Source organism: Streptomyces hokutonensis, assembly GCF_042751305.1.
GTDB classification, from domain to species: Bacteria; Actinomycetota; Actinomycetes; order Streptomycetales; family Streptomycetaceae; genus Streptomyces; species Streptomyces hokutonensis_A.
Genome location: NZ_JBHYWD010000001.1, coordinates 949,497 through 1,006,923 on the forward strand (window position 1 = coordinate 949,497; position 57,427 = coordinate 1,006,923).

General features: G+C 70.6%; 51 protein-coding genes and 1 pseudogene (1 of these 52 running past the window's edge). 31 read left to right on the top strand and 21 right to left on the bottom strand.

Annotated features, from left to right (window positions below; genetic code table 11):
• Positions 1-113 precede the first annotated feature (113 nt).
• On the bottom strand, positions 114-1,511 hold the full coding sequence (locus ACFXC1_RS04410) for an ABC transporter substrate-binding protein (RefSeq protein WP_381238556.1): 1,398 nt from the start codon (positions 1,509-1,511) through the stop codon (positions 114-116).
• 360 nt (positions 1,512-1,871) lie between these two features.
• Entirely contained in the window at positions 1,872-3,023 is a 1,152-nt protein-coding gene (locus ACFXC1_RS04415; protein ID WP_381238558.1) for a LacI family DNA-binding transcriptional regulator, read from the bottom strand.
• Between the two features lie 340 nt (positions 3,024-3,363).
• Between ACFXC1_RS04415 and ACFXC1_RS04420 the strand changes: the two genes are divergently transcribed.
• Entirely contained in the window at positions 3,364-4,146 is a 783-nt protein-coding gene (locus ACFXC1_RS04420; protein WP_381238560.1) for an alpha/beta fold hydrolase, read from the top strand.
• 12 nt (positions 4,147-4,158) lie between these two features.
• Here the strand turns inward: ACFXC1_RS04420 and ACFXC1_RS04425 are convergent, their stop codons facing one another.
• The 3 genes from ACFXC1_RS04425 to ACFXC1_RS04435 all read right to left on the bottom strand — a co-directional run bounded on the left by ACFXC1_RS04425 (position 4,159) and on the right by ACFXC1_RS04435 (position 8,494).
• The gene (locus ACFXC1_RS04425) at positions 4,159-4,815 is read right to left on the bottom strand and encodes a response regulator (RefSeq protein WP_381238563.1); all 657 of its coding nucleotides are present in this window, start codon (positions 4,813-4,815) and stop codon (positions 4,159-4,161) included.
• Positions 4,812-6,128: a sensor histidine kinase gene (locus tag ACFXC1_RS04430; RefSeq protein WP_381238566.1), complete on the bottom strand. Its 1,317-nt coding sequence runs from the start codon at positions 6,126-6,128 to the stop codon at positions 4,812-4,814. The genes ACFXC1_RS04425 and ACFXC1_RS04430 overlap by 4 nt, the downstream gene beginning before the upstream one ends.
• A 128-nt stretch (positions 6,129-6,256) precedes the next feature.
• Positions 6,257-8,494: an MMPL family transporter gene (locus ACFXC1_RS04435; RefSeq protein ID WP_381238569.1), complete on the bottom strand. Its 2,238-nt coding sequence runs from the start codon at positions 8,492-8,494 to the stop codon at positions 6,257-6,259.
• Positions 8,495-8,799: 305 nt separating this feature from the next.
• Here ACFXC1_RS04435 and ACFXC1_RS04440 point away from each other — a divergent pair.
• A pseudogene (locus tag ACFXC1_RS04440) lies at positions 8,800-9,576 on the top strand (serine/threonine-protein kinase); the annotation flags it as partial.
• Between the two features lie 72 nt (positions 9,577-9,648).
• On the opposite strand, the gene ACFXC1_RS04445 reads toward ACFXC1_RS04440, so the two are convergent.
• Entirely contained in the window at positions 9,649-10,002 is a 354-nt protein-coding gene (locus tag ACFXC1_RS04445; RefSeq protein WP_381239448.1) for a hypothetical protein, read from the bottom strand.
• A gap of 173 nt (positions 10,003-10,175) precedes the next feature.
• Between ACFXC1_RS04445 and ACFXC1_RS04450 the strand changes: the two genes are divergently transcribed.
• Positions 10,176-11,411, top strand: coding sequence for a PP2C family protein-serine/threonine phosphatase (locus ACFXC1_RS04450; protein ID WP_381238572.1), 1,236 nt, complete (start codon positions 10,176-10,178; stop codon positions 11,409-11,411).
• A 596-nt stretch (positions 11,412-12,007) separates the two neighbouring features.
• Here ACFXC1_RS04450 and ACFXC1_RS04455 read toward each other — a convergent pair.
• Positions 12,008-12,871 (bottom strand): fructosamine kinase family protein, encoded by an 864-nt coding sequence (locus ACFXC1_RS04455; RefSeq protein WP_381238575.1) that lies wholly within the window; start codon positions 12,869-12,871, stop codon positions 12,008-12,010.
• Positions 12,868-13,425, bottom strand: a complete 558-nt coding sequence (locus tag ACFXC1_RS04460) for an AAA family ATPase (RefSeq protein ID WP_381238577.1) — start codon at positions 13,423-13,425, stop codon at positions 12,868-12,870. Before ACFXC1_RS04460 ends, ACFXC1_RS04455 begins: the two co-directional genes overlap by 4 nt.
• A 122-nt stretch (positions 13,426-13,547) precedes the next feature.
• Between ACFXC1_RS04460 and ACFXC1_RS04465 the strand changes: the two genes are divergently transcribed.
• Positions 13,548-14,777 (top strand): PP2C family protein-serine/threonine phosphatase, encoded by a 1,230-nt coding sequence (locus ACFXC1_RS04465; protein ID WP_381239449.1) that lies wholly within the window; start codon positions 13,548-13,550, stop codon positions 14,775-14,777.
• Positions 14,778-15,012: 235 nt separating this feature from the next.
• Complete coding sequence (mftR, locus tag ACFXC1_RS04470; RefSeq protein ID WP_381238580.1) at positions 15,013-15,642, top strand: mycofactocin system transcriptional regulator; 630 nt, start codon at positions 15,013-15,015, stop codon at positions 15,640-15,642.
• Positions 15,643-15,648: 6 nt separating this feature from the next.
• Here mftR and mftG read toward each other — a convergent pair whose 3' ends face one another.
• Positions 15,649-17,196, bottom strand: a complete 1,548-nt coding sequence (mftG, locus tag ACFXC1_RS04475; RefSeq protein ID WP_381238583.1) for a mycofactocin dehydrogenase MftG — start codon at positions 17,194-17,196, stop codon at positions 15,649-15,651.
• A 135-nt stretch (positions 17,197-17,331) separates the two neighbouring features.
• On the opposite strand from mftG, the gene mftA reads away from it, so the two are divergent.
• From mftA to ACFXC1_RS04525, 10 genes are all read left to right on the top strand, one after another.
• Complete coding sequence (gene mftA, locus ACFXC1_RS04480) at positions 17,332-17,469, top strand: mycofactocin precursor MftA (protein ID WP_381238586.1); 138 nt, start codon at positions 17,332-17,334, stop codon at positions 17,467-17,469.
• A 9-nt stretch (positions 17,470-17,478) separates the two neighbouring features.
• Positions 17,479-17,754, top strand: a complete 276-nt coding sequence (mftB, locus tag ACFXC1_RS04485) for a mycofactocin biosynthesis chaperone MftB (protein ID WP_381238589.1) — start codon at positions 17,479-17,481, stop codon at positions 17,752-17,754.
• Complete coding sequence (mftC, locus tag ACFXC1_RS04490) at positions 17,751-18,959, top strand: mycofactocin radical SAM maturase (protein ID WP_381238592.1); 1,209 nt, start codon at positions 17,751-17,753, stop codon at positions 18,957-18,959. The genes mftB and mftC overlap by 4 nt, the downstream gene beginning before the upstream one ends.
• 24 nt (positions 18,960-18,983) lie before the next feature.
• A complete protein-coding gene (mftD, locus tag ACFXC1_RS04495; RefSeq protein ID WP_381238595.1) occupies positions 18,984-20,198 on the top strand; it encodes a pre-mycofactocin synthase MftD in 1,215 nt (404 codons plus the stop codon).
• The gene (gene mftE, locus ACFXC1_RS04500) at positions 20,195-20,914 is read left to right on the top strand and encodes a mycofactocin biosynthesis peptidyl-dipeptidase MftE (RefSeq protein ID WP_381238598.1); all 720 of its coding nucleotides are present in this window, start codon (positions 20,195-20,197) and stop codon (positions 20,912-20,914) included. Before mftD ends, mftE begins: the two co-directional genes overlap by 4 nt.
• Positions 20,911-22,296, top strand: a complete 1,386-nt coding sequence (mftF, locus tag ACFXC1_RS04505) for a mycofactocin biosynthesis glycosyltransferase MftF (protein WP_381238601.1) — start codon at positions 20,911-20,913, stop codon at positions 22,294-22,296. Before mftE ends, mftF begins: the two co-directional genes overlap by 4 nt.
• 120 nt (positions 22,297-22,416) lie before the next feature.
• A complete protein-coding gene (locus ACFXC1_RS04510) occupies positions 22,417-23,598 on the top strand; it encodes an acyl-CoA dehydrogenase family protein (protein ID WP_381238603.1) in 1,182 nt (393 codons plus the stop codon).
• 36 nt (positions 23,599-23,634) lie between these two features.
• Entirely contained in the window at positions 23,635-24,153 is a 519-nt protein-coding gene (locus ACFXC1_RS04515; protein ID WP_381238606.1) for a flavin reductase family protein, read from the top strand.
• A gap of 46 nt (positions 24,154-24,199) precedes the next feature.
• Positions 24,200-24,943 carry a hypothetical protein gene (locus tag ACFXC1_RS04520; protein WP_381238609.1) on the top strand — a complete coding sequence of 248 codons (744 nt, stop codon included), beginning with the start codon at positions 24,200-24,202 and terminating at the stop codon, positions 24,941-24,943.
• Between the two features lie 290 nt (positions 24,944-25,233).
• On the top strand, positions 25,234-25,719 hold the full coding sequence (locus ACFXC1_RS04525) for a TetR/AcrR family transcriptional regulator (RefSeq protein ID WP_381238612.1): 486 nt from the start codon (positions 25,234-25,236) through the stop codon (positions 25,717-25,719).
• A 31-nt stretch (positions 25,720-25,750) separates the two neighbouring features.
• Here ACFXC1_RS04525 and ACFXC1_RS04530 read toward each other — a convergent pair whose 3' ends face one another.
• Genes ACFXC1_RS04530 through ACFXC1_RS04540 form a run of 3 tightly spaced genes read right to left on the bottom strand, consistent with a single transcriptional unit; the run spans position 25,751 to position 28,477 of the window.
• Positions 25,751-26,509 carry an SDR family NAD(P)-dependent oxidoreductase gene (locus ACFXC1_RS04530; RefSeq protein WP_381238614.1) on the bottom strand — a complete coding sequence of 253 codons (759 nt, stop codon included), beginning with the start codon at positions 26,507-26,509 and terminating at the stop codon, positions 25,751-25,753.
• Between the two features lie 58 nt (positions 26,510-26,567).
• Positions 26,568-27,332, bottom strand: a complete 765-nt coding sequence (locus ACFXC1_RS04535; RefSeq protein ID WP_381238617.1) for an SDR family NAD(P)-dependent oxidoreductase — start codon at positions 27,330-27,332, stop codon at positions 26,568-26,570.
• A gap of 20 nt (positions 27,333-27,352) precedes the next feature.
• Positions 27,353-28,477, bottom strand: coding sequence for an acyl-CoA dehydrogenase family protein (locus ACFXC1_RS04540; RefSeq protein ID WP_381238620.1), 1,125 nt, complete (start codon positions 28,475-28,477; stop codon positions 27,353-27,355).
• 130 nt (positions 28,478-28,607) lie between these two features.
• Here ACFXC1_RS04540 and ACFXC1_RS04545 point away from each other — a divergent pair, with 130 nt between their 5' ends.
• Complete coding sequence (locus tag ACFXC1_RS04545) at positions 28,608-29,780, top strand: thiolase family protein (protein WP_381238623.1); 1,173 nt, start codon at positions 28,608-28,610, stop codon at positions 29,778-29,780.
• 15 nt (positions 29,781-29,795) lie between these two features.
• Here the strand turns inward: ACFXC1_RS04545 and ACFXC1_RS04550 are convergent, their stop codons facing one another.
• The gene (locus tag ACFXC1_RS04550; protein WP_381238625.1) at positions 29,796-31,274 is read right to left on the bottom strand and encodes an aldehyde dehydrogenase family protein; all 1,479 of its coding nucleotides are present in this window, start codon (positions 31,272-31,274) and stop codon (positions 29,796-29,798) included.
• Positions 31,275-31,462: 188 nt separating this feature from the next.
• On the opposite strand from ACFXC1_RS04550, the gene ACFXC1_RS04555 reads away from it, so the two are divergent.
• Positions 31,463-32,722, top strand: a complete 1,260-nt coding sequence (locus tag ACFXC1_RS04555; protein ID WP_381238628.1) for an amidohydrolase family protein — start codon at positions 31,463-31,465, stop codon at positions 32,720-32,722.
• Positions 32,723-32,802: 80 nt separating this feature from the next.
• Here ACFXC1_RS04555 and ACFXC1_RS04560 read toward each other — a convergent pair whose 3' ends face one another.
• A complete protein-coding gene (locus ACFXC1_RS04560; protein WP_381238631.1) occupies positions 32,803-33,807 on the bottom strand; it encodes an LLM class flavin-dependent oxidoreductase in 1,005 nt (334 codons plus the stop codon).
• Positions 33,808-33,880: 73 nt separating this feature from the next.
• Positions 33,881-34,654, bottom strand: a complete 774-nt coding sequence (locus tag ACFXC1_RS04565; RefSeq protein WP_381238634.1) for an enoyl-CoA hydratase/isomerase family protein — start codon at positions 34,652-34,654, stop codon at positions 33,881-33,883.
• 116 nt (positions 34,655-34,770) lie between these two features.
• Between ACFXC1_RS04565 and ACFXC1_RS04570 the strand changes: the two genes are divergently transcribed.
• From ACFXC1_RS04570 to ACFXC1_RS04580, 3 genes are read left to right on the top strand one after another with little or no spacing between them, the layout of a single operon-like run.
• A complete protein-coding gene (locus tag ACFXC1_RS04570; RefSeq protein WP_381238637.1) occupies positions 34,771-35,079 on the top strand; it encodes a hypothetical protein in 309 nt (102 codons plus the stop codon).
• Positions 35,080-35,098: 19 nt separating this feature from the next.
• The gene (locus tag ACFXC1_RS04575) at positions 35,099-36,613 is read left to right on the top strand and encodes a class I adenylate-forming enzyme family protein (RefSeq protein WP_381238640.1); all 1,515 of its coding nucleotides are present in this window, start codon (positions 35,099-35,101) and stop codon (positions 36,611-36,613) included.
• Positions 36,610-37,650, top strand: coding sequence for a phosphotransferase family protein (locus tag ACFXC1_RS04580; protein ID WP_381238643.1), 1,041 nt, complete (start codon positions 36,610-36,612; stop codon positions 37,648-37,650). Before ACFXC1_RS04575 ends, ACFXC1_RS04580 begins: the two co-directional genes overlap by 4 nt.
• On the opposite strand, the gene ACFXC1_RS04585 is transcribed toward ACFXC1_RS04580, so the two are convergent.
• Positions 37,578-38,225: a TetR/AcrR family transcriptional regulator gene (locus ACFXC1_RS04585; protein WP_381238644.1), complete on the bottom strand. Its 648-nt coding sequence runs from the start codon at positions 38,223-38,225 to the stop codon at positions 37,578-37,580. The genes ACFXC1_RS04580 and ACFXC1_RS04585 overlap by 73 nt on opposite strands.
• Before the next feature lie 94 nt (positions 38,226-38,319).
• Between ACFXC1_RS04585 and ACFXC1_RS04590 the strand changes: the two genes are divergently transcribed.
• Positions 38,320-39,075 carry an SDR family NAD(P)-dependent oxidoreductase gene (locus ACFXC1_RS04590; protein WP_381238647.1) on the top strand — a complete coding sequence of 252 codons (756 nt, stop codon included), beginning with the start codon at positions 38,320-38,322 and terminating at the stop codon, positions 39,073-39,075.
• 4 nt (positions 39,076-39,079) lie between these two features.
• Here the strand turns inward: ACFXC1_RS04590 and ACFXC1_RS04595 are convergent, their stop codons facing one another.
• A complete protein-coding gene (locus tag ACFXC1_RS04595; protein ID WP_381238650.1) occupies positions 39,080-39,859 on the bottom strand; it encodes an SDR family NAD(P)-dependent oxidoreductase in 780 nt (259 codons plus the stop codon).
• On the bottom strand, positions 39,856-41,175 hold the full coding sequence (locus ACFXC1_RS04600) for an acyl-CoA dehydrogenase family protein (protein ID WP_381238652.1): 1,320 nt from the start codon (positions 41,173-41,175) through the stop codon (positions 39,856-39,858). The genes ACFXC1_RS04595 and ACFXC1_RS04600 overlap by 4 nt, the downstream gene beginning before the upstream one ends.
• A 112-nt stretch (positions 41,176-41,287) precedes the next feature.
• On the opposite strand from ACFXC1_RS04600, the gene ACFXC1_RS04605 reads away from it, so the two are divergent.
• The 9 genes from ACFXC1_RS04605 to ACFXC1_RS04645 are packed head-to-tail and all read left to right on the top strand — an operon-like array spanning position 41,288 to position 51,347.
• Positions 41,288-42,520, top strand: coding sequence for a CaiB/BaiF CoA transferase family protein (locus ACFXC1_RS04605; protein WP_381238654.1), 1,233 nt, complete (start codon positions 41,288-41,290; stop codon positions 42,518-42,520).
• Positions 42,521-42,560: 40 nt separating this feature from the next.
• Positions 42,561-43,760 (top strand): cytochrome P450, encoded by a 1,200-nt coding sequence (locus tag ACFXC1_RS04610; protein ID WP_381238656.1) that lies wholly within the window; start codon positions 42,561-42,563, stop codon positions 43,758-43,760.
• Positions 43,761-43,768: 8 nt separating this feature from the next.
• Positions 43,769-44,245, top strand: coding sequence for a VOC family protein (locus ACFXC1_RS04615; RefSeq protein ID WP_381238658.1), 477 nt, complete (start codon positions 43,769-43,771; stop codon positions 44,243-44,245).
• A complete protein-coding gene (locus ACFXC1_RS04620; protein ID WP_381238661.1) occupies positions 44,236-45,366 on the top strand; it encodes an acyl-CoA dehydrogenase family protein in 1,131 nt (376 codons plus the stop codon). The genes ACFXC1_RS04615 and ACFXC1_RS04620 overlap by 10 nt, the downstream gene beginning before the upstream one ends.
• Positions 45,367-45,395: 29 nt before the next feature.
• Positions 45,396-46,928 (top strand): class I adenylate-forming enzyme family protein, encoded by a 1,533-nt coding sequence (locus ACFXC1_RS04625; protein WP_381238663.1) that lies wholly within the window; start codon positions 45,396-45,398, stop codon positions 46,926-46,928.
• Complete coding sequence (locus tag ACFXC1_RS04630; RefSeq protein ID WP_381238665.1) at positions 46,925-48,175, top strand: FAS1-like dehydratase domain-containing protein; 1,251 nt, start codon at positions 46,925-46,927, stop codon at positions 48,173-48,175. The genes ACFXC1_RS04625 and ACFXC1_RS04630 overlap by 4 nt, the downstream gene beginning before the upstream one ends.
• Positions 48,176-48,219: 44 nt before the next feature.
• On the top strand, positions 48,220-48,984 hold the full coding sequence (locus ACFXC1_RS04635) for a crotonase/enoyl-CoA hydratase family protein (protein WP_381238668.1): 765 nt from the start codon (positions 48,220-48,222) through the stop codon (positions 48,982-48,984).
• A 52-nt stretch (positions 48,985-49,036) separates the two neighbouring features.
• Positions 49,037-50,185, top strand: a complete 1,149-nt coding sequence (locus ACFXC1_RS04640) for a CaiB/BaiF CoA transferase family protein (protein ID WP_381238671.1) — start codon at positions 49,037-49,039, stop codon at positions 50,183-50,185.
• 16 nt (positions 50,186-50,201) lie between these two features.
• Positions 50,202-51,347: a thiolase family protein gene (locus tag ACFXC1_RS04645; RefSeq protein WP_381238673.1), complete on the top strand. Its 1,146-nt coding sequence runs from the start codon at positions 50,202-50,204 to the stop codon at positions 51,345-51,347.
• A gap of 13 nt (positions 51,348-51,360) precedes the next feature.
• Here ACFXC1_RS04645 and ACFXC1_RS04650 read toward each other — a convergent pair whose 3' ends face one another.
• The 3 genes from ACFXC1_RS04650 to ACFXC1_RS04660 all read right to left on the bottom strand — a co-directional run bounded on the left by ACFXC1_RS04650 (position 51,361) and on the right by ACFXC1_RS04660 (position 57,127).
• Positions 51,361-54,261, bottom strand: coding sequence for an AfsR/SARP family transcriptional regulator (locus ACFXC1_RS04650; protein ID WP_381238676.1), 2,901 nt, complete (start codon positions 54,259-54,261; stop codon positions 51,361-51,363).
• Positions 54,262-54,548: 287 nt separating this feature from the next.
• Positions 54,549-55,790 (bottom strand): cytochrome P450, encoded by a 1,242-nt coding sequence (locus ACFXC1_RS04655; protein ID WP_381238679.1) that lies wholly within the window; start codon positions 55,788-55,790, stop codon positions 54,549-54,551.
• Between the two features lie 101 nt (positions 55,791-55,891).
• Positions 55,892-57,127: an acyl-CoA dehydrogenase family protein gene (locus tag ACFXC1_RS04660; RefSeq protein ID WP_381238682.1), complete on the bottom strand. Its 1,236-nt coding sequence runs from the start codon at positions 57,125-57,127 to the stop codon at positions 55,892-55,894.
• 192 nt (positions 57,128-57,319) lie between these two features.
• On the opposite strand from ACFXC1_RS04660, the gene ACFXC1_RS04665 reads away from it, so the two are divergent.
• Positions 57,320-57,427 carry the start of a FadR/GntR family transcriptional regulator gene (locus tag ACFXC1_RS04665; protein WP_381238685.1) on the top strand. It continues 1,365 nt past the right edge of the window, so the window shows 108 of its 1,473 coding nt (coding positions 1-108); it begins with the start codon at positions 57,320-57,322; the stop codon falls past the right edge of the window.

The following is a 57,427-nucleotide window of genomic DNA, read 5'->3' on the forward strand; positions in this document are numbered from 1 at the left end:
GCCGGGGGCGGGGGGGGGGGGCGGGGTTGGGGGCTGACTTCGGGGGGCGTTGGGGGGGGGGGGGGGGGGGGGGGGCCGGGGCCCCGCCCGCGCCGGGGGCCCCCGGCGCGCGCTCAGGCCGAGTGGACCGTGAAGCCCTGGGTCTTGGCGTACGTGGTGAGCCGCGACTGCCAACTGCCCAGCGCACGCACGGTGTTCGTCTTGTCGGCGAGGGACTTGCCGACGGTCTCGGTCCAGTCGGTCGCCGCCTGGTCGAGGAACGGCGGCCACTGGAAAGAGGAGTTGACCGTGGAGCTGATGTCGGCGAAGACCTGGTTGACCTTCTGGCCGCCGTAGAAGGTCGGCGCGTCCGACACGAAGTCGGCCTCCGTGAGCAGGGCCTTGGTCGCCGGGAAGAAGAACTGCTCGGTGGCGAACATCTTGGCGCTGGCCGGGTCGGTGTTGAGGAACTGGGCGAACACCGCTGCCTGGATGGGGTTCTTGGTGGAGCGGATGACCGCGGTGGTCGAGCCGCCCCAGTTGCCGGAGCTGGGCTTGCTCGCGTCCCACTGCGGGAGCGGGGCCGCGCGCCACTTGCCGGCGGTGGCCTTGGCGGAGCCGGACAGGAAGACCGGGCCCCAGGCGGCGGTCAGCCAGGTCGCGTACTTGCCCTTGTTGAGGGCCGCGTACCAGGAGTCGGTGAAGTCCGGCTCCACACCGATGACTCCCTCCTTGGCGAGTCCGCCCCAGTACGCGCCGAGCTTCTGGGAGACGGCGTCGTCCACGCCGATGGTGATGTCGCTCTTGCCGGACAGGGAGTACGGCTTGGCGCCCGCCTGCCACAACAGGCCGTGCCAGGCGGCGACTTGGTTGGCGGCGAGGTTGGTGAGATAGATGTCCGGGTCGGCCTTGTGCAGCTTGCGGGCCGCGGCGGCGAACTCGTCCCAGGTGGTGGGGACTTCGATGCCGTGCTTGTCGAAGATGTCCTTGCGGTACAGCATGCCCATCGGGCCGGTGTCCTGCGGGATCGCCCAGATCTGGCCGCCGCTGCCGCTGACCTGGCCCCAAGTCCAGTCCACGAACGTCGACTTGAGGGCGGAGGCGCCGTAGGGGCGCAGGTCGAGGAGGCTGTCGGTGATGGTGAAGGTCGGGATGGCCTGGTACTCGATCTGCACCATGTCCGGGGCGCCGCTGTTCGCCTTGAGCGCGGTGCGCAGCTTGGTGTACTGCGGGGTGCCCTGACCGGCGTTGACGACCTTGACCTTGACGGCCGGGTACTTCTTCTCGAAGAGCGCGACCTCCTTGTCGATGTTCGGGACCCAGGTCCAGAACGTCACCTCGGTCGGTGTCTTCATGGCCTTGTCGATGTCGGCCTGGCTGACCGGCTTGGTGGAAGCGGTCGAGCCTCCGGAGCCGCTGCCGCCGCAGGCGGTGAGGGCGGCACCGAGCGACAGGGCGCCGGTAGTGGCGAGGAAGCCCCGACGGCTGATCGGGAAGGGGCCGGGCATGGACGAAGAGGTGTTTCTGGGCATGGTGAACTCCCGCCGGTGGCGAAGGTGACGGCACGCCTGGCAAGGGCGTGCGGAGACGTGATGGAGGAGGGGCGCGGACGCGCCGGCCGAGGCACGGACGCCGACGGGGGTCGGGCACGCGTCCTCGCGGACCGGGCCGACGACTTCTCCGTATACAGAAGAGGGAGGTCGTGGCCGAGGAAGGAGGTGGTGAACCGGCGACGGAGGCGGTGGGGGAGAGTCGGCTCGCCGTCTGCCGATTTCGGGAACGGCCTTACGTGGCAAGGGCGTTCGGAGGGGCGGGGCGTGACCGGGACCTGCGGCTCGTCCTGGGGTCACGCGCCGGCCGTGCGCTCGTGCTGTCCGGGCTGACCGGCGTCGTCAGTGGTGGGTGGCCGGGCCTCCGTTCGGCGGCGGGGCGTGATGCGCGCCCTCGCGGGAACGGGCGGCGGTACGCCGGCCACGGACCGGGGTCGTCCGGCCGGGCGGTGGCGCGGTCGAGGTACGGATGACGAGGTCGACCGGCGGAGGGCTCGACGGCAGGGGAGCCGCGTCCGGGTTCTCGATGGCGTGCACCAGACGCTTGAGCCCTTCCTGCGCCACGGCGTCGAACGGCTGCCTCACCGTGGTCAGCGGCGGAGTCACATAGGCGGCGACCGGGATGTCGTCGAATCCCACGACACTGACGTCCTCGGGGACCCGCAGCCCTGCCTCCGTCAGCGCGCGGATCAGACCGATCGCCATGTCGTCGTTGGCGGCGAACACCGCCGTTACCCCACCGTCCTCGGCCAGTTCGCGTCCTGCCCGGTACCCGGACGCGGCCGACCAGTCGCCTTCGACGGGCGGCGGTACGGCCCTGCCGTGCGCGGTCAGGGTGGCCCGCCAGCCGTCGAGACGGTCCCGCGCGGCATACCACCGCTGCGGGCCCGCGAGGTGATGGACCGTCATATGACCGAGTTCCAGGAGGTGTTCGGTGGCGGTGTGGGCCATCAGGTCGGCGCCGTCGCCCGCGGTCAGCACGAGCGGCGCGGAGACCGGGGAGGGCGCTCCGAGGACGAGGATCGGAACGTTCAGACGCGGGGCGGCACTTCCGTCGTCACCGGGGATGCCCTCCTCGTCGATCGGTTCGGAGATGACGATGCCGTCCACGCCCTGATCGAGGAGCGAGTCCACGGCACCGGCCATGCCCGCCGGGTCGCCTTCCACCGTGTTGACCACACGCAGCGCGTAGCCGGTGTCCCGGACGACCCGCTCGACACCCATGAGCAGCGAGGCCGGACCGTACAGGGCCGTGCCGAGTGTCACGACGCCGATCGAGCGGGTGCGTCCGGAGGCCAGTGCCCGGGCGGCGTTGTTGCGCCGGTAGCCGAGCTCCTCGGCGGCCTCGAGAACGCGCCGGCGGACCACCGCGGAGACGTACTGCTCGTCGTTGAAGACCCGCGACACCGTCTTCTGCGAGACCCCGGCCAGACGGGCGACATCCACGCTGCGCGGAATCGCGGTGTTCCCGCTCCGTCCTGTCCCGCGCGTCATGGTGTCTCCAGATGGCCGGTCGTCCGTGTCTGTCTACGCAGTCATGTCTGCGCTGTCATGTCTACGCAGTCATACGGCTGTCGTCAAGAGTCCGGAACGTATCCGTAACTTCGCGCCTGATGGAGCGCCTCGCTTACGTGCCCCTGGTGCAGGCCTACGACCGTCAGCGGGCGGAACGCAGCAAGGTGCACCGCGAGTGACGCCCCTCGTCCATCTCGATCTCGTTGCGGATCCCCCTCCGTGACGGCAACTCCCTTGTGTCCAGGGCAAGATCCGGATGATCCCGGTCAACGACCGTGACGCCGACGGGCGGACGGTTGCCGCTTCCCAGGAGACGCCCTTGCCGAAACTCGAAGTCGACGGCGCGGTACTCGTGTACGACGACGAAGGCCCCCGGGACGGAGGGGGTGTGCCGCTGGTGTTCATTCACGGGTGGACGGCCAACCGGCACAGGTGGGACGACCAGTTCGCGCACTTCGCGCGTGAACGGCGGGTCGTGCGGCTCGACTTGCGGGGGCACGGCGAGAGCACCGGGGCCGGGGCGCGGACCGTCGACGAGTTGGCCCGCGACGTCGTCGCCCTGCTCGACCAGCTGGGGGTCGAGCGGTTCGTGCCGGTCGGGCACTCGATGGGCGGGATGATCGCGCAGACCCTGGCCCTCGCCCACCCCGAGCGGGTGGAGCGGATGGTGCTGGTCGACTCGATCAGCCGCATGACGTACAGCTGGGCGCGAGGTCTGCTGCTGGCGGTGTCCACGCTGTTGCCGTTCAAGCTGTTCGTCGCCATCAATATCCAGCGCGCCTTCGCGCCCGGTTACCCCAAGGACAAGATCCGCCAGTACATCGACGCCTCCGCCGCCACACCCCGCGAGGTCGTCATGACCTGTTACGGCGCGATGCGCGCCTTCGACGTCCTGGACCGGGTCCACGAGATCGCCGCGTCCACGCTGATCGTGCATGGCTACCACGACATCCAGTTGCCGCTCTCCCAGATGCTGCGGATGGCGAACGCGTACCCCGACGCGGTCGTCCGGATCGTCGACGCCGGTCATGAACTGCCCGTGGAGAAACCGGCCGAACTCACCGCGCTCCTCGGCAAGTTCGTGACTGCGCCGACGGCCTGAGGGGGCAAGACCTCAGGCCGGCCGTACCAGTCCCGCGTCGTACGCGAAGATCACCGCCTGGACCCGGTCCCGGGCGCCGATCTTGGCGAGGATGCGGCTGACGTGGGACTTGACGGTGGACTCGGCGAGGCAGAGGCGTTCGGCGATCTCGGTGTTGCTCCAACCCGAGGCCATCACGGTGAGGACCTCGCGCTCGCGGTCGGTGAGGGCGTCGAGGCAGCGGTCCTGCTCGGGGGTGCGGCCGGGCATCCGGTCGCCGAAGGCGTCGATGAGTTTGCGGGTCAGGCCGGGGGAGATGACCGCGTCCCCGGCGGCCACCGCCCGGATGCCCGCGACGAGTTCCTCGGGCAGCGCGTCCTTGAGGAGGAAACCGCTGGCCCCGGCGCGCAGCGCGGCGTACGCGTACTCGTCGAGGTCGAAGGTGGTCAGGACGAGGACGCGGGAACGGCCCCCGGACTGCACGATCCGGCGGGTGGCCTCGATGCCGTCCATGCCGGGCATCCGCACGTCCATCAGGACGACGTCGGGGCGGAGTTCGGCCGTCAGCCGGACCGCCTCGACGCCGTGCGTGGCCTCGCCGACGGTGCTCAGATCGGGGTACTGCTCGATGAGCATGCTGAAGCCGAGGCGTTGCAGGGCCTGGTCGTCGACGATGAGGACGGTGGTCATGCGGGGTGCTTCTCCATGAGGTCGGGGGTGGTCGAGGTGGGCAGCAGGAGGGCGCGGACGGTCCAGCCGCCTCGGGAGTTGGGACCCGCGGCGACCTGTCCGCCGTAGAGCGAGGCCCGTTCGCGCATGCCGACCAGGCCCTTTCCCTGCTCGTCGGTGGTGGGGGTCTGGTGCGGGCCGGTGTCCTCGACGGTGACGTGCACGGCCTCGGGGCCGGCCGCGACGGTGACCTCGACGGTCGTGTCCGGTGCCGCGTGCTTGAGCGTGTTGGTGAGGGCTTCCTGCACGATGCGGTAGACGGCGAGCTGAAGTCCCGGCGGGAGACCGGTGAGTTCGCCCTTGAGGCGCAGGGTGGCGGCGGGGCCCGCGGCCCGGATCCGCTCCATCAGGGCGCCGAGGTCGGACAGCCCGGGCTGGGGCGCGAACGGGGTGTCGTCGGGTTCGTCCTCGTGGACGACGGCGAGCAGTCTGCGCAGTTCGGCCAGGGCGCCGCGTCCGCTCTCCGCGATGATCCGCAAGGTGTCCGCGCCCCGCTTGGGTTTGCTCTCGGCGAGCCCTGCGGCGCCGCCCGCGAGACCGACGATCACGGCGAGGGTGTGGCCGAGGATGTCGTGCATCTCCCGTGCCACCCGGGCGCGTTCGCCGGCGGCGGCCAGCCGGGCCCGCTGGTCGCGCTCCACCTCGAGACGGACGGCGTGGTCCTTGAGCGCCTCGATGTAGGCGTTCACGAGTTTGCCGGCCAGCCCGAGCGCGGCCATCGACAGGATGGCGACCACGGCCAGGAACGCCAGCACCGGGGTACTGGCCTGTTGATCCGACGACTTGAGGCTGTTGAAGAAGACGATCGACACGAACGTCTGCAGGAGGTTGTACACGACGCCGACGGCCAGCTGGCTCGGAGCCCCGTAGCGTCCCAGATTGAGCAGCGCCACCAGCTGGGTCGCGCTCGAACCCGAGTCCACCCTCAGGGCGAGGCACACTTCCGAGAGGACGACCAGGGCGGCGAACACCAGTACCGGCCGCTGCCTCCGCCACAGCAGTGGCACGGTGAACCCCGCGGTCACCGCCAGCATCAGCACGAACGCGGGGACGGAGTCGTGGGCCGCGCGCACCAGGCCCGGAATCCCGGCCAGCGCGTAACAGGCCGGCACTCCCCACAGCCTGACCCGCGGATGGGCCGTGTCGGCCTGCCGCACCCGCCCCAGCCAGGTGAGGAGCCCGACGACCGCGCGGTACTCGGAGTCGCCCAGCCGGGCCCCGCCCATCAGGCTCTCGGGCATGAAGGACCGGGCCGTCATCGGTGGTGAGGTCACGGGATACACCCTCCCTGGTGCAGGCGGGCCGCCCGCCGGTCCCGGGGGGAGGGGACCGGCGGGCGGGGACGGTGCGACCGGGGCGGGTCCCGGACCGGCGTCCTGGTGTGGATCGTACGGCCGCTGCCTCAGCGCTTCCCGGCGGTGACGGGCGACACGGGGGCCCGGTCCGGGCCGCCGGAGCCGTCGTCCGGGATCTCGGCCAGCAGGTGGCGCAGGCGTTCGCCCTCGACGTCCACGTTGGGCAGGATCCGGTCGAGCCAGCCGGGCAGTGCCCAGGCGCGGCGGCCGAGCAGGGCCATGACCGCCGGTACGAACGTCATGCGGACGACGAACGCGTCGAAGAGGACGGCGGAGGCGAGGCCCAGGCCGATCGACTTGATCAGGGCGACGTCGTCCAGCAGGAAGCCGGCGAACACCGAGATCATGATGACCGCGGCGGCCGTGACCACCCGGGCCCCGTGCCGGAAGCCCGCGATCACGGCCTCGGTGGGTTCGGCCCCGTGGACGTACTCCTCGCGCATCCGGGTCACCAGGAACACCTCGTAGTCCATGGCGAGTCCGAACACCACGCCGATCATGAAGATCGGCAGCACGCTCACGATCGGCGAGGTCCCGTCGACGCCGAACAGGTCCGCCAGCCAGCCCCACTGGAACACCGCGACCACCACACCGAGCGTGGCTACCACGCTGAGCAGGAAGCCCAGGGCGGCCTTGAGCGGGACCAGGATCGAGCGGAACACCAGGAGCAGCAGGACCAGGGCCAGGCCGACGACCACACCGAGGTAGGGGATCAGGGCGCCGCTGAGTTTCTTGGACACGTCGATGTTCAGCGCGGTCGTGCCGGTCACCATCAGCTCGGAACCGGTGTCGGACTTCAGCGCCGGGCCCCGGTCGCGGATCTGGGAGACCAGGTCGACGGTGGCCTGACTGCTGGGGGCGCTCTTCGGGACGACGGAGATCAGGGCCACGTCGCCGTTCTGGTTGAACACCGCGGGGCGGACGGCGGCGATGTCGGACAGCTTGCCCAGCTGCGTGACCGTGTCCTGCGCGGCGGTCTTGGCGTCGCTGCTTCCCCGGCCGTCGACGACCACCGTGAGCGGGCCGTTGTAGCCGTCCCCGAAGCCCTTGGTGATGGTGTCGTAGGCGATGCGCTCGCTGGTGCCGGGCGCGGACATGCTGTCGTCGGGCAGGGACAGCCGCATCGACAGGGCCGGGATGGCGAGAACGCCGAGCCCGACGACCGAGACGAGCAGCATCTTCACCGGGTTGCGGGTCACGAACCGGGCCCAGCGCACGCCCGTCGTCTCGCCCTGGCCGCGCTCCTGGAGGGCGCGCATCCGGCGGCTGGTGAACCGGCCGCTCATGATCCGCATCCCGGCGAAGCCCAGCATCGCGGGCAGCAGGGTCAGCGCGATCAGTACGGCGACGACGACCGAGAAGGCGGCCCCCAGGCCCATGCTGGTCAGCATGCTGATGCCGATGATGCTCAGGCCGACCAGGGCGATGACGACGGTGAGACCGGCGAACACCACCGCGGAACCGGCGGTGCCCAGCGCGCGGCCCGCCGCCTCCTCCGGTTCGTGGCCGTCGCGGATCTCGCTGCGGTAGCGGGAGACGATGAACAGGGCGTAGTCGATGGACACCGCCAGGCCCAGCATCAGCGCCAGCGTCGTGGCGGCCGAGCTGAGGTCGAAGAAGGCGCTAGCGACCGTGATGGCGGCCACGGCCGCCCCGACCCCGAAGATCGCCGTCAGCAGCGGCAGTCCGGCCGCGAGCAGCGACCCGAACGTGATGACCAGCGCCACGGCCGCGATCAGCAGACCGATCAGCTCGGTCGCACCACCACCCGCCTTCTCCTGTACGGCGTTGCCGCCCAGGCTGACCGCGAGGCCCGCCTTCTCGCCCTTGTCGGCCACGGAGTGCAGCGCGTCGCGGGCCGCGGCGCTGACGTCGGCCTGGGCGACCTTGTAGGTGACCTGGGCGTAGGTGATGGTGCCGGACCTGCTGATCAGACCGCTCTGGTACGGGTCGCTGACGTTCGCGACCTGGGGCGCCTTCTTGAGGTCGGAGATCAGCGACTCGACCTCGGTCTTGTTGGCCCCGGACTTCAGCTGTTGCCCGTCGGGCGCCTCGAACACCACGCGGGCGGTGGCGCCGGCGGCCGACGCCTGCGGGAACTCCTTGCCCAGCAGGTCGATCGCCTTCTGCGACTGCGTGCCGGGCAGGGTGAAGCTGTCGGACGTGCTCGACGACACGCTCGCCGCACCGATACCGACGGCCGCCAGAACGGCGATCCACAACATCAGGACGAGCCGTCGGCGCCGGAACGAGAACCGGCCCAGTCGGTAGAGGAAGGTGGCCACGGAGTACTCCCACCAGGTTCGAGAGAAAGAGGTTCGAGAGGAAACAGGGCCTTCGCGACCCACGACTTCACGCTAGGAGCGCCCTTCCTCCCCTCCGCAGCACCGGGGAAGTGAAAACGGCCCCGGTGACTAGTACCGGGGTACTAGGCCCTCTCCACCCTCCAGTCGAGGTGGGCGGCCCTCCGGTCCGGGCGGGTGCCATGATCCGCCCCACACGATCCGGGACAAGAGCCGGTTATGGTGACCAGGCGAAACGAACAGGGACAGAACCGGCGCAGGACACCGTTTCGGACGAAGGGCGTCGCATCGCCGGGCGCTACCGGCTGGCCGAGCAGATCGGCCGCGGCGGCACGGGCACCGTCTGGCGGGCCGACGACGAGGTCCTCGGCCGGCAGGTCGCGGTCAAACGGCCCCACGCCCGGCCGGAACTCTCCGCAGGCGAACTCGTCACCCTCTACGAGCGCACCCGCCGCGAGGCCCGCAGCGCCGCCCGGATCCAGCACCCGAACGTGATCGTCGTCCATGACGTGGTCGACGACGGCCGCCCCTGCATCGTCATGGAGTACGTCCCCGGTCCCACGCTCGCCGACCTCCTGAACGACGGCCGGCCCCTCCCGCACGAGGAGGCCGCCCGGATCGGCCTCGACATGGTCGCCGCCCTGCGCGCGGCCCACGCCGCCGGTGTACTGCACCGCGACGTCAAGCCCGGCAACGTCCTGCTCGGCACCGGCGACCGGACCGTCCTCACCGACTTCGGCATTGCCATGACGGACGGGGCGTCGACGCTGACGAAGACAGGCGAGATGGTCGGCTCCATCCACTACATGGCCCCGGAGCGGATCCGCGGCCTCACCCCCGGCACCGCCTCCGACCTGTGGGCCCTGGGCGCCACCCTCCACCAGGCCGTCGAGGGCCGCCCGCCGTTCCGCCGGGCCACCGCGATGGAAACCGCCTACGCCATCGCCGTCGACCCCCTCGAACCCATGAAGCAGGCCGGACTCCTGGAGCCGCTGATCGAGGCACTCCTGATCAAGGAGCCCGGCGAGCGCCCGACGGCACAGCAGACCGAGCGCGCCCTGCAGAAGGACAAGCACGGGAAATTCCTCGGTTACGAAACACTTTCGTGGAGGTGGGGGCGCCATTGCCCCGGACGCTCAGCGGAACTCGTGCACCACGCGGATCTCGCCGACGATGTGGGCGTTGAACTCGTCGAGCTCCTCGGCCGGCACCCACAGCTCCAGAATCGTTCGCCCGCCCGCCTGTTGGACCGGATAGCGGGCCAGGAACTCCGTCTCCACCTCGAACCGCGTCACGAATCCGGCGCCGTCGTGCTTGACGTTCCAGTCCCGCGCGATCCTGATCGCGTAGTCCTCGTTGAGGACGGGGTAGAAGATCGGCTGCTCGGGCAGCCGGGGCGGCCAGGCGCGCCAGTCCAACGCGCGGACCAGGTCCAGCTCTATGGGGCCGGTGGGGCGCCAGAGGGTGGTCGTCGGTGGCTGGTTCGTCATCGGAGTCGCTCTTCGCGTCGGTGATCAAGGGGACGCAGTGGACGATATCCGCCGCATCAAGAGCCCGGCCACGGAGTTTCTGCCCCCGCCCCCGACCCGATCGCACCCCACCACGGGTCGCTACCGCCCGAACGCCCGCGCGGGTGTTGGGATGGAGGTGGCAGAAAGGGGCCGTGGTGGACGGCGACGACGAGGTATCCGGGTCGGAGCAGGGCTCGGCGGATCGGTTCGTGCTCGCGGGGCGGGCGGTCTCCGCGATCGGGTCGACGCTCGACGAGCGCAGGACCGCGGCGGAGTGCGCGAGGTTCCTCGTCGACGAGCTGTGCGAGGCCGCGGCCGTCGACCTGTTCGCGCAGGACGAGGCGCGCCCGGCACCGCACGGCATGCTGCACCCCATGGCTGCCGTCGGCCGCAAGGAACTCCTGGACAGCCTGCGCAGCGCGCCGCGCGAGGACGTCATGGTCCGAGCCCTGGACGCCGGCCACCCGATCACCACCTCCTTCACCACCAACGACCACGGCGTCCTGGCCGCCCTCTCCGTGCCGCTGACCGCCTGGGGCAAGGCCTACGGCGCGCTCCTCGCGATCCGCGCCGGACGGACCTTCGGCGACGACGAGGCCGCCGCCGTGCACTACGCGGCCCGGCTCACCGCCGCCCACCTGCACCACGCCGTCGAACACCACCGACTGCGCACCACCGCCCTGAACCTCCAACAGGTCCTGCTCACCGAACCCAGCCGCCCCCATCCCAACATCGAGATGGCCACCCGCTACCTCCCTGCGGGCAGCGGCACCCTCGTCGGCGGCGACTGGTTCGAGGCCGTACGACTGCACTACGGCCGCACCCTCCTCGTCATCGGCGACGTCATGGGCCACGGCCTGGACGCGGCGGTCGACATGAACGCCTACCGCTCGATGCTGCGCTACGTCGCCTCCACCGACCTGCCGCCCCACCGCATCCTGCGCCAGATGGACACCGCCATGTCCGAGGAGCACAACCGCCGCCCCGCGACCTGCCTGCTCGCCCTCCTCGACCCGGACCGCGGCACCGCCGCCTTCGCCAGCGCGGGCCATTTGCCGCCCGCCGTCTTCCACCGCGACGGCGCCGGCGAACTGATCCCCGTCCCCGTCGGCCCGCCCCTCGGGACCGGCTCCGCCGACTACGACATGACCACACTCACCCTCACCCCGGACGACACCCTGGTCATGTACACCGACGGGCTGGTCGAGCGGCGCGGCGAGGACATCGACGTCTCCCTGTCCCGCCTGGCCCGGCTGCGCCTCCACCCCGGCCAGGGCGTCTCCCGCCTCCTCGACGACATCGTGCTCCGCCTCCAGGTCCAGGAGGCGGAGGACGACGTCGCCGCGATCGCCGCCCGGCTGCGCCCCAGAGGTTCGGTTCCCGGATAACTTCGCAAACAGGAAACAGGGGTACGGCGCCGGTGTCCTCAGCCGGTCGGATCACGCCCCGGCCGGTCGTCCCCCAAGGTTCGGCAACACCCCGGCAACGCCCGGGTGTTGCCGGTCACGGCTTGGCCAACCCTTTCCGCTCGTTGGCCGCAAACTCACCGCACGCCCCTGACACCCCTTGCCGAGCAAGGCGGACCGGACGCCCCAGTCACGGGCGGCCCTGGCCGGTGTCACTTGGCCGGGGCCGCCCGCGCCGCTGGGATGGTCTGTTTGGCGAGGCCGCATCCGTACAGCGGCGCGTGGGTCGGCAGCGTCTGATGTGGACTGGAGCGATGGGCGGCCTTGCCTGGTGTCATCGGGCCGGGGTCGCCCGTGCGGCTGGGATGGCCCGCTTGGCGAGGCCGCATCCGTACAGCGGCACGTGGGCCGGCAGCGTCTGACGTGGACTCCAGCGATGGGCTGCCTCGCCTGGTGTCACCGGGTCGGGGCCGCCCGCGTGGCTGAGGTGGTCCGCTCGGCGAAGCCGCAGCCGAACAGCGGCACGTGGGCCGGCGGCTTCCGACCTGGACTGTAGCGACGGGCGGCCTCGCCCGGCGTCACCCGGCCAGGGCCGCCCGCGCCGCCGACAACGCCTGGTCGGCATAGCCGCGCCCGAACAGCACCACATGCACCAGCAGCGGAAACAGCTGGTGCAGCGCGACGCGGTCGGTCCAGCCGGGGGCTGGCGGCGCGGTCTGCTGATATCCCTCCAGCACCTCGGACAGATGAGGACAGCCGAAGAGACGCAGCATCGCCAGGTCGGTCTCGCGGTGTCCGCCGTGCGCGGCCGGGTCGATCAGCCACACGTGTCCGTCGGCGCCCCACAGCACGTTGCCGTTCCACAGATCGCCGTGCAGACGGGCGGGCGGCTCGGCGGGACCGGCGAGTTCCGGCAGCCGTTCGCAGACCCGCTCCACCACCGCGGCCTCGGCGTGTTCCAGGGTGCCCTTGTCGACCGCGCTGCGCAGATAGGGCAACACCCTTTGTCCGGCATACCAGTTGGGCCAGTCGGCGGCGGGAACGTTACGCATCGGGGCGAGCCCGATGTACGCCTCTGTGGGCCCGCCGGGCGGCGCCGCGCCGAACGCTGGTGCCCCGCAGGCGTGCAGGGCGGCCAGCTCCCGGCCGAACCGTACCGCCGCTCGCGCGCTCGGCGGACCGGTGCGGACGCGATCGGTGATCAGCCACCGCTCGTCCAGTCCGCGCACGGCGGGCACACGGACCGTACCGGCGTCGTCCAGCCAACGCAGCCCCGCCGCCTCGGCCCGCACCGCGCCGGGGGCCGCATCGCCCTTGACGATCACCAACTGCCCACTGTCAAGCGCGACTTCGGTCACGGTCCCGGACAACGGACGCTCGCCGGTCACCGCGCACCCGGTGAGCCGGGCCGCCGCCGCACCCGGAGTCTCGCTCTCGATCACGGGGCCGGCGTACGACCGGTCGCCGAGCAACCCCCGCCCCACAGGCCGGACTCGCACAGGACCCGGTCGACCGTCTCCTCCAGCGGGCTCGACGCCGGGACCACCGTCTCTACGCCGTCGGGTAGCACGTCCAACGGCCGGTACCACTCACGGAGTTGGTGCTCGCTCACCTCTTCCGCGATGGGTTTCGTGGCGTGCCGGGCCAGGGTCTCCTCGAACGGCACGTCGAGGTAGTAGCAGTGCGTGCGCCCCGGATGGTCGGCGAGCAGCCCGGCCAGCATCTCGCCGTAGTGGGAGGCGTAGAGCAGGCCTTCCAGCACGGTGTGGAATCCGTGCGCCAGGGCGTGGCGCACGGTCAGGTCGATCAGGCCGATGTTCGCGCCGCCGGGGACGTCGTGCTCGCGCAGCACCTCCCGGCGAAGGACGTCCTGACGCACCAGCGCGATACCGCGCCCGTACCGCTCGCGCAGCGCGGTGGCCACCGTGCTCTTGCCGGAGGCGCTGTTGCCGCGCAGCACGATCAGCCGGGTGGGGGAGGAGGAGGGCGTGGTCACCGGGGCACCCTACTCGTCCCGTGCCGCACAGTGACGGGATTGCCACATTGCGTTCCCTGGGCCCGCTCGATCTGCTCATATCGTGAGAAAATGGTGTGACGGCGGTGATGGGTGGCAGGGCCATGATGCACGCGACGATCGACTACGCGGCGGTGTTCCAGGGGCTGCCGGGCATGGTGGCGCTGCTGACACCCGACCTGGTGTACGCGGACGCCAACGAGGAGTTCCTGCGCATGTCCGGCCGCACCCGCGAGCAGGTCGTCGGACGTTTCCTCTTCGACGTGTTCCCCGACAATCCGAACGACCCCGCCGCCACCGGCATGCGCAACCTCGAGACCTCGCTGCGCCGTGTCGTCGCCACCGGCGAGCGGGACACCATGGCCCTCCAGCGGTACGACGTCGAGTCGGCGGCCTGCCCAGGGCAGTGGGAGGAGCGCTACTGGAGCCCGGTCAACACACCGCTCCTCGACCCGGACGGCAAGGTCGTCCTGCTGGTCCACCGCGTCGAGGAGGTCACCGAGCTGATCCGGGCCCGCGGCCGCTCCGGCGGCGGTCGCGCCCAGGTGCTGGAGGCCGAGCTGTACACCCGCGCCCGCGAACTGCAGGAGGTCAACGAACGCCTGCGCGGCGCCCACGCCCGTGAACGCGAGGTCGCCCTCGTCCTCCAGGAGGCGATGCTGCCCACCAGCCGACAGAGCACGGGCCACCAGATCGCCGTACGCTACCGGCCCGCCGTCGGCTCCCTGAACGTGTGCGGGGACTGGTACGACGTGGTCGACCTGGTCGGCGGCAACCGTATCGGCGTGTCCGTGGGGGACGTCGTCGGCCACGGACTGGCCGCCGCCGGCGTCATGGGCCAGCTGCGGAGCGCCCTGACCGCCACCTCCCGGGTCGCGGACGGCCCCGCCCAGGCCCTCGACGTCCTGGGCCGCTACGCCCATGTCGTCGACGGCGCCGAATCCGCCACCGTCGTCACCACCTTCGTCGACTTCGACGACCACACCATCACCTACAGCAGTGCCGGACACCCACCGCCCGTCCTGGTCCATCCGGACGGCCGCGTGGAGTTCCTGGACCGGGCCACCGATCCGCCCCTCGACGCCCGTCCCGCCCCGACACCGAGGCCACAGGCCGGCATCGCGTTCTCACCCGGCGCCACCCTGGCCCTCTACACGGACGGCCTGATCGAACGCCGCCACGAGGACATCGACAGAGGCCTGGTCCGCCTCGCCGACTCCCTCGTCCGCCACCGGAACACCAACCCCGAAGCCCTCGCGGACGCCGTACTCCTCGAACTCCTCCCGCACGGCGGCGCCACCGACGACACGGCCCTGATCATCGTCCGGCTGTGACCGGGCGGCAGGGCAATCGCGGTCATACGACGACGCAGGTGAGCGCCGCCCACAGCAGAGGCGAAGCTGGTCGGCAGCACCCAGCGGGTCGCGGTGACCAACTCGGCACCGTTGCGCAGCAGCGCCGTCGCGGGCCCGAACGACTCCGCAAGCGCCACCTGCGCAGGGTCGCGGCCAGGGGGACGCGGGTGGTCGAGGACCACGCCGACCCCCGCACCTGTGCATGATGTGCGCTGTGGATGGTGCGAACGGCGACAACGAACAGCGACCGACCCGAACGGGCCGCCCGCCCGCGACCTCGCGGGCCGTCCTCGAACGGGTGGGCTTCGAGCTGTTCGCGCGGCGCGGCTTCGACCGTACGACCGTCGACGACATCGCCGCCGCGGCAGGCATCGGCCGCCGCACCTTCTTCCGCTACTTCGCCTCCAAGAACGATCTGGTGTGGGGCGACTTCGCGGCCGAACTGGTCAAGCTCGACGCTCTGTTGGCGGCCACCGATCCGGCCGCCCCGATGATGGACGCGCTGCGCGGCGCGGTCGTGGAGTTCAACCGCTTCGACCCGGCGGTGGTGCCCTGGCACCGGCAGCGCATGGCGCTCATCCTGCGGGTGCCGACGCTGCAGGCCGACTCGACCGTGCGGTACGCGTCGTGGCGGACACTCGTCACGGAGTTCGCCGCCCGACGCACGGACCGGGCGCCCTCGGACCTGCTGCCCCGGCTGATCGGCCACACCGTCCTCGCCGCGTGCATCGCCGCCTACGAACACTGGCTGACCGACGAACAGGCAAGTCTGGCCGACCTGTTGGACCAGGGACTGCGGCAACTCGCGGCCGGTTTCGAGGGGCAGGCCCCGGCCCTCGTCTGACCCCTCTCACGGCAGATCGCGCCGCATGGCGTCGGCGACGAGCTCGCCGATGAGAACGGCGGAGGCCGCCGGACCGCGCAGGGGCGGAGTCGGCAGGATCGACGTGTCCGCGACGCGCAGGCCCACGACACCGTGCACACGCCCGTAGTGGTCTACGGCTGCCCCGGGATCGTCGGCCGGGCCCATGGGAACCGTGCCGCAGGTGTGCTGCGAGGTACCGAGCCGCGCCTCGATCCAACGGTCGAGCAGCCCGTCTTCCGCCAGCACCTCCGGCCCCGGCTCCACGAGTCCGCGCGACACCTCCTCGAACGCCTCGGCGGCGACCAACTCGGCCGTGGTACGGGTCACTTCACGCAACCGTCGCCGGTCCTCGCCGGTCTCCAGATATCCGTAGTCGATGCGCGGGGGAGTGGCCGGGTCGGCGGACACCGTGCGCAGTCGGCCACCGAGCCGGGGCGACAGCACGGACGCCAGGAACGCGAGGGGCGCGCCTGGGACGGACGCGGTGCCACCGGTCAGTCCCGCCATCGGCACGAGCGACTGGAGAATCTCCAGGTCGCCGCCCGGGTGGTCGCCGTCCGACGCGGACAGATGGAGACAGCCGCCGAGCCAGGAGCCGACGGGCGCGGGCAGCGGCCGCCGGGGCAGCCACTCCAGCACCAGTTGCGGATGATCGCCGAACCGGGCTCCTACGGCGGGGGAGTTCACGGTCACGGGAATCCCCAGACGCGCCAACTCCTCGCCCGGCCCGATGCCCGACAGATGCAGCAACTGCGCGGAGCCGAACGCCCCGGCGCACAGCACGACTTCGCCGCCCTCCACCTTCGTACGACGCCCGTCGCGCTCGACGACGACACCGGTCGCCCGGCCCCGCTCGATGACCACCCGAGTCACCGAACTGCCCCCCGTCACCGTCAGGTTGGGGCGATCGAGTGCCCCCAGCAGATATCCCGCACCGGTGTTGACCCGTATCCCGTCCACGGCGTTGGACGGCACCGGCCCGAACCCGGGTGTGCCCTGGGCGTTCTTGTCGGGATCCTCGGGAAACCCCAACCCCCGTGCGGCGGACCGGAATGCCGCGGCGGCGGGGTGCCGCAGGTCGATACGCCGGATCCGTACCGGACCCTCGGCGCCGTGCGACTCGTCCTCGCCGTGGTCGAGATCGGTCTCCAGGGAACGCAGCAGCGGAAGCACCCGCTCGTACGACCAGGCGGCGCCTCCCACCGCCGACCACCGCTCGAAGTCCTCGCGCCGGGCTCGCACGAAGTATCCGCCGTTGACGGTGGTCGATCCGCCGAGAACGCGCCCCCGCACGACCGTGTAGGGCCGTCCCGGTGTGAGGTGGACGGTGTACGGCTGGATGGCGGGATGCCCGGGCTGCGCACCCGGCACGAGTCGCGCGTCCAGCAACTCCCTTGCGAATCGCGGACGTTGGCGCGGCACGGACCCCGCCTCCAGCACCAGCACACTGCGGTCGGAGTCCTCACTCAGCCGTGCGGCCAGTGGGGCTCCGCTGCCGCCCGCGCCCACGACGATGACGTCCGGGCGGCTCAACCGGACCTCGGCGTCGATATAGACCGGCCGGTCGAATAAATCATGGCGGCTTCCTCTTCACTTTCGGCACCGAGTGCCATTACTGTCTACCGCGCAGCCGCCCGTATGCCCAGCCGGATGCCCAGGGAGATTCGCATGAACGAGCTCCATGCCGTACCGACCGTCCCGGCCAACGAGAACAAGGCCGAGGAACCCGTCACGGAACAGCAGTTGATCGAGGCCGACGACCTCATCGAGGAGATCTCCATCGACGGCATGTGCGGTGTCTACTAAGCCGCCCGCATGACCGCGCCGACTCTCGACCGCGCCCTCAACCTGCATCCTCAAGTCTCGGTGCGCCCAGAACCGTTCGGCGCGCTGCTCTACCACTTCGGGACCCGCAGGCTGACGTTCCTGAAGGACCGCAGGCTCCTGGCCGTCGTCCAGTCCCTCGCGGGCGCTCCCACGGCCCGCGCCGCCTGCCTCGCGGCCGGTGTGCCGGAGGCCGAACTGCCGCGCTACGACAGGGCGTTGGCAGCCCTCGCCGAGTCCTCGATGCTCGTCGGAAGGACCCCATGACCGCCACCGCCGCCGGAACACGGCTGGTCGACCTCTTCGAATCCGGACTCGACGCGCCGATCTGCCTCACCTGGGAACTGACCTACGCCTGCAACCTGGCCTGCTCCCACTGCCTCTCCAGCTCCGGCCGCCGTGACCCGCGCGAGCTGTCCACCGCCGAAGCCAAGGCGGTCATCGACGAGTTGGAGGCCATGCAGGTCTTCTACGTCAACATCGGCGGCGGAGAGCCCACCGTCCGCGCCGACTTCTGGGAACTCCTCGACTACGCCACCGCCCACCACGTCGGCGTGAAGTTCTCCACCAACGGCGTCCGCATCACCCCCGAAGCAGCCCGCAAGCTCGCCGCCAACGACTACGTGGACGTACAGATCTCCCTCGACGGCGCGACCGCGGACGTCAACGACGCGCTACGCGGCCCGGGTTCGTACGCCATGGCGATCAAGGCCATGGAACACCTCGCCGCCGCCGGCATGCGCAACTTCAAGCTCTCCGTCGTCTGCACCCGCCACAACATCGCCCAACTGGACGAGTTCAAGGCCCTCGCCGACCACTACGGCGCCCAACTCCGCCTGACCCGGCTGCGTCCCTCCGGCCGGGGAGCCGACGTCTGGGACGACCTCCACCCGACGGCCGGCCAGCAACGCGAGCTGTACGACTGGCTGTTGGCGCACGGAGACAAGGTGCTCACCGGCGACTCCTTCTTCCATCTCTCCGCCTACGGTGAGTCGCTGCCCGGCCTCAACCTGTGCGGCGCCGGACGCGTGGTCTGTCTGATCGACCCGGTCGGTGACGTCTACGCCTGCCCGTTCGCCATCCACGACGAGTTCCTCGCGGGCAACGTCCGCACGCCCGGCGGCTTCACCGAGGTGTGGCGCGGCTCGGAACTCCTCGCGCGGCTGCGCACCCCGCAGCACGGCGGGGCCTGCGCCTCCTGCGCTTTCTACGACACCTGCAAGGGCGGCTGCATGGCCGCCAAGTTCTTCACCGGCCTGCCCCTGGACGGCCCCGACCCCGAGTGCGTGCAGGGCTACGGAGAACAGCAACTCGCCAAGCGTGCCAAGGGCGGAGCTGACCTCCCCAAGCCGTCCGGCGACCACTCCCGCCGCCGGCCCGTGGACCTGGTCCTCACCCGACGCCGGGACCTGGAACGGCCCCCGGTCGGCGAGTGCGCCGAGGACCCGCTCGCCGGCCTGCGCCTCACCTAGGACCTTCAGAGAAGAGAACACGTCATGGGCAGGAACCCCTGGTTCGAGACGGTCGCCGAAGCGCAGCGCCGAGCGAAGAAGCGGCTGCCGAGCACGGTCTACGGCGCGCTCGTCGCGGGCTCGGAACGCGGCCGTACGATCGACGACAACACGGCGGCCTTCGCCGAACTGGGCTTCGCACCACGGGTGGTTGGCCACCACGCGGAGCGGGACCTGTCCACGACCGTGCTCGGGGTGCCCATCTCCTTCCCGGTGCTCATCTCGCCCACCGGGGTGCAGGCCGTGCATCCCGAGGGCGAGGTCGCCGTGGCCCGCGCGGCGGCGAGCCGAGGTGTCGCCATGGGGCTGAGTTCCTTTGCCAGCAAGGCAGTTGAAGAGGTCGCCGCAGCGCAGCCGGACCTCTTCTACCAGCTGTACTGGAGCGGCACCCGCGCCACCATGGTGCAGCGCATGGACCGGGCCAGGGCGGCCGGTGCCAAGGCGCTCATCGTCACCCTCGACTGGTCCTTCTCCCACGGCCGCGACTGGGGGAGCCCCGCCATCCCGGACAAGCTCGACCTGAAGACCATGCTGAAGTTCGCCCCCGATGTGCTGCCCCACCCCGGCTGGCTGCTCGGATTCGCCAAGTCCCGCCGCCTGCCCGACCTTTCGGTCCCCAACCTGCGGCCTCCGGGTGGCGAGGCCCCCACCTTCTTCGGCGCCTACGGAGAGTGGATGCAGACCACGCCCCCGACCTGGGAGGACGTGGCATGGCTGCGCGCGGAGTGGGGAGGCCCCTTCCTGCTCAAGGGAGTTACCCGCGTGGACGACGCCAGGCGGGCCGTCGACGCCGGAGTCTCCGCGCTCTCCGTCTCCAACCACGGCGGCAACAACCTCGACACCACCCCCGCCACCATCCGGGTCCTCCCCGCCGTAGCCGACGCGGTCGGCCACCAGATCGAAGTCCTCCTGGACGGCGGCGTCCGCAGGGGCGGCGACGTCGCCAAGGCCCTCGCCCTCGGCGCCCGCGCCGTCCTGATCGGCCGCGCCTACCTGTGGGGCCTGGCGGCCAACGGCCAGGCCGGAGTGGAGAACGTCCTCGACATCCTGCGCGGCGGACTCGACTCGGCGGTACTGGGGCTCGGGCACTCCTCCGTCCACGAGTTGACGCCCGACGACCTGGTGATACCGCCGGGCTTCCGCCTGGAACTGGGCGCCCGCTCCGACCACGACGCCCCGGCCGCCCGGGCGGCACGGTGACCGAACTGGCCCGCGCAGCCTGGCCGGACGTCCCGTCCGACGCGCTCGTCCTGCTGCCGATCGGCTCCACCGAACAGCACGGCCCGCATCTACCGCTCGACACCGACAGCGTCATCGCCCAAGCCGTCGCCCGTCGAGCCTCAACTGCCCTCCCCGACACGCTGGTTGCACCGACCCAGCCCTACGGCGCCAGCGGCGAGCACGCCGGCTTCCCCGGAACCGTCTCGATCGGCCACGAAGCACTGCACGCGGTACTCGTGGAGTCGGTGCGCTCACTGTCCCTGTGGGCCGCGCGGATCGTCCTCGTCAATGGCCACGGCGGCAACACCGCCACCCTCGACACCGCCGTCCGCCTGCTGCGCGCCGACGGCCACGACGTGGCCTGGACCGGCTGCTCCATACCTGGAGGCGACGCGCACGCCGGCCGTACGGAGACCTCGGTGATGCTCCATCTCGCCCCGGAACACGTGCGGTTGGCGGCGGCGGTCACCGGCGACACCCGGCCGCTGTCCGTCCTCCTCCCGGAACTGATGGCGCACGGCGTCCGCGCCGTCTCGCCGTCCGGCGTCCTCGGCGACCCGACCGGCGCCTCGGCGGGGGAGGGCCGTACGACTATGGACGCGATGGTGTCGACAGCGGTACGCCGGATCACCGCCTGGAGCGTGGACGACCGGGGCCGCCTGACCGATCCGGTCCACCAGGCCGTACGACCATGACGCTGCCCGTCGGCTTCCTGGTCGAACTCGACCGGCACACCCGGATCGTGGACGGCGGCCGGGCCCTCGTCGGCGGCTTCCCGACCCGACTGATCCGGTTGACGCCACGGGCCCAACGGCTGTTCACCGGACGGACGTTGAAGGTGCGGGACGCGGCAGGCGCGCTGCTCGCGGACCGACTGCTCGACCTCGGTATGGCCAATCCGGTCGTCGACGCACTGCCCCCGCCCGCCGACCCCCGATACACCGTGGTCGTCCCGGTCCGCGACCGACCGCGCCAACTCACCAGGCTGCTCAGCAGTGTTGGCGGTGGCCCACCCGTGATCGTGGTCGACGACGCGTCACGGAACCCGAAGGCCGTAGCCGCCGTGGCCGCCGAACACGGCGCCAGACTCCTCCCCTTGACCACGAACGTTGGCCCGGCAGGTGCCCGCAACGCCGGACTGCGGCTCGTCACCACACCGTTCGTGGTGTTCGCCGACTCCGACATCGTGCTGGCCCCCGACACCGTGCCCACCCTGCTCCGGCACTTCGCCGACCCCGCAGTCGCCATGGCCGTACCCCGCATCACCGGACTGCCCTCGGCCGCCCCCACCTGGATCGAACGCTACGAGAACGCCCGCTCCTCCCTCGACCTGGGCGCCCACCCGGCCGGAGTACGACCCGGCAGCCCCGTCTCCTGGGCCTCAACTGCCTGCGTCGTAGCGCGAATCGACACCCTCGCGGAGGGGTTCGACGAAGGGATGCGGGTCGGCGAGGACGTCGACCTGTGCTGGCGACTGATCGAGCGAGGCCGACGGGTGCGCTACGAACCGGCCGCCGAGGCGGCCCACGAGCACCGGACGCGAGTCGACGACTGGCTGCAGCGCAAGGCCGTCTACGGCACCGGGGCCCACCCCCTCGCCGAACGTCATCCACAGTTCATCGCCCCCGCCGTGTTCGCCCCGTGGAGCGCGGCGCTCGTCACCGCCCTGCTCGCCCAGCGCCGCTGGTCGGCGCCCGTCGCCGGGGCCGTCCTAGTCGGCGTCACCTACCGGATCGGCCGCCGGCTCGGCGACACCCGGGACCGCCACCGGCTCGCCGCGCGGCTCACGGCCAACGGCGCGCTGGCCGCGCTGGCCCAGACCTCGGCACTCCTCAACCGGCACTGGTGGCCCCTCACGGTCGTCGGCTGTGTCGCCTCCCGCAGAATGCGTCGGGCCGCGGCGGTGGCCGCGCTGGCCGACATCGCCCTGGAGTACCGCCGGGACCGGGCCGATCTGGACCCGGTCCGCTACGGCCTCGCCCGCCGCCTCGACGACCTCGCCTACGGGGCCGGTGTCTGGCTGTCCGCCCTCAAGGGACGCTCCACCACCGCGCTGCGGCCTCGCATCACTCGCTGATCCACAGTCCCGGTCAGCGGAAATCGGTCAGCGGGCGCTCGGTTCCGGAAATGACACTGGGACCATCCCGCCGCGTGTGTGCGGCACTTGCGAGGTACCAGCCAGCAGGAGGTGTGCGGCGTGACGCACGAAGTGGTCAACCGTGTCGAGGAACTCGGGCCCGAACTGGCCGCACTCGCCGAACAGAACGAGAAACTGGGCAAGTTGAGCGACCGCACCGTCGAACTGCTGCGTTCCGCAGGGGTGATCCGGCTCCTGCAGCCCAAGGAGTTCGGCGGCTACAGCGCCCACCCCCGCGACTTCGCCGAAGCTGTCATGGCGGTCGCGCGGTACGACGGAGCGGCGGGCTGGGTGTCCGGAGTCGTCGGCGTACACCCTTGGGAACTGGCCCAGTTGGACCCCCGGCTCGCGCACGAGGTGTGGGACGACGACCCGGACACCTGGATCGCCTCGCCCTACATGCCCAACGGCATCGCGGAACCCGTCGACGGCGGATACGTCCTCAGCGGTCGCTGGCCCTTCTCCTCCGGGAGCGACCACTGCAGCTGGGACTTCCTCGGCGCGCTCGTCGGGGACGGCAAGGGGAAACCGGCGGGGCCGATCTCCGTGCTCCATGTCGTACTGCCGCGCTCGGACTACGAGATCATCGACGGCACCTGGGACGTCATCGGCCTCGCCGGCACCGGCAGCAAGGACGTCGTCGTCGACAAGGCGTTCATCCCCGCCTACCGCACCATCAGGCAGGAGGTGGTCCAGGAGGGCAGCGCCGCCGAGGCGGTCGGACTCACCGACATCCTCTACAAGTTGCCCTTCAGCTCCATGTTCCCGCTCGGGATCACCGCCGCCGTCGTCGGTATCTGCGAGGGCGCCCTCGCACTGCACCTGGACCAGCAGCGGGACCGGGTCGCCGTGACCGGGGTACAGGTACGCGACGACCCCTATGTGTTGTATGCCGCCGGGGAGGCCGCTGCGGAGATCGCCGCCTCCCGGGTCCAACTGATCGACGGCATCAGCCGGTTGTACGACCAGATCGAGGCCGGAAAGCCCATCAGCCTTGAGGACCGTTCCAACGTCCGCCGCAATCAGGTGCGTTGCGCGTGGCGGGCGGTCGCCGCCCTGGACGAGATCTTCGTACGGTCCGGCGGCAACGCGATCCGGCGCGGCAACCCGCTCCAGCGGTTCTGGCGGGACGCGCACGTGGGGCTCCAGCACATGATCCACGTCCCGGGGGCGGCGTACCACGCAAACGCCCTCGCCCAGATGGGACTTGAGCTGCCCGAGCCGATGCGCGTCCTGATCTGACGGGACGTCAAAAGAGTGGGCGAGCAAGGAGGGGCCGTGTCGGACGCGGTCGAGGGGCGCTACTTCCGTGAGGTGCTGGGGCACTTCCCCACCAGCGTGGTCGCGATCACCACGACGGACGGCGACCGGCAACCACAGGGAATGATCGTCGGAACCTTCATGTCCGTGTCCCTGGAACCGCCCCTGGTGTCCTTTCTGGTGGACGGTTCCTCCAACACCCTGCGGACGATCCGGACGGCCGGGCGGTTCTGCGCCAACGCGCTCGCGGGCAACCAGGAACGTCTGTCCCGGCGGATGGCCGGCGGCCCGAACCGTTTCGAGGGAACCGAGTGGGAGGAATCCCCGCTCGGCAATCCCGTCCTCGCCGGAATCGTCGCGTGGGTCGACTGCACGGTCGAGAAGATCGTCGAACTCGGCGATCACCAACTCGTCGTCGGACGGGTCCGCACGCTTCGCGTCGAGTCGATGAAGACCCCACTGCTCTTCTTCCGCGGTGGATACGGCGACTATCTGTCCAGCGCGGGACTGCTGCTGGACAGGCTCGTCGGCTGGTGAGAGAGCGAAGAACACAAAGAGCCGTGAGATCGAAGGAGTTCCGTTGATGCGCCAGGACCTGCATTTCAGATTGGAACGCATCTCCGCATGGTGCGGATTTGTACTGCTGCTGGGATTCGCCGTGGCTTTCTCCGTCGGCCATCTCATCACGCCGATGGACCCGACGGAGAACGCGCAAGGCGTCGTCGAATTCCTCACCGACCACCAGACGGGCATTCTCGCCTGCGCCGCGATCATGGTCCTTGTCGTGCCGTTCGAGTACCCGTTCGTCGTCCTGACCAGTATGCAGATGCGCCGTATCGAAGGCGGCTGGGGCCTGCTGTCCATGGTCCAGCTCACCACCGGTGTCGTCGCGCCGATCGGCTTCTTCTTCCCGATCGCGATACTCGCCGCCGCTGCCTACCGACCGGAAAGCCACTCGCCCGACGTGCTCTACGCGATGTCGGACATCTACTGGCTCATGCTGGTCGGCAACGCCTGCATATTCGTCCTCCAGGTCTGGTCGATCGGATACGCGGCACTCGTAGACGACCGGGCGAAGCCGGTCTTCCCGCGCTGGTTCGGATATCTCAACCTGGTGCTCGGCGTGCTGCTCATTCCGGGTGCCTTCGTCTTCCTGACCAAGACCGGACCGTTCGCCTGGAACGGAATCCTCGCGAACATGCTGCCCACGCTGGTGTATTTCATCTGGAAGATCGCCACCCCGATCGTGCTGCTGCGCGCCGTGAAGTCCGAGGAGGAGGAAGCGGCGGCGAAGGCCGCGGAACCCTCCGCGCTCGCGAGCACATAGCCGGCCGTCGGTCGAGCCCCCGGGAGCCGACGATACGGAACGTGGGATGGTCGGCGGGCGGATCAACGGCGCGCTCCGCCACCGGCACCTCGACCGCGTCGAACTCCTCGCCACGGCCCAGCGGTTCCTTGCCGCGGTCGACTCCCGGAGCCGCGCGACACGACCGAGAGCGACGAGGCGCCCGGTCAACTCGCCGCAGATGTCAGCGCACGAGGCACGCGGGCCTTCGCCCTTCTTGGGGATGGGCCGGCCAAGTACGGGGTACGGACGGTGAGTTCACCGGCCGACCGATGACCTGCCCCAGCACCGCTACGGGCAGGACTTTCGCCAACAAGGAGGAGCTGGTCGACGCGGTCTTCGAGGACATGATCGACCGGGTCGAGGCGTGCGCGCGGGAAGCCGTCGCCGATCCCGATCCATGGCACGGGCTGGCGGTCAGCCTGGAGAAGGTGTGCGAACTCCAGGCACACGATCGCGGGCTGCGCGAGGTCATGCTCGGCACCGGCAAGGCGGCCCAGCGGCGCGCCCTCGTCGACCTGCGGATCAAGCCCCTTGTCGATCCGCTGATCGACCGCGCCAAGGAGCAGGGGGCGCTGCGGGCCGATGTGGAGCCCCTGGATCTGCCGAAGATCCAGTTGATGGTGGGGGCGGTCACCGACCAGACCGGAGAACCCGACCTGTGGCGCCGCTATCTGCGGATGCTGCTGGACGGCATGCGTACCCGGCCGGACGGCACCGAGCCACTGCCCCCGGGCCCGCTGTTCCAGCCACTGTGACTCGGGACGCTGGACACTCCGACTCGGGACGCTAGACGGAGAGCGCGAACCCGCCCGTCACCCGCAGCGTCTCCCCCGTGACGAACGACGCCTTCGACGAGACCAGATACAGCAGTGCCTCGACGATGTCCCGTTCCTCGCCCTCCCGTTGGAGGATCTGCTCGCCCAACACCCGCTTCGCCTCGGCCTCGGGGAGTTGGGCACGCACGGTGTCCGTGAAGATCAGGCCCGGCGCGATCGCGTTGACACGGATGCCGTCGGCGGCGAACTCCCGCGCGAAGGACACCGTCAGACCGCGTACGGCGAGTTTGGAGACGCCGTAGATGCTCCGGTTGGCGTAGGCCGCCGACGACGAGATGTTGACGATGGCGGCACCGGAGCGTCCCCGCATGGCCCCTTGGGCCGCGAGGGAGCAGATGACGACGCCCATGACGTTCACGTCGAGCACGCGGCGCACCTTGGCGAGGCCGAGTTCCGTGAACGGCCGGTTGTAGGCGGCGTGCAGGCCCGCGTTGTTGACCAGGATGTCCAGTCCGCCGTGGCGTGCGACGACCTCGTCCATCACTGCCCCTACGGCGACCTCGTCGGCCACGTCACAGGCCACACCCGTCACGCTGCCTCCGGCGGCGGTGAGTTCGGCCGCGGCGGCCTTCGCCACGTCACCGTCGATGTCCGCGAGCACGACATGCGCGCCCCGCGCCGACAGCGCGGCGCCGAACGCCTTGCCGAACCCGCGCCCGCCCCCGGTGACGAACGCGACCTTGCCCTGGTGTTCCTCGTCGTCCGGCATACGGCTGCTCCTGTCGTCGACTGTCGTCGTCCTGGTCTCAACGGGCTTGCCGCGCCAGTCACTTGGGGGCGAACCGCTGCCCCGCGTCGAGCCGCAGGCACTGGCCGTTCAGCATCGGGTTGTCGACGACGGCGAGCGCGAGCTTCGCGTACTCCTCCGGCCGGCCGAGGCGCTTGGGGAACGCCGCGTCCTTGACCAACTCGGCGCGCACCTCGTCCGGGATCTTCTCGACGGCACCCGTGTCGAAGAGGCTGGGCGCGATGGCCAGCACCCGGATGCCGAACGGGCCGAGATCGCGCGCCATGGTGAGACACATGCCGGCGATCGCTGCTTTGGCGGCCCCGTAGGCGACTTGGCCGATCTGCCCCTCGAAGGCCGCGATCGACGAGGTGTTGACGATGACACCGCGCTCGCCGTCCGGGTCCTCGGGCTCGTTGCGGCTCATGTGTGCGGCGGCGAGCCGGCTGATGTTGAAGGTCGCGACGGTGTTGAGGTCGAGGATGCGGCGGAAGGTGTCGAGGTCGTGCGGTCCGTTCCTGCCGAGCGTCCGTTTCGCCGTGCCGCCACCGGCGGTTGTGATCGAGACATGCAGTCCGCCCAGCGCCTCGACGGCGGCGGCAAGGGCGCTCTCCGTCGCTTCGAAGTCGGTGACGTCGACCGGTTCGAAACGCCCGCCGAGCGCTGCGGCGACCTCGGCACCGGCCGACGCCGGACGGTCGAGTACGACGACATCGGCGCCGCGCGCCGCGAGCAACTCGGCGCTCGCTCGGCCCATTCCGGAGGCCCCGCCGAACACCACGGCCTTCTTGCCCTTGATCTCCATCGCTGTCGCTTCCCTTTCGCTCAGGCCGACTTGGCGCACTGCTGAAGGAGGGTGCAGAGCCGGTCGCGGTGGACGGCGGTGTCCCCGTACAGCACCCGGTCGGCCCTGGCCCGGCGCAGATGGAGGTGCAGGTCGTGCTCCCAGGTGAAGCCGATGCCGCCGTGCAACTGGAGGGCACGCGCGGCGACTTCACCCGTACCGGCGGTGGCGTAGGAGGCGGCGGCGCAGGCCGCGCGGCCGGTGTCATCCGCGCCGGCATCGGCGGCCATCGCCGCGTAGTACGTCGCGGCACGGGTGCCGTGCACGATCAGCGCCATGTCGGCGCAGGCGTGCTTGACGGCCTGGAAACTCCCGATCGGCCGCCCGAACTGCACCCGGTTCTTGGTGTGTTCGACCGTCAGCTCCAGCATCCGTTCCATCACGCCCAGCGCGTCGGCACACCGCAGGACGGACGCCTCGTCGAGCAGGGCCTGGATGTCGGCCGGCCCACCGTCGAGCCGCGCGTCGAGCGGCACGCGTACGGCGTCGAGGCGGACCTCGTGGAAGGAGCGTGTGGGATCCAGGACGCGCTGCCGCCGGACCGCGACTCCATGATCGGCGCGGTTGACGAGGAAGGACGCCGGTTCGCCGTCGTGGAGTGCGGTGACGAGCAGCCAGCGGGCACCGCCGGCATCCTGTACCACGGTCTTGACCCCGTCGAGGACGATCCCGTCGCCGTCGCTGCGTGCGGTGGCGTGGATCCCGTCCAGCGTCCAGGGCGCGTGCGGTTCGGCGAAGGCCCAGGTGGCCCAGCCCGCCCCGGCGGCGAGCGCGGGCAGTACCTCGGAGCGCAGCCGCTCGGAACCGCCGTAGGCGATCGCTCTGCCGACGACCGCCGTCGGCAGGAACGGGCCCCGGCCGAGGGTGCGCCCGATCTCCTCGGCGACCAGGGCGAGTTCGACCAGTCCCTGGCCGGATCCGCCGTACTCCTCGGGCAGGGCCAGGCCGGGCCAGCCGAGGTCGGAAGTCAGGCGCCACAGCTCGGGGTCGACGTCCTTGGAGCGGTCCATCGAGGCTCGTACGACGGTCATCGGGGCCAGGTCGGACAGCAGGTCGCGCGAGGCCTCGCGCAGCATGGCCTGCTCCTCGCTGAGCTCGAAGTTCACCAGCCACCACCCGGTCCACAGCGGATCAGTACCTCGAAGAAGGTATCCTCTTTTTCCTCGTCGGTCGAGATCCAGTGCTGATTCAGGGCATCCTTACGTCCACATCGCCAAGTTGAGTATCATCAATTGCATGACTGATGCCGTTCTGCTCGCCGCCTGCCGCACCGCGATCGGTACCGCTCGGAGGGGGACGCTCCGCGACACCAGCGCCTTCGACCTCGCCACCGTCGTCGTACGGGAGGCCGTGCGTCGGTCGGGGCTGCCGCTCGACCTGATCGACGATGTCGTCCTCGGCGAGACCCTGGCCGGAGGCGGGGACATCGCCCGCTACGCGGCCCTCGAAGCGGGGCTGACCCATGTGCCGGGGCTCGCCCACAACAGGCACTGCGCTTCGGGGCTGGCCAGTGTGGCGACCGCGGCGGCGGGGGTGCTGGCCGGTATGGACCGTGCGGTCGTCGCCGGCGGTACCCAGTCCTCGTCCACCAATCCGCAGGCCCGGCGCCGGATTCCGGGCACCGACGACTGGCAGGACCCCTGGATGTCGCCCTCGCACGTGCCGACCCGCGAGGCGCCCAACGACGACATGGCCACGCTCGTCGGCTGGAACACGGCCCGGCTGACCGGCATCTCCCGCCAGGACATGGACAGTTGGGCCCTGCGCTCGCACCGGCGGGCCGTGCGGGCGATCGACGAGGGACGTTTCGCCGACGAGATCGTCCCGGTGGAGGTCACCGACCGCGCCGGCCGGGTCTCCGTGTTCGACACCGACGAACATCCGCGCCGCGACACCAGCATCGAGAAGCTCGCCGCGCTGAAGGTACTGCGCCCCGAGATAGAGGGTTACTCCATCACCGCGGGCAACTCCAGTGGGGTGAACGACGGTTCGGCCGCGGTCGTCGTCGCGTCCTCCGAGATCGCCGCCCGTCATGGGCTCACCCCCCTCGCCACCGTACGTTCGTGGGCGAGCGTCGGCGTCGACCCCGTCGAGACGGGACTGGCCCCGATCGCGGCCATCCGCAAGGCACTTGACCGGGCCGGGCTGCGGATCGAGGACGTCGACCTGTTCGAGATCAACGAGGCCTTCGCCGCGGTAGCCGTCGCCGCCACCCGTGAACTGGGCGTGGATCCGGAGCTGGTGAACCCCTTCGGCAGTGGGTGCAGCCTCGGCCATCCGATCGCGACCACCGGCACCCGGATGATCGTCACGCTCGCGCACGAGCTGCGCCGCCGTGGCGGGGGCGCGGCGGTCGCGGCCATGTGCGCGGGCGGGGGCATGGGGTCGGCGATGGTGCTCACCGCCTGACGCGCGGAGCACCGGTCAGCGGGCCGCCCAGCTCACCGTCTTCGTCTGCAGATACTCGTCGAGCCCGAACTCGCCCCACTCCCGGCCGAGTCCGCTCTGCTTGTAGCCGCCGAACGCGGACCGCGGACTCACCCCGGCACTGCCGCCGTTGATCGTGACCCCGCCCGTGCGCAGCCGGGTCGCCATCTCGTACGCGGCCACGGTGTCGGCGCTCCACACCGCACCGCCCAGACCGTACGGACTGTCGTTGGCGATGTGTACCGCCTCCTCGTCGGTGCGGAACGGGATGACGACGCCGACCGGTCCGAAGAACTCCGTCCGGGCGACGGCCATCGCGTTGTCCACGGCGGCGAAGAGTGTCGGCTCCACGAAGTAGCCCCGGTCGAGCCCGGCCGGCCGCCTGCCACCGCACACGATCCGGGCGCCCTCCTCCTCGCCGACCCGGATCAGCTTCTCCACCTTGTCCCGCTGGGCCGCGCTGATGAGTGGTCCCATTGTGGTGGCCGCGTCGGCGGGGTCACCGACCCTGACGCCGGCGAGGGCGGTGCTCAGCCGGTCGACGAACTCGTCGTGGACGGACTCGTGCACCAGCGTGCGGGTCAGCAGCGAACAGCCCTGTCCTGCATGGGTGGTCATGCCGGAGAACGCGGAGCGGACGGCGCCGGCGAGGTCGCCGTCGGCGCGCACGATGTTGGCCGACTTGCCGCCGAGCTCCAGGACCACCTTCTTCATGGAGGCCGCGGCCTGGGCGTACACCGTGCGGCCCACCGCGTCCGACCCGGTGAAACTGACGAGGTCCACCATCGGGTGCGTGGTCAGCTCCCGGCCCGCCTCCACATCGCCGGTCACGATGTTCAGCACCCCCGGCGGCAGCCCGGCCGCGTCCGCGAAGTCGCCGAGCAGCAGCGAGTCGAGCGGGGTCTGCGGCGCCGGCTTCAGGACGACGGTGCAGCCTGCGGCGAGGGCGGGGATCACCTTCATCATGCTGAGGAAGAAGGGGAAGTTGTACGCCGAGACCAGCGCGCACACCCCGAACGCCTCGCGGCGCAGCACCCCTTGGAAGACGCCGGCGCCCGGCGCGATCGTGGGGTCCATCGGACGCTCCCACGCGAAGCCCGGGATCACCCGCTCTGCCATGTCCCGCAGATGCGCCACCGGTACCCGGGTCTGCAGTGTCTCCGCCAGCTCGCGCACCGAACCGGCCTCGGCCATGTTCACGGCGACGAGCTCCGGCAGCCGCCGCTCCAACTCCTCGGCCATACGCAGCAGTACCGCACCGCGCTCGGCGGGCCTCAGCCGCGGCCACGGCCCCTCGTCGAAGGCTCGCCGCGCCGCCTGCACCGCCCGCCGCACATCCCCCAGCGAGGAGTCCGGCACTTCGGCGACGGTCTCCTCCGTCGCCGGATTGCGTACGACGATCCGCGCGTCCGAGGTGCCGTCGGTGTACCGCCCGTCGATGTAGAGCCGCGAAGAGAACGAGTACGTCGTCGTCATGTGCCGTCTCCTCATCAAGTGTGTCCCAGGATGAGTGTACTGAATTACATGGGTCGGGTCAGGAGTGTGCGACTTTTGTTGACTCGACCGGTCGGTACAGCTAACTTCGCAGATATCTGGGGGTCGGCCTTCTGGCTACGAACGACGGAGTTCGAAAAGAGGTACCGCCTGTGTTCAAGGAATTTGTCGTGTCCGGCGATTCGCACATCATCGAGCCGGTCGATCTGTTCAAGACCCGCCTGCCCAAGGAGCTCCGCGAACGCGCCCTGTGGGAGGAGGAGTTCACCCTCGACGAGCCGATCGTCCCGGGCGGGCACACGGAGTTCAAGAAGCTCCACACCATCGGGTTCGACGGCTGGACCATCTCCAAGTACCGCCAGACCGGCGGGGAGACCCCGGACGGCGATCCCGACCACATCATCCGGGACATGAACTTCGACGGCGTGGACGCCTCGGTGATGTTCCCCAACCTCTCGCTGTTCGTCCTGTTCACCGACGACCACGAGCTGTCGATGGCACACGCGCGCGTGTGGAACGACTACCTCGTCGAGCGTTACCTCCCCTACAAGGACCGGCTGCGCCCCACGGCCGCGATCCCGATCACGGACGTCCCCGCCGCCGTGGCCGAGATCGAGCGGATCGCGAGGCTGGGACTCGGCGCGATCCTCCTCCCGGAGATCCCGCCGCTGCCGTACTACGCCCGCGAGTACGACCCGATCTGGGCCGCGGCGCAGGCACACGGCCTGCCGGTCTTCATCCACGTGGCCACGGGCGGGGTGAAGGTCAAGGAGGAGATCTCCGGGACGGCGCAGACCGTCCGGGGTCTGATGACGGCCATGAACATGGGCAAGGGCAACCTGACCGACGACATGGTGGCGGGCCGGACCATGGGCTTCGCGGCCGGCGCCGGTGTGGCCGGTCCGCAGGGCATCATCGCCAGCCTGGTCGGCGGCGGGGTCTGCGAGCGCTTCCCCGACCTGCACTTCAACCTGATCGAGTACACCGCCGGCTGGCTGGTCTCCTTCATGGGCTACATGGACAAGGCCTGGAAGACGGGCACCGGCCAGGACCCCGACTGGTGGCTCGGCTTCTGGGACGACAACCGTCCGGCGACCGAACAGCCCACCATGGGACGGCTGTTCGCGATCAACGACAAGTGGCCCTACCCGCTCAAGCCCACCGAGTACGTCCAGCGCCAGATCCATGTGCAGTTCGCGGACGACCCCACGGCCGTCAAGGCGCGCCACATCACCGGCCTGTCCACGGTCATGTGGGGCAACGACTACCCGCACGCGGAGGGCACCTTCCGCAGCAGCGCCGAGTGCATCGCCGAGAACTTCGAGGGCGTGAACGACGAGGACCGCGCGGCCATCCTGGGCGGCACGCTCGCCGACGTCGTGCACTTCGACAAAAGCAGGAAACTCGCCCCGGTCACCGAGAGCGCCTGACCATCGGAACGGCGTTTCAGGGCACTGAAACGCGATGACAGCGGCGGGCGGTCCGAGGGTGCCGTCCGCCGCTTCTCCTGTCACGCGGTGGGCAGCTCGCCGATCAGGGCGAGGGAGGCGCGGGCGTACGCGGCCCGGCGCCGCCGGCTCACCAGGAAGCTGGGCGGTGCGAAATAGCCGACGTCACGAGGGAGCGAACCGGCGCGAGCGGCGAGCATGTCCTTCGCGTCGGCCGTCGTCCCGCACACCGCGATCGAGGTCAGCATCTCGTCGGTGACGGCGGCGGCCATCGCGTCCGTGTCCCCGTCCCGGAACGCCTTGCGCAGCTGCGCCACCGGGCCCTCCCAGCCGTGGTGCGCGACGAACGGGTCGTACGTCTTCACCGTGAGGTAGAAGGCGATCATGCGGCGGGCGTCGGCCACCGCGCGCTCGGGCGCCGAGTCGTCCACCGCCGTGATGACCCAGCCGTGTTCCAGCGGCGGTTCGGTGCGTCCGGCGGTGGCGGTGCCGCGCTCGGCGGACGGCCGTACGACGTCGTTCCACCAGGAACGGGTGAACAGGCCGTGCCCGATGACGCCGTCGGCGACCCGGCCCGCCGTGGCGGCCATGCGCGTGTTGAACGCGGCGAGCAGCACGGGGATGTCGAGCCGGCCGAGCACCGGGGCGCGGACGTCGGCGTCCAGCGAGTAGAACTCGCCGGAGTAGCGCACCTTTTCGCCGTTCTCCGCGTGCAGCCAGGCGCGGACGGCGCCGACGGTCTCCGCGATCCGGTCCACCGGGCGGTCGGCGGGTACGTCGAGCCAGTCGCGGTTGATGCGGAACGCGGCGCTGCCGAGACCGAGGAAGAGCCGCCCCGGCGCCTGGGCGTGGAGCTGGCGCAGCGCGGTGGCGTGCGCGTACGGAGTGCGGGCGAAGGCGTAGGCGATGGCAGGCCCCGCCAGGGCGTGTTCGGAGTTCGCCACGATCTCGGCGAGGGTGAGGTAGGCGTCGTGGTCGACGAACTCGCCGGCGCAGAAGGCGCCCGCACCGGCCTCCTCGGCCTCGCGCGCCACCTCTCGGCCCGGCCAGGGCATGCCGAATCGCATCAGAGCCAGCCCTTCATGGGACTTCGTAGCAGTTCGTAAAAAAGGATACTGTTTTATGGAGCGTAGGGGAGCGTCAGCGCAGTGTCCACCGTCCCCGGGGCACCGCGGCGCGGTCCACCTCGGCCTTTCCGACCGGGTTTCCGATCTGCGTGTACGACAGCCCGGTGCGCAGGGCCTGGGTGCGGGTCGCGTCCAGGGACTCCCAGATCGCGCGGACCGTGCCCTGGATCGCGGCCGGCGGCTTGGCGGCGATGACGCGCGCGATCTCGTCCGCCCGGTCCCAGAGCTGCCCGCCCGGCAACACCTCACTGACCAGGCCGATTTGGAGAGCACGCGCCGCCGACACCCGCTCGTCCAGGCCGAGCAGCGCGATACGCAGGGTCTCGCCGAGCGGGATGCGGCGGGCCAGCCCGATGGGTTCGAGGGCGGCGGTGAGTCCGTAGCTGACATGCGGGTCGAAGAAGGTCGCGTCGTCCGAACAGATCAGGATGTCGGCCTCGTTGAGCCAGTAGAAGGCGCCACCCGCGGCCATCCCGTGCACCGCGCAGACCAGCGGCTTCCACACCTGGTTCAGCTTCGGCGACAGGAACTCCCCAGGATCGGTCTGCGACCAGACGTTGGGATGCCGGTCGATGCCCTCCTTCACGTCCATCCCGGTACTGAACGCACGCTCGCCCGAGCCGCGCAGCACGACGACACGCACGTCGTCGTCGGTCTTGACCCGGTCCCAGATCGCGGAGAACTCCTCCAGCATCCGCTGGTTGAAGCTGTTCATGGCCTCGGGCCGGTTCAGTGTGACGGTGGCGACATGGTCGGTCACCTCGAACAGGACGGTCTTGAGATCCATCCGGCGACTCCGTTCGTCGACTCGGTACGTCATCTCGACGTGATCGAGGTAAGTAGTATACTTTTTTCTGGTCTTTGGGCGCCCGGAACGGAACAAGATCCGCGGAGGAACCTGCGATGAGGCCACGAGTGGGACAGATGCTCGCCAGCACGGTGGACACGACGGCGGCGGTGGTCGTGCGCTGCCCCGACAGCGACCTGGACATCACCTGCGGCGGTGCCGCGATGGCCGAGGGGCCGGCAACCGGGTCCCCCACCGGTACCCCAGATCCGGACCGGATGGGCGGTTCACTGCTCGGCAAGCGCTACGCCGACGAGGACCTCGGCCTCGAACTCCTCTGCACCAAACAGGGACCGGGCACCCTCGCGGTGAACGGCGTCCCGCTGCCGGTGAAGACGGCCAAGCCGCTCCCGGCCTCGGACTGAGAAGAGGGAATGCGCGCCGATGAACGTGTCGATGATCCTGGACATGGCCGCCGAGGGCTTCGGCGACCGGATCGTGATCGGACGCGCACAGGACGGGCTCACCCCCGTACGACTGCGCGAACTGGCCGTCGGCGGAGCCAGGTTGATCCGCGCGGCCGGTGCCGACGCGCTCGTGTACCTGGCCACGAACGGCCCCGCCCTCGCCGTCGCCCAGTTCGCCGCGGCCCACGCCGGAGTCCCGCTGGTCCCGGTCAACTACCGTCTGGGCGAAGAGCAGTTGGACGCCCTGCTCGCGAACCACCCGGGCGCCCTGGTCATCGCCGCTCCCGACCAGGACGCGGCCCCGCGCCGCGCCGGACTCCCGGTACGCAGCCCGGCCGAATGGCTCACGGGGGCCGCCGCACACACCGACGGCGACACCGAACCGGCGCCGCCGACCGCCGCCCCCGCCGTGCTGATCTACACCAGCGGCACGACCTCGGCCCCGAAAGGTGTGGTCCTGCGCCACCACAACCTGGTGTCGTATGTGCTCGGCACCGTGGAGTTCGCAGCAGCGGACCCCACCGAATCCGCACTGATGAGTGTGCCGCCGTACCACATAGCCGCCGTCTCCAATGTGCTGACGAACCTCTACGCCGGCCGACGCACCCTCACCCTCGACCAGTTCACCCCCGAGGCGTGGCTCGCGCTCGTCCGGGAACAGCGGATCACCCACGCGATGGTCGTCCCCACCATGCTCGCCCGGATCATGGACACGGACGGCCTGGACCTTTCGGTGCCCTCAATGCGCTCGCTCGCCTACGGCGGCGCCAGGATGCCGGCGCGCGTGATCGAGACGGCGTTGCGCAGCTGGCCGGACGTGGACTTCGTCAACGCCTATGGCCTCACGGAGACTTCGTCCACGATCTCCGTGCTCGGCCCGGCCGAACACCGCGCGGCGGTCGCCAGTGACGACCCCGTCGTACGGGCCCGGCTAGGCTCGGCCGGACTGCCGGTGCCCGGCATCGAGATCGAGATCCGTGACGCGACCGGGGAACCCCTCGGCGCCGGGGAGACCGGGCAGATCTGGGTCCGCGGCGAACAGGTCTCGGGGGAGTACGCCGGTCAGGGGTCCGCCGTCGACGAGCGCGGCTTCTTCCACACCCGCGACCGGGGTCGCCTCGATGCCGACGGCTACCTCCACATCGAGGGCAGGACCGACGACACGATCATCCGCGGCGCGGAGAACATCGCGCCCGCGGAGATAGAGGACGTGCTGCTCCGCCACCCCGACGTGCTCGACGCCGTCGTGGTCGGTGTCCCCGACGAGGAGTGGGGCCAGCGCATCGAGGCCGTGGTCGTGGCCCGCGACGGAGCCGAGGTCGACGCCGGAGCGCTGCGCGCGGCCGTGCGCGGCACCCTGCGCGGTTCGAAAACCCCGGAGCGCATCACGTACTGGACCGAACTCCCGCGCACGGTGACCGGCAAACTGGTACGCCGCGACATCGTGGCGGCACTCACCGCACCCGAGAACGGGACGAAGGGGCAGGCATGAGCGTCGTTGCCACCAACAACCCGGCGCTGGTACGGGAGTTGACGGACCGTACGGCCTCCGTGGTCGGCGGCTGGATACCCGGCGCCACCGTCGACGGCGTCGAACCGCTCACCGGCGGCACGTCGAGCCTGACGTATGTCGCCGCCCTGTCGGGTGTCCCGGCCGGCTACGAACGTGTCGTCCTCAAGGTGGCCCCGCCCGGCCTGCCCCCGGTCCGCAACCGGGACGTGCTGCGCCAGGCACGGCTCATGGCGGCCCTGGCCGGACAGCCGGGCGTGCGGGTGCCCAAGGTGTTGTTCTGCGACGCGGGCACGCCCCCGGACGTACAGCCTTTCGTGGCAATGGAGTTGGTGCCGGGAGAGTGCGTCGAACCGGTGCTGGTGCCGCGCGGCACGCTCACGCCGGAGGAGGTGCGGGCCCGTGCCCTGGACGCGGCCCGGATGCTGGCCGACCTGCACCGGGTGGATCCGGCGCGTACTCCGCTCGCGGCGGAACCGGCCGTGTCGCTCCACGCCGAGATCGACCGCTGGACCCGGGCGTTCGGCACCGTCCCCGACGACCTGCGCACCGGGCACGAAGAGGTTGCCGAGCGGCTGCACGCGACCGCGCCCGCCGCGATGGCACCGGTGTTCACCCACGGCGACTACCGGCTCGGCAACACCTTGTGCGCGGACGGTTCGGTCACGGCGATCATCGACTGGGAGATCTGGTCGCTCGGCGATCCCCGCGTCGACATGACCTGGCTGACCTTCTTCACCGACGAGGCCCGCCACCCCGCCGCCGCGTCGGACGAGCCCACCGGCATGCCCAGCAAGGCCGAACTGGTCGACGCCTACCAGGAGTTGCGCGGCGAATCGCTGCACGACCTGCCGTGGTTCGAGGCGCTCACCAAGTACAAGGAGTCGGCGGCGACCGCCCTGCTGATCAAACGGGGCCGTAGATCAGGGCAGTTGAACGCCATGCATCAGCGGATGCTGCCCGCGCTCCCGGTGTTGCTGGACGACGCGGCCGAACTGCTGGGCACAGCCCGAAGTTGACGGATGCCCAGATCGAGGGCCGCTTCGAGATGTGCCGGTGAGCCGGTGGACATCATGATCAGGACACCGCCCTGGATACCGGCCAACAGGGCCGCCGCGGCCTGGTCGGCGTCGAGGCCGGCGGGGATCTCGTCCTGGTCCTGCATGGCCCGGATGCCGACGGCGAGCTTGGACTGCCACGAGGCGACGAGCTGCCTGGTGACGGCCTGAGCGCCGGGAGTGGCGGGGGTCAGCTGGGACATGAGCGCGTTGAGCGGGCACTGCTGCCCCTGCCGGCGGTATCGCTCGACGACCGCGTCCCGCCAGTCGTGCCAGGCCCGCCACGAGGTGAGCGCATTGAGGTGGGGCTGCTGGTCGGACAGGACCCGGTCCGCCTCGTGCTGGGCCACGGCGAGCAGGAGCTCTTCCTTTCCGCCGGGGAAGTAGTGGAAGAGCTGGCTCTTGCTGGTGGACGTGCGGGCGCGGATGTCGTCCAGGGTCGTCTCGGTCACACCGCGTGCGCGGATCTCCGCCGCGGCGCCTTCGACGACGCGTTGCCTGGTGGCCGCGCCCTTCGGTGTCAGTCGTGGTGCCATGCCCTCACTGTGTCACTTTCTGGACTTGCGGGTCCATTTTCCGAGTGGCAGCTTTGCCGTCCCCAGCCGGTTCGGTACGGAAAGGCACGGCATCATGACCAAGCGACTCACCGGGCGGAAGGCCCTGGTCACCGGTTCCACGACGGGTATCGGTGCCGCCATCGCGGTGGCCCTCGCCGCCGAGGGCGCGTTCGTCGTCGTCAGCGGACGCGACGAGCGCCGGGGCTCCGAGGTGGTGGCCCGCATCGAGAAGGACGGCGGTACGGCGGCCTTCGTCAGGGCGGATCTGTCCGCAGGCGCCGAGGTGATCGACCGCTTCGCCACCGACGCGCTCGCCGCGGCCGGCGGGCGGATCGACGTGCTCGTCAACAACGCGGCGCTGCTGCTCTCGCCCACCCCGACCGCCGAGGTCGCCCAGAAGACCATCGACGAGGCGCTGGCCGTGAGCGTGCGGTCGGTGTTCCTGCTCACCGGCCTGCTGGTACCGCCCATGGCCGAGCGCGGTCAGGGCGCCGTGGTCAACCTGGGCTCCATCGCCGGTCTGCGGGGCAACGCGCAGTCGGCGCTCTACAACATGACCAAGGCGGCCGTGCACTCGCTCACCACGTCGTGGGCCGGGGAGTACGGACCGCACGGCGTGCGGGTCAACACGGTTGCCCCCGGCCCGACTTTGACGGAGAAGGTTGCGTCGATGGAGGAGCGCCTGGCGCCGATCATCGCGCGCGTGCCCTCCGGCCGCGCCAGTACACCGGCCGAGGTCGCCTCCGCCGTCGTGTTCCTCGCGAGCGACGAGGCGTCCCAGATCCACGGCGCCACGCTCACCGTCGACGGCGGATTCGCGGCGGTGTAGGTGGTCAGTACAGGCCGCCGTCCACCCTTATGAGTGCCCCGGTCGTATAGCTGGACGCGTCGCTCGCCAGATACAGCGCGGTGCTGACGATCTCCTCGGGCTGTCCGGGACGCCCGATCGCGCTGCGTGTCGTGTGCCGTTTCTCCGGCGCCCAGGCCTTGGAGATGTCGGTGAGGAACGGCCCGGCCGAGATCGTGTTGACGCGCACCTTCGGGCCGTACTCCAAGGCGAAGACCGTAGTGAGTGCGTTGAGGGCGGCCTTGGCACCGGCGTACGGGCCGAAGCGCGGCTGTGGCATCAGCGCCCCGGACGACGAGACGTTGATGATGGAGCCCCCGTTCTCCGAGTCGGCCATCCGCTGACCGACCAGCGAGGCGAGCCGGAACGGGCCTTTGAAGTTGACGCCGATCACCTTGTCGAACAGCTCCTCGCTGGTGTCGGCCGAGGAGGGGGCGAGGGGTGACATGCCGGCGTTGTTGACCAGGACGTCGACCCGGCCGAACTCTCCGTAGGCCGCGTCGGCGAGGCGGGCCAGGTCGTCCCAGTGGCCGACGTGGGCGGCGACCGGCAGCGCGCGGCGGCCGAGGGCGCGGACCTCGGCCGCCGCGGTCCCGCACGCGTCGAGCTTGCGGCTGGCGATCACGACGTCGGCGCCCGCGGTCGCGAAGGCGCGCACCATCGCGAGCCCCAGGCCGCGACTGCCGCCGGTGACGAGCGCGACCTTGCCGGAGAGGTCGAACAGGTCCGCTGGAGCAAGGGACTTGGTGTCGCGTGCCTCGCTCATGCCTGCACCCGGCCGCTGAGGCTGTCGTCCTCGACGATGTGCGCGTACCGCTTGCGGGCGGCCTCCAGCTTCGGCGGGATGTGCTCGCTGGGGAACAGGCCGTCGGCCGGACGGCGGTTCTTGAGCAGCTGCTTGGCGATCGTGGTGCGGTGTACCTCGGTGGGGCCGTCGGCGAGGGCGAGGTTCGGGGCGGCCATCCACCATTTGGCGAGCGGGAGTTCGTTGGTGGTGCCGAGCGAACCGTGCAGATGCAGAGCGCGCTGGATGACGTCGTGCAGCACCTTCGCCGTCTGCACCTTGCACATCGCGATCTGGGTGCGGGCCGCGCCGTGCGGCTGGGTGTCGATGACCCAGGCGGTGTGCAGCACCAGCAGCCGGAACTGCTGCAACTCCACCCAGGAGTCCGCGATGAACTGCTGCACGGCCTGCTTCTCGGCGAGAAGAGTGCCCTGAGTACGGCGGGACAGCGCGCGCTCGCACATCATGTCGAAGGCGCGGGCGCACTTGCCGACCGTGCGCATCGCGTGATGGACGCGGCCCCCGCCGAGCCGGGCCTGGGCGACCTTGAAGCCCTCGCCGGGACCGCCGAGCATGGCGTCGAGCGGCACCCGCACCTGGTCGTAGCGGATATAGGCGTGGATGCCCTCGTCGAGGGAGTCGCGCTCGTCCATGGTGCCGACGTTGCGCTTGATGTCGATGCCGGGTGTCTCGGCCGGGACGATGAACATCGACATCCGGGCGTGCGGCGGCGCCTGAGGGTCGGTGACGGCCATGACGATGAGGAAGGCGGCGTACCGGGCGTTGGAGGAGAACCACTTCTCGCCGTCGATCACCCACTCGTCCCCGTCCCGCCGCGCGCGGCACACGAACTCCTTCGGATCGGCCCCGGCCTGCGGTTCCGTCATCGAGAAGGTGGAGACGATGTCGCCGTCGAGCAGGGGCTGCAGGTAGCGCGCCTTCTGCTCCTCGGTGCCGAACATGGCCAGGATCTCCGCGTTGCCGGTGTCCGGTGCGGCGGTGCCGAACACCGTGGGGGCCCAGTAGGAGCGGCCGAGGATCTCGTTGAGGTAGGCGAGCTTCACCTGGCCGTAGCCCGCGCCGCCGAGCTCCGCGCCGAGGTGGCAGGCCCACAAACCCTGGGCGCGGACCTGGTCCTGGAGCGGCTTGAGGATCGCGCGGGCCTTCTCGTTGCGCGTGTCGTACGGGTCGCCGCCGTGCGGGAAGAGGAGGTCGAGCGGCTCGACCTCCTCCCGTACGAAGGCCGTCGCCCAGTCCAGCTTGGCCTGGAACTCGGGTTCGATCGAGAAGTCCAGCATCGGCCCTCCGGAAGGTGCGGGTTGGTCGGCGACAGCAAAACAGTATACTTTTTAGCGAGGTTCGGTCCATACTCGGAGTGCGTGACGGCAGATGAGTATGAGGAGTTGGTCGATGCGCAGGCCGATGGAGGGCGTACGCGTCCTCGAAGTAGCCCAGTTCACCTTCGTCCCGGCCGCGGGCGCCGTGCTCGCCGACTGGGGTGCCGATGTGATCAAGATCGAACACGCCGAACGCGGCGACGGGCAGCGGGGGTTGGTCCGAGTCCTCGGCTACGACGCCACCAGCGCGGGCTCGTCGTTCTTCCCGATCGTGGAGGGACCCAACCGGGGCAAACGCAGTGTCGGTCTCGCCCTGGAGAAGCCGTCGGCCCGCAAGGCCTTCGAGGAACTGGTCCGCCGCAGCGATGTGTTCCTGACCAACTTCCTGCCCGAGGCGCGCGCGAGACTGCGCATCGAGGTCGAGGACATCCGGGCCATCAATCCGGACATCATCTACGTGCGCGGCAGCGGTTTCGGTCAGCGCGGCGACGAGGCCACGAAGGGCGGCTACGACAGCACGGCCTTCTGGGCGCGCGGTGGCAGCGCGGCCGGTGTCACACCACCGGGCGCGGACCGGATGATCCGAATGCCCGCTGGCGCCTACGGCGACGCGATGGGCGGCATGACCATCGCCGGCGGTATCGCCGCCGCCCTCTACTCCCGCGCGACCACCGGCGAACCGTCCGTGGTGGACGTGTCGCTGCTGGGCGTCGGCGCCTGGGCGACCCAGTTCACGGTCAACATGGCGCTGATGAACGGCGGCCCGCTGCCGGCGAACGTCCAGCCCCGGCACGGATCGCGCACCAACCCCCTCATCGGGGCGTATCTGACCTCGGACGGACGCTGGATCGAACTGTCGATGCTCCAACCCGGCCGCTACTGGGCCGAGTTCTGCAAGCTCGCCGGACGCGGTGAACTCGGCACCGACGAACGCTTCGACAGCACCGAGAAGTTGATGGCCAACGCGGCTCAGGCGGCCGGCATCGTCGCCGAACTCATCGCGTCCCGCCCCTTGGAGGAGTGGGTCGAGATCCTCTCCCGCGGCGAGGGCCAGTGGTCGGTGGTGCAGAATGCCTGGGAAGTCGGCAAGGACCCCTCGCTGCGCGCCAACGGACTCATCGCCTCCGTCGTCGACGCGGACGGCGTCGACCGCGAACTCGTCGCCAGCCCCGTCCAGTTCGACGAGACCCCGGCCGACATCACCCGGGCACCGCAGTTCGCGGAACACACCGACGAGGTCCTGCGCTCCCTCGGTCTCTCCGACGAGGAGCTGATCGCGCTGAAGATCGACGGCGCGGCGACATGAGCGCCGTGGGCGAGGCCAAGACCGTACGGAAGGAGCCGTGATGAGCGCGACACTCGAACCCGACGGGACCCACCAGGGCGTCCCCGCCTACCACTTCGACAACCGGCTCGGCGGCCCGGTCCTCAGCCATCAGGAACGCTGGGACGAGATCGCCCGCACCCACTCCGGATTCCGCAGCACCATCGCGCGCGGCTACTGGGTCGTCACCGAGGGCGAGGCCGTCCAGCAGGCGCTTCAGGACTGGCGGACCTTCTCCAACCAGTCCGTGACGGCGCTCGATCCGGACCCCAGGTTCCTGTGGATCCCGGAGATGCTCGACCCGCCCCAACACACCGCGTGGCGGCGCCTGTTGGGCAGCGCCTTCTCGCCCAAGACCGTCGCCGCCCGCGAACCGGAGATCCGCGAGGTCGCGTCCGGCCTGATCGACGAGCTGAAGGACAGCGGCTCCGCCGACGTCCTCGACTCGTTCGCCCGCCGCTTCCCGACCCTGATCTTCATGCGCCTGATGGGCCTGCCCGAGCAGGACCTGGCGCAGTTCCTCGACTGGATCCACGATCTGCTGCATCTCTCCCACGGCGAAGACCCGCACGGCGAACGGCAGTTGAGCGGTATGAACGCCGTGTCGGAGTACTTCGAGCAACAGATCGCGCTCCGCCGCGAGGCTCCCCGCGACGACCTGTTGTCCCGCGCGATGACCTGGACGATCGACGGCGAGCCGATCAGCGACCGGGACATGCACGCCTTCTGCATCCTGCTGTTCCAGGCCGGCTTCGACACCGTCCCGATCTCCATCGGCTGGGCCCTCTACCACTTCGCCACGCACCCGGAACAGCGCAGGGCGATCGTCGACGACCCGTCGCTGATACCGACGGCGGTCGAGGAGATCCTCCGCGTCTACTCGTTCGTCGTGCCCGCCCGCAAGGCGACCCAGGACGTCGAGATCGGCGGCTGCCCGGTCAGGGCGGGGGAGATGGTGATGCTCCCGCTCGCGGTCAGCAACCGCGACCCCGAGCGCTTCGACCGCCCCCTCGAAGTCGACCTGCGGCGCAAGGCCACGAACCACATCGCGTTCGGCTCGGGACCGCACCGCTGCCTCGGCTCCCACCTCGCCCGCCTCGAACTCAACGTGGCCGTCGAGGAATGGCACCGGCGCATCCCCGACTACGAGATCACCCCCGGCCAGGACCTCGAACAGCACGGCAACATGTACGGCATCAAGCAGCTCCGGCTGGAGTGGTGAACGACGCCATGACGACGCACCCACTCAGCCCAACGGACCTGTACCACACGGGAATCGTGGTTCCCGACATCGAGGCGTGGAAGATCCGGCTGACCGAACTCGCCGGCCACCGCTGGACCGGGACCATGGCAGCCGACCTGCCGGTCCGGACGGCCGACGGCGAGCGCGTGCTCCCGCTGCGCTACGCGTACTCGCTGGACGCCCCGCACCTCGAACTCGTCCAGGAGATCCCGGGAACACCCTGGACACCGGCCCCGAACCTGTCCGTCCATCACCTCGGCTACTTCTGCGACGACCTGCAGACGACCTCCAAACGGCTGGAGGAGGCGGGTTTCCCGCTGGAGGCCTGCGCGCTGGTCGACGGCAATCCGGCGCTCTTCGCCTACCACCGCGACCCGTACGGCCTGCGCATCGAGATCGTGGACCGCACGCTCATCCCGGACTTCGACCTCTACCTCCGCGCCAAGGCACCGACGTGGCACTGACGTTCACCGAGGAGCAGGAGGAACTCCGCACGACACTACGGCGCTTCCTCGCCGACAAGGCACCGAGCGCCGCCGTACGCCGCGCGATGGACTCCCCTGAAGGGCACGATCCCCTGCTGTGGCGCCAGATGGCCGACCAACTCGGCCTGCACGGGCTGGCGTTGCCCGTGGAGTACGGCGGGTCCGGCGGCGGACCGGTCGAGTTGGGGATCGTACTGGAGGAGACCGGCCGGGTCCTGCTGCCGTCGCCGTACTTCGCGACCGTGGCACTCGCCGGCCAGGCCCTCACGGCCTCCGGCGACGAGGCGGCGAAGGCGCGCTGGCTGCCCGCGATCGCCGCCGGAACGCTGACGGCCACCCTGGCGCTCGCGGAGGAACGCGGCTCGTGGCGACTGGAGGACGTCGAGACCTCGGCCGCGAACGGGACGCTCTCCGGCACCAAGATGTTCGTCGTCGACGGCCACACCGCCGACCTGATCCTCGTAATGGCCCGCGCCGACACGGGACTTGGGCTCTTCGCCGTCGACGGTGACGCCCCCGGAGTGACCCGAACCCGGCTGGAGACCCTCGACCCGACCCGGCGCCTGGCTCGCGTCGACCTCGACGGCGCGCCCGCGCTGCGGGTCGGCCCGAGCGGGGACGCCTCCGCCTATCTGCGCACCGTGCTCGACCTCGTGGCGGTGGCGCTCGCCGCCGAACAGATCGGCGGGGCACAGGCGTGTCTCGACGCGGCCGTGGCGTACGCGAAGGTCCGGGTGCAGTTCGGGCGTCCCATCGGCTCGTTCCAGGCGATCAAGCACAAGTGCGCCGACCTGCTGGTCGCCGTGGAGGGCGCCCGGTCGGCGGCCTACCACGCGACGGCCGTCGCCGCTGCCGAACCACCGCTGTCCGGCGAGCAGTTGATGCCCGCCGAACTGCCGGTGTCCGCCGCCCTGGCCGCGGTCTGCTGCGCGCAGGCCTTCACCCACGCGGCCAAGGAGAACATCCAGATCCACGGCGGCATCGGCTACACGTGGGAGCACGACGCACACCTCTGTCTCAAGCGCGCCAAGTCGTCGCAGCAGTTGTTCGGGAGCCCGGCGACACACCGGAGCCGGTTGGCCGACCTGGTCGGAATCTGAGACCGACGTCCTGTCGAAAGGTTCATCACGTGGGAATTCGCGACCGCCTGTCCCGCCTGCTGGCGGAAGCGCCCGCGGCTGCCGAGGCGATCGAGTACGACCGGAACTGGTGGACCTGGGGACAGGTCCAGCGCACCGCGCGGGGCCTCGGCGACGCGCTCGACGCACTCGGCCTGCCCGCCGGCGCCCGCGTCGGAGTCGTCCTGGAGAACCGGCCCGAGCACGTCGCCGTGGTCGCCGCGGTGATCGCCTCCGGCCGCTGCCTGGTCATGCTCAGCCCGCTCCAGCCAGCCGCCCGCCTCGCCGCCGACATCGCCCGCTGCACCCCACCCGTGGTTGTGTCCGGAGCCGAAGTCCTCGCCCGCGAGGGCGTGTTGGACGCCGTGACCGCACAGGGCGCGGCCCTTGAACTGGACACCGAGGGGGCCCTACGACCCGCGATCGGCACGGCATCCGCCGGGGCACCGACCCGTCCGGGCATCGCCGTCGAGATGCTTACCTCCGGTACCACCGGCCCCCCGAAACGCATCCACCTGCGCATCGGCCAACTGGATCAGGGCCTTGTCTCCGGCGGACAGACACGCAAGGACGACCGGCTCCTGTCGGAGTCGGCGTCCCTGGTGGCCACCCCGCTCGTGCACATCGGCGGACTGTGGCGGGCCCTCGCCTGCCTCGCCACCGGCCGCCGCATGCTCCTCATGCCCCGGTTCGCCGTCGAACCCTGGGTGAGCGCCGTCGAACGCCACCGGCTTCGCGCGGCGAGCCTGGTCCCGGCCGCGATTCGCGCCGTACTCGACGCGCGGATCCCGAAGGAACGCCTTGCCACCCTCCAGGTGGTCACTTCAGGCACGGCACCCTGCCCGCCGGAACTCGCCGACGCCTTCTTCCGCACCTACGGCATCCCCGTCCTGATGACCTACGGCGCAACGGAGTTCGCCGGAGCCGTCGCGGGCTGGACCCTTCCACTGTACGAGCACTGGTGGCAGCGCAAGGCGGGCAGCGCCGGACGCGCCTTCGCGGGCGTCGAGTTGAGGGTGACCGGCGAGGACGGCACCGAAGTGCCGCCCGGCCGGACCGGCCGTCTGGAGGTCCGCACCGAGCAGAGCACCCACGGCGGCCGGACCTGGATGAGGACCAGCGACCTGGCCCGGATCGACGCCGACCGGTTCGTGTGGATCGAGGGCCGCGCCGACGACGCCATCATCCGCGGCGGCTTCAAAGTGCAGCCGGAGACCGTCAAGCGTGTGCTGGAGACCCACCCGGCCGTGCGCGAGGCGGCTGTCGCCGGACTGCCCGACCCACGGCTCGGTGAAGTGCCCGTCGCCGCCGTCGAGTTGGAACCGAGTCAGCAGCCCGCACCGGACGCGTCGGAACTCACCGCCCTGTGCCGCACCCACCTCACCCCCTACGAGGTGCCGGCCCACATCGTCGTCCTGGATCACCTGCCCCGCACCCCGTCGAGCAAGGTCAGCCGCGTCGAACTCCTCGACCTCGTACGGGTCCGGCTCGCCGAACCCGCCGGTGGAGTAGCTGCGGTTTCCAGTAAGGAGGCCGACCGTTGAGCGACACCGAGCAGAAGCCGGCCGAGCAGTTCGGCGTGCTCACGGACGAGGCGGTCGAACGCTCCCGCCGCCGCCTGGGCGTCCCCCAGCCGCAGCGCAACCCTCCGCACAACTACGAGGTGACGTGGGACGGTTCACGCCACTTCGCCTACGGCTACGGCGACGCCAACCCCCTGTACTGCGACCCCGAGTACGCGGCGAAGACCCGTTGGGGCTCGCTCGTCGCACCGCCCACCTTCCTCTACACGATGGGGGAGGACGCTGCCCCGGCACCGGACCCGGTGACCAAGGCGCTCCTCAAGGGCGACCCCTTCGCGGGCCTCGGTTCCTACCAGGCGGTGATGGAGTTCGAGTGGTGGCGGCCCCTCCAACTGGGCGATCGCTGCCGGGTGTTGCAGACCCAGGTCGGCGTCGAGCTGAAGCGCAGCAGCTTCGGCGGACGCACCGCACACGTCGTCCGCGACTACCTCTACGCCAACGGACGCGGAGAGATGCACGCCCTGCGCCGCGGCACCTGGATCAACGCCGAACGCCACACGTCGAAGAAGCGCGCCAAGGAAGCACTGGAACAACAGCCGTACTCGCCCGAGCAACTGGCCGAGATCGATGCCGCCTACGCCGCCGAGACCAGGCGCGGCGCCGAACCCCGCTACTGGGAGGACGTCGAGGTCGGCGAGGCCCTGCAACCCCGGGTGAAGGGCCCGTTGACCACGACGGACGTGGTCGTCTGGCACCTGGGCTGGGGCATGCAGCTCACCCCGCCCGGCGCGTTCGGTATCGCCGCGGCCGTACGGCGCAAGGCCCCCGGCCTCTACCCGCCCAACCGCCTGGGCGTCCCCGACACCGTGCAGCGCCTGCACTGGGAACCCGAGCGGGCCCGCGAACTCGGCCTCCCCAACCCCTACGACTACGGCGGCATGCGCGAAACCTGGCTCTGCCATCTCCTCACCGACTGGATCGGCGACGACGGCTGGCTGTGGCAACTGCGCTGCGAGCACCGCAAGTTCAACTACCTCGGCGACACCACCTGGGTGCGCGGCACGGTCGTCGACAAACGGCAGGCGAACGGCCGGAGCGAGGTGCACATCGAGGTGCGCTGCGAGAACCAGCGCGGCGAAGTCACCACACCCGGCAGGGCGGTTGTGCTGCTGCCGACCAGGGAGCGGGCCGTCGAACTTCCCGAGCCGCCCGCCCCGGACCTGGACGGCATGGTCGCCCACGAACTGGAGCGGTTCGCGGTCAAGTGAGCGGCAAGTGAGTGGCAGTCGAGAACGAGAACTCAGGAGGCACAGTGTCCGACGAGGTACTGGTGGAGCGCCGTGGCGCGGTCCAGGTCATCACGATCAACCGTCCCAAGGTCAAGAACGCGCTGGACGCCGGGGTGGCAGCCGGAATCGCCGCCGCCGTCGACGAGTTGGACGAGACCGACGAGCTGCGGGTCGGCGTGCTCACGGGAGCGGGGGGCACGTTCTCGGCGGGCATGGACCTCAAGGCGTGGCTGCGCGGTGAGAGCCCCGCGATCGAGGGCCGGGGGCTGTGCGGGATCACCATCACCCCGCCCCGCAAGCCGCTGATCGCCGCGGTGGAGGGCTGGGCGCTGGCCGGCGGCTTCGAGCTGCTGCTCGCCTGCGATCTCGTCGTGGCGTCGCGCGTCGCGCGGGTCGGCGTGCCGGAGGTGACGCGGTCCCTGGTCGCCCGGGCCGGTGCGGCACTGCACCTGCCCCAACGAGTCCCGTACGCCGTCGCGTTGGAGCTGCTCCTGACCGGCGAGCCCATCACCGCCGAACGCGCGGCCGAGGTCGGACTGGTCAACCGGCTCACCGACGAGGGCGGAGCGCTCGCCGGCGCGCTGGAACTCGCCGCCACCATCGCGGCGAACGGCCCCCTCGCCGTCGCCGCCACCAAACGGATCGCGCAGTCCGCCGCCGACTGGACGCTGGAGGAGGGCTGGATCCGGCAGGCCGAGATCGCCTCGCCGGTGTTCTCGTCCGAGGACGCGCGGGAGGGCGCCGCCGCGTTCGCCGAGAAACGCCCGCCGGTCTGGAAGGGACGCTGACTGCGCCAACGAAGTATCGGGATTCTCAACTCGGGCTGCCAGGGAGGGTGTTGTGACCACAGGACCGCTGTCGGGCTGCCGCGTGGTGGAGCTGGGCGGCATCGGGCCAGGCCCGTTCGGCGGGATGCTCCTCGCCGACCTCGGCGCGGAGGTCGTCCGGGTGGACCGGCCCGAGCGTGCGGCCGAGTCCGATGCGGGCGGCTCCGCGGACGTCCTCAACCGGGGCAAGCGATCGGTCGTACTCGACCTGAAACACCCGGAAGGACCCGCCGTTCTCCTCCAACTCGCCAAGCGCGCCGATGTGTTGATCGAGGGATTCCGCCCCGGCGTCACCGAACGCCTCGGCATCGGACCCCACGAGTGCCTGGCCCGCAACCCCCGCCTGGTCTACGGCCGGATGACCGGCTGGGGCCAGACCGGACCGCTCGCCGCAGCCGCCGGACACGACCTCACCTACATCGCCCTCACCGGCGCGCTCGGCGCGATCGGCGATGCGGCGGGACCCCCGCAGATACCGCTCAATCTGGTGGGCGACTTCGGGGGCGGCGGCTGCTACCTCGTGATCGGTGTGCTGGCCGCCCTGTATGCCGTAGGGCGTACGGGAGTTGGCCAGGTGGTCGACGCGGCCATCGTCGACGGGACGGCCCATCTCCTGGCGAGCACCTTCGGTAAACTCGGGCGCGGGGCCTGGACCGACGAGCGGGGCGTCAACCAACTCGACGGCGGCTGGCCGTTCTACGCCGTCTACGAGACCAAGGGCGGCGGACATGTGGCGGTCGGCGCCCTCGAAGCCAAGTTCTACCGGCGCCTGATCGAACTGCTGAAGCTCGACGTCGACCCCGGACTTCAGCACGACCGGTCGACCTGGCCGGAGCTGCGCCGCCGGCTGGCCGAACGCTTCGCCGAGCGCACCCGCGACGAATGGACGGCCCTGTTCGAGGGCACCGACGCCTGCGTCGCACCCGTTCTCGGCCTCACCGAGGCTGCGGCACACCCCCAACTGGCCGCGCGGGGAAGCCTGTTCACCCGCGACGGCGTCGTGCAGCCCGCCGCGGCACCCCGCTTCTCGGCGACACCGTCGAGCCCCGGCCCCGCGGCCCCACCCGTGGGCGCCGACACGCTCGCCGTCCTCCGGGACTGGGAGATCGCCGACGCCGACGGACTCGTCGACAGCGGCGCCGCCGTCCAGTTCCCCCACTGACCGAAAGGACCCTGCCATGCCCGAGGCCGTCATCGTCGACGCCGTACGCACGCCCATCGGCAAGCGCAACGGCTCCCTGGCCGCCGTGCACGCGGCCGACCTGTCGGCACACGTACTGACCGCCCTGGTGGAACGCACCGGCGTGGACCCCGGCACCGTGGACGACGTGATGTGGGGCTGTGTCACCCAGATCGGCGACCAGTCGAGCAACATCGCCCGCTTCGCGGCACTGGCCGCGGGCTGGCCCGAGCACGTGCCCGGGGTGACCATCAACCGGGCCTGCGGTTCCAGCCAACAGGCCGTCGACTCCGCCGCGCACGCCGTGATGGCAGGGCAGTACGACCTCGTGGTGGCCGGGGGAGTGGAGACCATGACCCGGGTCCCGCTGGGCTCGCACCGGACCACCGGACAGCCGTACGGACCGAAAGTCCTGGAACGCTACGCCGGGTTCCAGTTCAGCCAGGGCGTCGGCGCCGAGCTGATCTCGGAGCGGTGGGGCCTCACCCGCACCCGCCTGGACGAGTTCGCCTCCGAGTCGCACGCCAAGGCCGCCGCGGCGATCGACTCGGGGATCTTCGACGACCACATCGTGCCCATCGAGGTCGACGGCACCAAGTTCACCGTCGACGAGGGCCTGCGGCGCGGCACTTCGGTCGAGACCCTCGCCAAACTCAAGCCGTCGTTCAAGGAGGACGGTGTGATCCACGCCGGGAACGCCTCCCAGATCTCCGACGGCGCCGCCGCGCTCCTCATCACAACTCCCGAACGGGCAAGGGAGTTGGGCCTCAAGCCGATCGCCCGCTACCACTCCGGCGCGGTCAGCGGCGCGGACCCGATCATGATGCTGACGGGGCCGATCCCCGCGACGGAGAAGGTACTGCGCAGGTCCGGGCTCGGGATCGACGACATCGGGGCCTTCGAGGTCAACGAGGCTTTCGCACCCGTTCCGTTGGCGTGGCTGGCCGAGACCGGCGCCGACCCCGAGCGGCTCAACCCCCTGGGCGGAGCGATAGCGGTCGGCCACCCGCTCGGTGGCTCAGGAGCCATCCTGATGACCCGGCTGCTCGCCCGGATGCGGCAGCGGAACCTGCGCTACGGCCTCCAGACGATGTGCGAGGGCGGCGGCACCGCGAACGCCACGATCGTCGAACTGCTTCGCTGACCCGGAGCATCCCTCACCGAAGCAGGCGCTGATGGATCTCCTTCCGTAGCAACTCGTCCTCCGGCAGGCCCAGTTCGTCCGTGATCGCCAAGGCCTGGGCCCAGGTTTCCTGCGCGGGGGCGGGCTGGTGGGTGCTGTCGTAGCAGTCGCCCAGGCAGGTCAGGCATCTGGCCTCGTGGATGCGTTCCCCCGTGGCGTGGAACAGCTCCGTCGCCTGCCGATAACACTCCACCGCCCGCCGATCCTGGCCCAGTTGACGGTGGATGTAGCCCAGGCTGTCCCAGGTGTGGGCCAGTCCGTTGACGTCCCCGGCCGCCTGGGCCAGGGCCAGGCCCTGTTCACAGTGAGCCAGCGCCTGGTGGTGCTCGCCCAGGTGCGCCAGCTGCCAGCCGATGTGGTTCAACGCGGCCGACTGGCCGGCGCGGTCACCCGCCGCGCGATAGTGCCGCAGACTGCGACGGGCCAGTTCAAGGGCCTGCCGGCGGTCGCCCTGCGTTCCCGACAGACGGGCGAGATGCTGGTACGTCCTGGCCTGCCCGGCGTCGCTGCCCAGCTCGGCGAACAACTCCAGGGCCCTCGCGTAGTGTTCACGGGCCGGATCGGGATGCCGTAAGCGGTCCAGGGCCAGTCCCAGACTGCGGTGGGCGCAGGCCTCCCCGGCGCGGTCGTGGTGCAGGCGCGCCGCCGCCAGCGCGCGGCGGCCGACGTCCTCCAGTGCCGGCCAGTAGCCGTTGCGGTCCAGGTAGGTGGTGAGGACCGCGGTGAGCCGCCAGACATGGCCCTCGAAGCCCTCCGGCGCCTGGCGCACGACCTCCAGGAGCACCGCGCATTCGGCCGTGAACCAGGCCAGCGCCCGGTCGTAGTCGACCGGCCTCTCCACGTTGGCTCCACGCCTGGCCGCCGGCAGGGAGACCGGATTGGGCTGCGGGGTCACCAGCGCGTCGGCCGCTCGCGCGGTGTGCAGGTAGTGGTCCAGCATGCGGTGCAGCGCCGCCCGCCGTATCCACGCGTCGTCCTGCTCGGCGAGGAGTTCTCCCGCGTACACGCGCAGCAAGTCGTGGAACGTGTACCGGCCCGGGGCGTGTTCGGACAGCAGGTGCCCTCTGGTGAGTTCGGACAGCAACTCCCGGGTCTCCTGCGGTGGTCTCCCCGCCAGTGCGGCGACCGCGGCCAGTCCCGCGTCCGGTCCCGGGTGCAGCACGAGCAGCCGGAACAACCGCGCGGCACCGGTGCTGAGAGCGCGGTAGGACCAGGAGAAGGCGGCCCGCACCTGGCTCGCCGACTCGCCCGCGTCCAGTGCGTCCAGCCGGTTCCGCTCCTCCCGCAACTCCCGCACGAGCGTGCTCAGTGGCCGGTGCGGCTGTGCGTCCGCCCGAGCCGCCACCACCGCGAGGGCCAGCGGCAGCCCCGCACAGCGGGCAACGATGTCATTCACGGCATCGGGTTCGGCCGTCAGCCGGTCCCTTCCGATCCGCTCCGCCAGTACGTCCCTGGCCGCGCCGGGACCGAGCACGTCCACGGACAGCATGTGGGCCCCCTCCGAGACGGCGAGTCCGGTCAGCCGGTTCCGGCTGGTCACCAGCGCCATGCAGCCCGCCGCCCCCGGCAGCAGCGGCCGTACCTGCTGCTCGTCCAAGGCGTTGTCCAGGACGACGAGGACCCGCCGCCCCGCCAACAGGCTGCGGTACAGGCCCACTTGGGCCTCCAGGCCGAGCGGGATACGTTCGGGGTGTACGCCGAACGCGTCCAGGAACCCCCGTACCGCCTCCGTCGGAGTCACCACCGAACCCCGGGGATCGAACCCGCGCAGGTTCACGTAGAGCTGCCCGTCGGGGAAGGCGCTCTCCATCTGGCGCGCCCAATGGACCGCGAGCGCCGTCTTCCCGACTCCCGCCATACCGGAGACAGCCGATATCACCACCGCGGGGGATTCTCCCCGGGCCGCGTCGAGGATCGACAGGAGCCGGGTCATCTCCTCGTCGCGGCCGGTGAAACCGCGTACCGCGACGGGGAGTTGGGACGGAGTCTCGGCCGCCTGCCGTCTCGCCGACGCTTCGGGCTCCGGGGCCGGGCGCGGCTCCGGAAGAAGGCGCAGCACTGGGGGCGCGCCCGGCGCTGTCACCCGACGGGACGACGCCCCTGCCGGTCGGGGGCCGGCGGACAGCGGCCGGTGACCGCGGAGGATCGCCTGGTGAAGCGTGCGCAGGGCCGGTCCGGGTTCCGCGCCGAGTTCCTCCGCAAGCCACCGCCGTACGGTGGCGTAGCGGTCCAGTGCCTCCGCACTGCGTCCGGCGTCGTACAGGGTCCGCATCAGCATTTCGGCCAGGGGCTCCACCAGCGGGTACTCGGCGAGCAGGTCGGCCAGCGGGCCGATGACGGCGGCAGGGTCGCCGCGGCGCAACTCGACACGGGCCCAGCCGACCACGGCGTCCACCCGCCGGCGCTGCCAGGTCTCGCGCATGCGCGCGGCCCACTGCCCGTGCAGGCCGCTGAGCGGCTCCCCGCGCCACAGACCGAACGCCTCGCGCAGGAGTGAGGCCTTCGCGTCGTCCGTCTGCTGCGCCTGCTGGGCGCGGTCGACCAACTGCCGGAACCGGTGGACGTCGACCTGCCGCGGGTCGGCGTCCAGCACATAGCCGCCCGAACGGCGCACCAGGCGCAACGGCTGCGCACCACGGTCGGTGGCCTGCTCGCACACTCGCCGGATCATGGCGATGTGGGCGCGCACCGCCCGTCGTGCCGCGTCCGGCGGGTCGGCGTCCCAGACCCGGTCGATGAGCGTGGCCACCGTGACGGGCCGGCCGACCTCGACGGCCAGGGCGGCCATCACCGTACGGCGCTGCGGCGGTCCCACTTCCGAGACGCGCCCCCCGATCGACAGTTCCACGGGCCCCAGCAAGTGAACATGCACCATGGCGTTCGCTTCCCCCAACCCGCTCAGCGACTGGACCCATCTTTCACCGTCGCCCGTGATTTCCGACAAGCATTCGACAGCGTTTCGTCCGATGTCCTGATGTGAACCTTCTGCTGTGTCGTCGAGCGGTTGTTCGATGCCGGGGTGCAGGGGGTGCAATGGGGATGAAGGGCATGAACGGACGCGGAGGGGTCGTGGCGCCGCCTTCGACCGGGAGGAACCAGTCGGCGGCGTCGGTGCCGCAGATGCCGCCGTCGCGGAGCCCGGCTCCGTGTACGGGCGGCGAACTACCAGGCGACGGGCAACTCGTAGATGCCGTAGGCCTGCGAGTCCTCCTTGAACTTCAACTCCGAGACGTCCACGGCGAGTTGCAGCGTCGGGATCCGGCGGAACAACGTGCTGAAGACGACGTGCAGTTCGATGCGCGCGAGCTGCTGGCCCACGCACTGGTGCGGGCCCCAGCCGAAGGCGTGATGGTGGGCCGCGGCACGGGTGAGGTCGAGCTTCTCGGGGTCGGGGAACGCCTGCGGGTCCCAGTTGGCGGCCGGCAGCGACGCGATCACGCCCTCGCCCGCGCGGATGACCTCACCGTCGATCTCGATGTCCTCGACGACGGCCCGGCGCGCCAGCAGATGCGGGATGGTGAGGTAGCGCAGCAGCTCCTCCACCGTGCTCGTCACATACTTCGCGTCGTCGGAGTGCTCGCGCAGGCCCGCGAGTTGGTCGGGATTCTGCAGCAGCAGCGCGGTGCCCAGCGTGATCATGTTGGCGCTGGTGTCGTGCCCGGCGACGAGCAGGATGTGCCCGAGAGGGGCCGCCTCCTCCATCGACAGCTCGCCCGCCTTGATGCGCGCGCCGAGGTCGGAGAGGACGTCCTCGCCGGGATCCTCCATCTTCGCCTCGATGAGCCCGGCGATGTAGCGGCGCACGGCCGCCGTGCTCTCCGCCGCCCGCTCCGGGGTCTTGAAGCGCGCGTTGGTCACACCCGCGTGCTCCTGGAAGAAGTCATGGTCCTCGTACGGCACCCCGAGCAGCGCGCAGATCATCAGCGACGGCAGTGGGAGCGACAGCGCCTCGTTCAGCTCGGCCGGGTTGGGGCCCGCCAGCATCTTGTCGATGAGGTCGTCGGTGATCCGCTGGATCTCCGGGCGGATCTTCTCCATCCGGTGCCGGGTGAACGAACTCGTGAGCATCCGCCGCCACCGCGTGTGCTCGGCCCCGTCGGTGTTGTTGATCGACGGCTGGATATGCGCCGCGTGCGCCTTCATCGCCTCGGTCGTGTGCGGATATCCGGGCGCCCCGATATTCGCGCTGAGCCGGGGATCGGTCAGCAGCTGCCGCTGGGCCGCGTGCGTCGTGACCACCCACGGGGTCGTACCGTCCCATGTCCTCGCCCGCACCAGCGCCTTGCCCGAGTCGTGCAGCTTCAGCAGCCCCGGCGGCGGAGCGAAGGGGCACTCGCCCGATCGGGGCGACGGGTACTCCGGCAGGTCCTCGGAGACGTCGGTTCCGGCCACGCTCTCGGTCATGGTTCTGTCGTCCTCTCGTCGGCCCCACACCTGACGGAACCATACGTCGACCGATCGGTACAATCAATCTCCAGGAAACCTTCAAGGAATGTGAACTCTATTTATTGACCGGATGGTCTATTTGACGTCTGGGCGGGTCGGCGAGGCTCCCGCGGCATACCGAGCCCCCGCTCGGCCACCTGCGTCCGCAGCACCTCGTTCGCCCCGCCCGCGATCGTGTACGCTCGCGAGTACAGATGCGCGTCCTGCCACCAGCCGTCCGCTACGGCGTCCTCGTCGCCCTCGATCAAGAGCCCGTCCGTGCCCTGGAGGCCGAGGCCGAAGTCGACCAGGTCGTGGTTCAGCTCGCTGAAGAAGATCTTGCCGAGGAGAGCGTCGGCAGGTCCTTCCGTGTCGTGCAGCATCCGAGACCGGGCGAGGTCGAGCAGCGCGGCGTTCACGTGAACCCGCGTGGCCAGTTCGCCGATCGTCTGCCGGGTCGCGGAGTCGTCCAGCGCGGGCCGGCCGTTGACCGACGTGCGCGCCGCGAGGCTCAGCAAGTCGTCCAGTACGGCGGTCAGTTCGACACCGCGGGCGCCCACCCCGGACCGCTCGTGACCGAGGCTGCTCATCGCCACCCGCCAGCCGTCGTTCACCCGCCCGATCACGTTCGCGGCCGGGATGCGCACGCCGTCGAGGAACACCTCGTTGAAGTCGGTCGTCCCGGTGATCTCCCGCAACGGGCGGATGTCGACGCCGGGGCTGCGCAGATCGAGGGCGAAGGCCGTGATGCCCTTGTGCTTCGGAGCCTCGCGATCGGTGCGCGCGAGCAGATAACCCATGTCGGCGTGCTGGCCATTGGTCGTCCACACCTTCTGGCCGTCCACGACGAACACCGCGTCGTCGCCCTCACCCTCGCGGACCGCCCGCGTCCGCAGCGCAGCCAGGTCGCTGCCCGCCTCCGGCTCGCTGAACAGCTGGCACCACACGTCCTCGCAGGAGCGGATGCGGGGCAGGAAGCGCGCCCGCTGCTCGTCGGTGCCGAACTCCAGCAGCGCGGCCGAGGCCAGCGAGGCGGCGCCGATCGGCTGCCAGGTGCGGGCGCGGGCGATCTCCTCGGCCACGACGGACGGCTCCAGCGGATGCGCGTCGGGCCGGCCTCCGTACTCGGCAGGCCAGTCGATGCCGAGGAAGCCCGCCTCGTACAGTTTCGCCGTCCACTTCCGGATCGCCGGCATCAGTTCGGGCTCCGGCGCGCGCACCCCCGCATGGGTCTTGGTGCCGGGAGCGTGCTCGGCGACGAACGCGCGCACCTTCCTCCGGAACGCTTCGAGCTCGGGCGTGGACTCCAGACGCATCGCTGTCGGCTCCCTGTTCTCATGCCGCGGCCCTGAAATGAGGCCACTTTAACCAGGCCGATCACCCACCTGCCAAGGGCCGGGACCAGAAAAAGTGGCCTCATATAGGTTCCAGGTGCTCGAAGCGCACGCCTCCGGCCCAGGTGACGAATAGACTGGGGATCCGCAATATCCGCCCCAGAGGAGTTGGCCATGGCGACTGCCGTCGACCGCGAGCCCGCCGACGGCGAGACCGGCATCCCGGTCGGCAAGCTGGCCGCGCAGACCGCCCGCCGTATCGAGGCGACCGTGATCCGCCAG

Bases quoted from the DNA above. Each gene is read 5' to 3' on its own strand.
- mftD (WP_381238595.1), top strand. From the start codon at position 18,984: ATGGGCAGGAACCCCTGGTTCGAGACGGTCGCCGAAGCGCAGCGCCGA.
- ACFXC1_RS04650 (WP_381238676.1), bottom strand. From the start codon at position 54,261: ATGGTGCATGTTCACTTGCTGGGGCCCGTGGAACTGTCGATCGGGGGG.
- ACFXC1_RS04610 (WP_381238656.1), top strand. From the start codon at position 42,561: ATGAGCGCGACACTCGAACCCGACGGGACCCACCAGGGCGTCCCCGCC.
- ACFXC1_RS04545 (WP_381238623.1), top strand. From the start codon at position 28,608: ATGACTGATGCCGTTCTGCTCGCCGCCTGCCGCACCGCGATCGGTACC.
- ACFXC1_RS04575 (WP_381238640.1), top strand. From the start codon at position 35,099: ATGAACGTGTCGATGATCCTGGACATGGCCGCCGAGGGCTTCGGCGAC.
- ACFXC1_RS04655 (WP_381238679.1), bottom strand. From the start codon at position 55,790: ATGACCGAGAGCGTGGCCGGAACCGACGTCTCCGAGGACCTGCCGGAG.
- mftC (WP_381238592.1), top strand. From the start codon at position 17,751: ATGACCGCCACCGCCGCCGGAACACGGCTGGTCGACCTCTTCGAATCC.
- ACFXC1_RS04425 (WP_381238563.1), bottom strand. From the start codon at position 4,815: ATGACCACCGTCCTCATCGTCGACGACCAGGCCCTGCAACGCCTCGGC.
- ACFXC1_RS04570 (WP_381238637.1), top strand. From the start codon at position 34,771: ATGAGGCCACGAGTGGGACAGATGCTCGCCAGCACGGTGGACACGACG.
- ACFXC1_RS04615 (WP_381238658.1), top strand. From the start codon at position 43,769: ATGACGACGCACCCACTCAGCCCAACGGACCTGTACCACACGGGAATC.
- mftA (WP_381238586.1), top strand. From the start codon at position 17,332: ATGAACGAGCTCCATGCCGTACCGACCGTCCCGGCCAACGAGAACAAG.
- ACFXC1_RS04550 (WP_381238625.1), bottom strand. From the start codon at position 31,274: ATGACGACGACGTACTCGTTCTCTTCGCGGCTCTACATCGACGGGCGG.
- ACFXC1_RS04520 (WP_381238609.1), top strand. From the start codon at position 24,200: ATGCGCCAGGACCTGCATTTCAGATTGGAACGCATCTCCGCATGGTGC.
- ACFXC1_RS04525 (WP_381238612.1), top strand. From the start codon at position 25,234: ATGACCTGCCCCAGCACCGCTACGGGCAGGACTTTCGCCAACAAGGAG.
- mftB (WP_381238589.1), top strand. From the start codon at position 17,479: ATGACCGCGCCGACTCTCGACCGCGCCCTCAACCTGCATCCTCAAGTC.
- ACFXC1_RS04415 (WP_381238558.1), bottom strand. From the start codon at position 3,023: ATGACGCGCGGGACAGGACGGAGCGGGAACACCGCGATTCCGCGCAGC.
- ACFXC1_RS04580 (WP_381238643.1), top strand. From the start codon at position 36,610: ATGAGCGTCGTTGCCACCAACAACCCGGCGCTGGTACGGGAGTTGACG.
- ACFXC1_RS04645 (WP_381238673.1), top strand. From the start codon at position 50,202: ATGCCCGAGGCCGTCATCGTCGACGCCGTACGCACGCCCATCGGCAAG.
- ACFXC1_RS04410 (WP_381238556.1), bottom strand. From the start codon at position 1,511: ATGCCCAGAAACACCTCTTCGTCCATGCCCGGCCCCTTCCCGATCAGC.
- ACFXC1_RS04560 (WP_381238631.1), bottom strand. From the start codon at position 33,807: ATGCGATTCGGCATGCCCTGGCCGGGCCGAGAGGTGGCGCGCGAGGCC.
- ACFXC1_RS04530 (WP_381238614.1), bottom strand. From the start codon at position 26,509: ATGCCGGACGACGAGGAACACCAGGGCAAGGTCGCGTTCGTCACCGGG.
- ACFXC1_RS04465 (WP_381239449.1), top strand. From the start codon at position 13,548: ATGATGCACGCGACGATCGACTACGCGGCGGTGTTCCAGGGGCTGCCG.
- mftF (WP_381238601.1), top strand. From the start codon at position 20,911: ATGACGCTGCCCGTCGGCTTCCTGGTCGAACTCGACCGGCACACCCGG.
- ACFXC1_RS04595 (WP_381238650.1), bottom strand. From the start codon at position 39,859: ATGAGCGAGGCACGCGACACCAAGTCCCTTGCTCCAGCGGACCTGTTC.
- ACFXC1_RS04660 (WP_381238682.1), bottom strand. From the start codon at position 57,127: ATGCGTCTGGAGTCCACGCCCGAGCTCGAAGCGTTCCGGAGGAAGGTG.
- ACFXC1_RS04535 (WP_381238617.1), bottom strand. From the start codon at position 27,332: ATGGAGATCAAGGGCAAGAAGGCCGTGGTGTTCGGCGGGGCCTCCGGA.
- ACFXC1_RS04590 (WP_381238647.1), top strand. From the start codon at position 38,320: ATGACCAAGCGACTCACCGGGCGGAAGGCCCTGGTCACCGGTTCCACG.
- ACFXC1_RS04565 (WP_381238634.1), bottom strand. From the start codon at position 34,654: ATGGATCTCAAGACCGTCCTGTTCGAGGTGACCGACCATGTCGCCACC.
- ACFXC1_RS04600 (WP_381238652.1), bottom strand. From the start codon at position 41,175: ATGCTGGACTTCTCGATCGAACCCGAGTTCCAGGCCAAGCTGGACTGG.
- ACFXC1_RS04605 (WP_381238654.1), top strand. From the start codon at position 41,288: ATGCGCAGGCCGATGGAGGGCGTACGCGTCCTCGAAGTAGCCCAGTTC.
- ACFXC1_RS04445 (WP_381239448.1), bottom strand. From the start codon at position 10,002: ATGACGAACCAGCCACCGACGACCACCCTCTGGCGCCCCACCGGCCCC.
- ACFXC1_RS04585 (WP_381238644.1), bottom strand. From the start codon at position 38,225: ATGGCACCACGACTGACACCGAAGGGCGCGGCCACCAGGCAACGCGTC.